32 protein-coding genes, 1 tRNA gene and 1 pseudogene are annotated in these 47,234 nt (G+C 63.8%); 17 read left to right on the forward strand and 17 right to left on the reverse strand.

Annotated features, from left to right (window positions below; all coding sequences use genetic code 11):
• Positions 1 to 716 (forward strand): annotated as a pseudogene (locus tag ACHIRB_RS15140) (potassium transporter); the annotation flags it as partial.
• Between the two features lie 467 nt (positions 717 to 1,183).
• Here the strand turns inward: ACHIRB_RS15140 and ACHIRB_RS15145 are convergent.
• The 6 genes from ACHIRB_RS15145 to ACHIRB_RS15170 form a co-directional block, all read right to left on the reverse strand.
• Complete coding sequence (locus tag ACHIRB_RS15145) at positions 1,184 to 1,783, reverse strand: RDD family protein (RefSeq protein ID WP_395112822.1); 600 nt, start codon at positions 1,781 to 1,783, stop codon at positions 1,184 to 1,186.
• 76 nt (positions 1,784 to 1,859) lie between these two features.
• The gene (locus ACHIRB_RS15150) at positions 1,860 to 2,903 is read right to left on the reverse strand and encodes a DUF4236 domain-containing protein (protein WP_395112823.1); all 1,044 of its coding nucleotides are present in this window, start codon (positions 2,901 to 2,903) and stop codon (positions 1,860 to 1,862) included.
• Between the two features lie 15 nt (positions 2,904 to 2,918).
• Complete coding sequence (locus tag ACHIRB_RS15155) at positions 2,919 to 3,542, reverse strand: TerD family protein (protein ID WP_395112824.1); 624 nt, start codon at positions 3,540 to 3,542, stop codon at positions 2,919 to 2,921.
• Between the two features lie 162 nt (positions 3,543 to 3,704).
• Positions 3,705 to 4,922, reverse strand: coding sequence for a hypothetical protein (locus ACHIRB_RS15160; protein ID WP_395125683.1), 1,218 nt, complete (start codon positions 4,920 to 4,922; stop codon positions 3,705 to 3,707).
• On the reverse strand, positions 4,919 to 6,067 hold the full coding sequence (locus tag ACHIRB_RS15165) for a hypothetical protein (protein ID WP_395125682.1): 1,149 nt from the start codon (positions 6,065 to 6,067) through the stop codon (positions 4,919 to 4,921). Before ACHIRB_RS15165 ends, ACHIRB_RS15160 begins: the two co-directional genes overlap by 4 nt.
• A 73-nt stretch (positions 6,068 to 6,140) precedes the next feature.
• On the reverse strand, positions 6,141 to 6,797 hold the full coding sequence (locus ACHIRB_RS15170; protein ID WP_395125681.1) for a potassium channel family protein: 657 nt from the start codon (positions 6,795 to 6,797) through the stop codon (positions 6,141 to 6,143).
• Positions 6,798 to 7,521: 724 nt separating this feature from the next.
• Between ACHIRB_RS15170 and ACHIRB_RS15175 the strand changes: the two genes are divergently transcribed.
• A complete protein-coding gene (locus tag ACHIRB_RS15175) occupies positions 7,522 to 9,657 on the forward strand; it encodes a DUF6924 domain-containing protein (protein ID WP_395125680.1) in 2,136 nt (711 codons plus the stop codon).
• Positions 9,658 to 9,777: 120 nt separating this feature from the next.
• On the opposite strand, the gene ACHIRB_RS15180 is transcribed toward ACHIRB_RS15175, so the two are convergent.
• A tRNA-Gly gene (locus ACHIRB_RS15180) sits at positions 9,778 to 9,851 on the reverse strand.
• A gap of 86 nt (positions 9,852 to 9,937) precedes the next feature.
• Here ACHIRB_RS15180 and dcd point away from each other — a divergent pair.
• Positions 9,938 to 10,516 carry a dCTP deaminase gene (gene dcd, locus ACHIRB_RS15185; protein ID WP_395112829.1) on the forward strand — a complete coding sequence of 193 codons (579 nt, stop codon included), beginning with the start codon at positions 9,938 to 9,940 and terminating at the stop codon, positions 10,514 to 10,516.
• Between the two features lie 302 nt (positions 10,517 to 10,818).
• Positions 10,819 to 12,207, forward strand: coding sequence for a sugar transferase (locus tag ACHIRB_RS15190; protein ID WP_465254683.1), 1,389 nt, complete (start codon positions 10,819 to 10,821; stop codon positions 12,205 to 12,207).
• Between the two features lie 84 nt (positions 12,208 to 12,291).
• Here the strand turns inward: ACHIRB_RS15190 and ACHIRB_RS15195 are convergent, their stop codons facing one another.
• Positions 12,292 to 12,852 (reverse strand): YdcF family protein, encoded by a 561-nt coding sequence (locus ACHIRB_RS15195; protein ID WP_395112831.1) that lies wholly within the window; start codon positions 12,850 to 12,852, stop codon positions 12,292 to 12,294.
• A 135-nt stretch (positions 12,853 to 12,987) separates the two neighbouring features.
• On the opposite strand from ACHIRB_RS15195, the gene ACHIRB_RS15200 reads away from it, so the two are divergent.
• Together ACHIRB_RS15200 and ACHIRB_RS15205 are read left to right on the forward strand one after the other, a co-directional pair.
• A complete protein-coding gene (locus tag ACHIRB_RS15200) occupies positions 12,988 to 14,304 on the forward strand; it encodes a UDP-glucose dehydrogenase family protein (protein ID WP_395112832.1) in 1,317 nt (438 codons plus the stop codon).
• A gap of 186 nt (positions 14,305 to 14,490) precedes the next feature.
• Positions 14,491 to 15,807, forward strand: coding sequence for a DUF7159 family protein (locus ACHIRB_RS15205; RefSeq protein WP_395125678.1), 1,317 nt, complete (start codon positions 14,491 to 14,493; stop codon positions 15,805 to 15,807).
• 70 nt (positions 15,808 to 15,877) lie between these two features.
• Here ACHIRB_RS15205 and ACHIRB_RS15210 read toward each other — a convergent pair whose 3' ends face one another.
• Together ACHIRB_RS15210 and ACHIRB_RS15215 are read right to left on the reverse strand one after the other, a co-directional pair.
• The gene (locus tag ACHIRB_RS15210; protein ID WP_395125677.1) at positions 15,878 to 17,221 is read right to left on the reverse strand and encodes a YibE/F family protein; all 1,344 of its coding nucleotides are present in this window, start codon (positions 17,219 to 17,221) and stop codon (positions 15,878 to 15,880) included.
• A 316-nt stretch (positions 17,222 to 17,537) separates the two neighbouring features.
• A complete protein-coding gene (locus ACHIRB_RS15215; RefSeq protein ID WP_395125686.1) occupies positions 17,538 to 18,797 on the reverse strand; it encodes a pyridoxal phosphate-dependent aminotransferase in 1,260 nt (419 codons plus the stop codon).
• Positions 18,798 to 18,976: 179 nt separating this feature from the next.
• On the opposite strand from ACHIRB_RS15215, the gene ACHIRB_RS15220 reads away from it, so the two are divergent.
• The 3 genes from ACHIRB_RS15220 to ACHIRB_RS15230 are packed head-to-tail and all read left to right on the forward strand — an operon-like array spanning position 18,977 to position 22,802.
• Entirely contained in the window at positions 18,977 to 20,335 is a 1,359-nt protein-coding gene (locus ACHIRB_RS15220; protein WP_395125685.1) for a carotenoid oxygenase family protein, read from the forward strand.
• Positions 20,332 to 20,811, forward strand: a complete 480-nt coding sequence (locus tag ACHIRB_RS15225) for a YybH family protein (RefSeq protein WP_395125676.1) — start codon at positions 20,332 to 20,334, stop codon at positions 20,809 to 20,811. The genes ACHIRB_RS15220 and ACHIRB_RS15225 overlap by 4 nt, the downstream gene beginning before the upstream one ends.
• Before the next feature lie 32 nt (positions 20,812 to 20,843).
• A complete protein-coding gene (locus ACHIRB_RS15230; RefSeq protein ID WP_395125675.1) occupies positions 20,844 to 22,802 on the forward strand; it encodes a dipeptidyl-peptidase 5 in 1,959 nt (652 codons plus the stop codon).
• A gap of 54 nt (positions 22,803 to 22,856) precedes the next feature.
• On the opposite strand, the gene ACHIRB_RS15235 is transcribed toward ACHIRB_RS15230, so the two are convergent.
• On the reverse strand, positions 22,857 to 26,210 hold the full coding sequence (locus tag ACHIRB_RS15235; RefSeq protein WP_395125674.1) for a (Fe-S)-binding protein: 3,354 nt from the start codon (positions 26,208 to 26,210) through the stop codon (positions 22,857 to 22,859).
• A gap of 425 nt (positions 26,211 to 26,635) precedes the next feature.
• Here ACHIRB_RS15235 and ACHIRB_RS15240 point away from each other — a divergent pair, with 425 nt between their 5' ends.
• Positions 26,636 to 27,340, forward strand: coding sequence for a DUF8020 domain-containing protein (locus ACHIRB_RS15240; RefSeq protein WP_395125673.1), 705 nt, complete (start codon positions 26,636 to 26,638; stop codon positions 27,338 to 27,340).
• 289 nt (positions 27,341 to 27,629) lie between these two features.
• On the opposite strand, the gene ACHIRB_RS15245 is transcribed toward ACHIRB_RS15240, so the two are convergent.
• From ACHIRB_RS15245 to ACHIRB_RS15265, 5 genes are all read right to left on the reverse strand, one after another.
• Positions 27,630 to 28,934: a S1 family peptidase gene (locus ACHIRB_RS15245; RefSeq protein WP_395125672.1), complete on the reverse strand. Its 1,305-nt coding sequence runs from the start codon at positions 28,932 to 28,934 to the stop codon at positions 27,630 to 27,632.
• A gap of 131 nt (positions 28,935 to 29,065) precedes the next feature.
• Complete coding sequence (locus ACHIRB_RS15250; RefSeq protein ID WP_395112841.1) at positions 29,066 to 30,433, reverse strand: S1 family peptidase; 1,368 nt, start codon at positions 30,431 to 30,433, stop codon at positions 29,066 to 29,068.
• Between the two features lie 69 nt (positions 30,434 to 30,502).
• Positions 30,503 to 31,681 (reverse strand): hypothetical protein, encoded by a 1,179-nt coding sequence (locus tag ACHIRB_RS15255; RefSeq protein ID WP_395125671.1) that lies wholly within the window; start codon positions 31,679 to 31,681, stop codon positions 30,503 to 30,505.
• Between the two features lie 78 nt (positions 31,682 to 31,759).
• Positions 31,760 to 34,294: a LuxR C-terminal-related transcriptional regulator gene (locus ACHIRB_RS15260; protein ID WP_395112843.1), complete on the reverse strand. Its 2,535-nt coding sequence runs from the start codon at positions 34,292 to 34,294 to the stop codon at positions 31,760 to 31,762.
• A complete protein-coding gene (locus ACHIRB_RS15265) occupies positions 34,294 to 36,054 on the reverse strand; it encodes an Hsp70 family protein (protein WP_395125670.1) in 1,761 nt (586 codons plus the stop codon). Before ACHIRB_RS15265 ends, ACHIRB_RS15260 begins: the two co-directional genes overlap by 1 nt.
• A 295-nt stretch (positions 36,055 to 36,349) precedes the next feature.
• On the opposite strand from ACHIRB_RS15265, the gene ACHIRB_RS15270 reads away from it, so the two are divergent.
• The 3 genes from ACHIRB_RS15270 to ACHIRB_RS15280 all read left to right on the forward strand — a co-directional run bounded on the left by ACHIRB_RS15270 (position 36,350) and on the right by ACHIRB_RS15280 (position 41,791).
• On the forward strand, positions 36,350 to 38,281 hold the full coding sequence (locus ACHIRB_RS15270) for an IniB N-terminal domain-containing protein (protein ID WP_395125669.1): 1,932 nt from the start codon (positions 36,350 to 36,352) through the stop codon (positions 38,279 to 38,281).
• 115 nt (positions 38,282 to 38,396) lie between these two features.
• Complete coding sequence (locus ACHIRB_RS15275) at positions 38,397 to 40,307, forward strand: dynamin family protein (RefSeq protein ID WP_199704230.1); 1,911 nt, start codon at positions 38,397 to 38,399, stop codon at positions 40,305 to 40,307.
• Positions 40,304 to 41,791 carry a dynamin family protein gene (locus tag ACHIRB_RS15280; RefSeq protein ID WP_395125668.1) on the forward strand — a complete coding sequence of 496 codons (1,488 nt, stop codon included), beginning with the start codon at positions 40,304 to 40,306 and terminating at the stop codon, positions 41,789 to 41,791. The genes ACHIRB_RS15275 and ACHIRB_RS15280 overlap by 4 nt, the downstream gene beginning before the upstream one ends.
• 10 nt (positions 41,792 to 41,801) lie before the next feature.
• Here the strand turns inward: ACHIRB_RS15280 and ACHIRB_RS15285 are convergent, their stop codons facing one another.
• Complete coding sequence (locus ACHIRB_RS15285; protein ID WP_395125667.1) at positions 41,802 to 42,476, reverse strand: lysophospholipid acyltransferase family protein; 675 nt, start codon at positions 42,474 to 42,476, stop codon at positions 41,802 to 41,804.
• A 363-nt stretch (positions 42,477 to 42,839) separates the two neighbouring features.
• Here ACHIRB_RS15285 and dnaK point away from each other — a divergent pair, with 363 nt between their 5' ends.
• The 4 genes from dnaK (at position 42,840) to ACHIRB_RS15305 (ending at position 47,159) form a co-directional block, all read left to right on the forward strand.
• Entirely contained in the window at positions 42,840 to 44,699 is a 1,860-nt protein-coding gene (gene dnaK, locus ACHIRB_RS15290) for a molecular chaperone DnaK (RefSeq protein WP_199704233.1), read from the forward strand.
• Complete coding sequence (gene grpE / locus ACHIRB_RS15295) at positions 44,696 to 45,379, forward strand: nucleotide exchange factor GrpE (RefSeq protein WP_395125666.1); 684 nt, start codon at positions 44,696 to 44,698, stop codon at positions 45,377 to 45,379. The genes dnaK and grpE overlap by 4 nt, the downstream gene beginning before the upstream one ends.
• Before the next feature lie 24 nt (positions 45,380 to 45,403).
• A complete protein-coding gene (gene dnaJ / locus ACHIRB_RS15300) occupies positions 45,404 to 46,591 on the forward strand; it encodes a molecular chaperone DnaJ (RefSeq protein ID WP_395125665.1) in 1,188 nt (395 codons plus the stop codon).
• Positions 46,592 to 46,790: 199 nt separating this feature from the next.
• Complete coding sequence (locus ACHIRB_RS15305) at positions 46,791 to 47,159, forward strand: heat shock protein transcriptional repressor HspR (RefSeq protein ID WP_395125684.1); 369 nt, start codon at positions 46,791 to 46,793, stop codon at positions 47,157 to 47,159.
• Positions 47,160 to 47,234: the final 75 nt, after the last annotated feature.

Consider the following 47,234-nt stretch of genomic DNA (forward strand, 5'->3'; position numbering starts at 1 on the left):
CCATGCGCTTCGACGGGACCAACGAGTCCGAAGTCGGCGATTGGTGGCGGACGCATTGGGGCGCCTGGTCGACACCTGCGCCCGGCAGCTTCAACGGTGCCTCCATGTCCGAAGGTGAGAGTCACCGGATTGCCGCCGGACTGAGCGAGGTGGCGATGGACCACGTCGCAGATGTCCTCGATCGCGAGGGCGCGACCGAAATCCTGTTCCGCAGCGGGGCCACCAGAACGATCGCACCAGGCAGCTGGATAGTGAATTGCACGGGTTATCTCTTCCGCGACAGGCCGTACGAGCCGTATGCCTCCCGCAGCGGCAGGGTGATCTCCATACAGCCGCGGTCTGCGACCTTCCCGCTCTCCTCGTGGATGGGCTTCCTCACCACTCACCTGCTGTTCGCGGACAAGATACGAGATGCCCGCCTGTACGAGCTCGATCTGGTCGACCTGCGGCAGAAGTCGAAGGCAGCACTGTGGCCTGCGATGATGTCGCTCGGCCAGCACAATATGAGCCTGGTGATCGACAACGTGCCGACGAAGGCGTTGCTTGACCTAGGGTTCGACCTCGATCGGTGGTTCCCGTTGCCGCGGCGGATGGTTCAGACCGCACGGTTCATGATCGGACACCGCAGAAAGCGTGAGCACCATCGCCGCACGCTCGACACGCTGCGTGAAAGATTCGAGGTTCGGTGCGGCCCGCTACCTGGACACACCAGCTGAGCTATGGCGTCGTGCGCATGACCTGCGGGTGGATGGAGACTAGTTTCCCTATTCGGCTTGCCCAGGCCGGGCGATTGGAAACCCGATTAATCGTTGGGCGGTTACACGTCAGGCACCCCGTTGGGCACACTTCGGTGAACGCCGGTTCATTGCTTTGACGCCTTCGCTCGCCGCCCTCCGCTGTGGGTCGACGAGGGTGCGGTGATCAACCGAGCTATGCCGAACCCGCCGCTACGCCGAATTTGTAAGCACGATCGTGCCGCGCGCGACAGTCCGAATTGGACGTTCGATCGAGGACCATCCCCGGCCCGACCGCCCACACGGCGAACCGCGACAGCGCTGCCAGGCAGCGGTACCAGGTAGACGCGAAGCAGACGATCCGTTTCACGGTCTCGGAGAGTGTCGATCTTTGCACGCAAGCAATTGACCACTTCGTTCGCCGCATTTACGTGGAAGTTGTCGACAAATCAGAGGCGTTTAGTCATGTCGATTCTTCCGGGCAGCATCATCGAGAGGTCCTGCTTCAATTCGATCTTTCGTCTGGGGGCTCGCACGACTCGGCTGCTGGCGGCCAAATCGTGAAGGCTTCGCCGGAGGCCGGAGCGGGGAATGGCCGCCAAAATCAAGCTCGCCACAACACTGAGGATGCCCACCCACGCGAGGACGTCGAACGCCGCCACATCCGGGTTGCCGCCAGCGACAGACAGAAACACGAACGGCAGGAAGATGATCAGCATTCTGATTACCGCTGCCCGGATCGGGAGCCCCGGTCGTGCCCACTCGGCGGCGGGGACGACCCGAAGCCCGAACAGCCCCTTTCCCAGCGTTTGGCCGTCACGTCGGATCAGCAGGAACACTTCGACCCCGACATAGGCGATGAAGTAGCACAGCGCCGCCGCTGGCCCGTAGACCGCGTCTTTGTGAGAGTCGCCTGCAATCAACACAGCCGGGAAAACAATCACGATGCTTACTGGGATGGCCACTAGGAATGTCAGCGGCAGGCAGATCAGCAGGTCCAACACTCTCGCACCGAGGCGGCGGAGAAACGGGGCCGGTTCGTACTGCATAGGTGGTTCTTTCGTCGATTGTCGGCAAGAAGGGGGAACATGTGATTTCTATTCAGGTGTGCGTTGAACAGTCGCGTTAGTTCAGTCCGGCGAGCGCAGTGCTGAGCCCGGGGTAGTGCGGATCTTCTGCAAGAACTTTCTCGATGTCTTTGCGGGCGAGCGCTTTTCGGTTTTGTGCGAGGTTTACTTGTGCGCGTTCCAGCAGTGCGCGGTGTCGCACTTCGGTCGACCGGGTGCGGACGCGGAGAGCTTCCTTGAAAGACTCGCGAGCTGCGTCATGAAAACCTTGGTGAGCGAATGCTCGTCCTCGGAGCGCGAGCAGCAGCGTGGTTGCGTCGTCTTCGTTGGTGATGCCGTTGGTTGTGTCGATGACGTCCTGGTGGCGGTTGGCGTCGCTGTAGAGCTCGGTGAGCGAGAGTGCGGCCGGTGTGGTGGGGTTGGCGTTTTCGACGGTCCAGATCGCGGCGGGTAGGTCGCCCGCAGCTTGGTGTAGTTCGGCCGCGGCGAGGCGGAGAACGTCATCGGACAGGCGCAGGTGCGCGGTGATGCCGTAGGCGATCTCGACCGCCCAGGTCTTGTCGACGAGGTACTTGGTGACGAACGGCGTTTGCTCGAGAACCGCGTTCTGAGCGACTACCCAACCCAGCAACGCTTGGGCACGGTCCGGTGCTGACGGGCTAGTCTCGCGGAATTGATAGTGCAGCAAGCCTTCCAGCGCGGCGGCTAGGAGACGAGCTTCGGGCACCGTGCGGCCGTGTTTCTGCGCAATAGCGACGAAGTCTGCGGGTTGGGTGGATTCGAGAATGCGGTGCAGGTCCTTTTCCCAGCCGGGTGCAAGAACACCGGGACGGGCAGGCACGATTGGTGGCGGAGGCGCGATTGGCCGTGCTGCGGTGCTCGGGGGTGTGCGCGGCGAGGAGGCTTTGCGTGGTGCGGGCCGGATTGTCGAGCTGTGCGAGATTCCGGTGCCGGGAATAGATGTCGTGCGGCTGACACGTCCGCCGGCGTGGCGGGTGACGCGCATTCCTTTTCCTCCGACGCTGTAGCCGAGACCCGACTTGGAGACCGTCATGCGGACGCCAGGGGCGAGCTTGATCGATTTACTGATGCGGAACCCCATGATCGAATTCCTTTCTCAGATTTCGTAACCGGCAGGAACTGGCGGGTTGGTCCAGTCGATGACAGGTGCACCGAGAGCTGCTGGTTGGGGGTCTGGGGCGGTGGGTTCGTCGTCGACGGTGACGCCGAAGTCTCGCGCGAGGCCGGCGAGGCCGTCCTGGTATCCCTGGCCGACCGCGCGGACCTTCCATCCGGCGTCACGGCGATACACTTCGACGCAGACGACAGCTGTTTCCGTCGTGAGCGTCGGCATCCTGAAGCCCACAACCGGGCGGTCAGCGGCATCGAGAATCGCGATATCGAGGTTCGCGAGCGATGCAACGGTCGCGGCAGGGTCGCCGTCGACACTCACCACAACTGCGACCATCTGGACATCGTGTGCGACGCTTGCTAGCTCAATGCTGATCCGGTCCTCGACGCGATCATCGCCCGCTCGCTTCCCGACGTGCCGGACTGCATCGTCGACTGAAGATGGCTGGTTGTAGAACACGAAATCAGCGTCTCCGCGGACCCGCCGTCCACTGTCGAGCAAGATCGCGGACAAGTCGGCGTCCACTGCACCCCACCTGCGCCAGCTGCACGAGACAGAGAGCGATGTGTCGGCGATGCCGCAGTTCTGTCCCGAACGCAGATATTCCATACGAACTCACTCCAAGGAGGGCGGAAGAACGAAACTGTTCAAATAGGACAAGTTCTACACCGGCTCACCGCCTTCGGCGTGGCTGGGCTGTACTCGAACGAGGCATGCCCGCACCCTTCGCCGATGTTTGGCAAATACCGAATGGTGTTCTGCAGGAGCGACTTAGCTCTCCTTGCTCACGTTGTTCAACGCGGCACGCTCCAGCGAGGCGGGCAGATCGAGTTGCCAGACTTGGGCCGTCCCAATCAAGAGGTCATCCCAGCTCGGCGCAGACAACCGTTGGGCAGCACGCGCGTCCGTAACGATCGTGACGGCCAACTTGCCGGACAGGATCAACGCGGGAACTTGGATGTGCCGCAACGCTGCGGGATGAAGAACGCCGCGCTCGCTCCGAATCGAAAGAGCAGCTGCGGCTGCCTTTCCCAGCGATGCTGCGCCGACGAGTGAATGCGCAGCCAGCCGCAACTCAGTGTGCTTCCGCTGGTCGTGATCGCTCAGCACCGCGGTCCCAGTTCGTTGGTAAGCGTCGGCGTGAACGTGTGTCCGAATGATCAGTTCGGTGATGACCGACGTCAGTCCCGGTCCGACCGTGGCCTGCCGCAGGTTCCACCCTTCACCTTGCCGTAGCCCCGAGTAAGCGTGCAGCGCAAAGTCTTTGATATTTTCGTTGTCACTTTCATACAGCCACGACATACCCGGCACCGGCAGGCTCATCGGGGTCAGGAAGTCTGCGACCAGATGCTGCATCAACGCGATAGCAGCGTCCATCCAGTCATCCACGTCAGCGAACTGACCTACTTCGACGACGGGAATGCGTTCGCCGAATTCCCATCTCACGCCACGGAACTCGCCATCGACGATCTGGCGCAGTGTCGAGACGAGACGGAGGATGTCGTGTCCGCCGGATTTCATGCGGTGGGCACGGCCGCCGAACCCTTTCCCCATGAAGTCGATCGGCAGCCTTTTGCCTGACTTCTCCCACTTCCGTACCCGGTCGCTTTTGCTGAGTGCGTCGAATTGTGTCCGCACTGCCCGGTCGGTCGAAGAGTCGAACCACACGCACAGCGCGCCAACCAGCCCAGCCACCCCGACCATCGCAAGGTCCGTCGTCGACCATGGCAACCTTTGCCGTTGGCGCCAGGCAGTGAGGTCGTCTCGATGCTCTGGTGTCAGCGCAGCATCGAGATCGACGTCGGACCAACCGTTTTGCTCGCGCAAACCATCGTTGAACTGCGTGAGTTGGGCGTATGTCTGCCGGTCGGCCGATACCGGCAGTTGCGAGGTCTCCGGATCGTCTGCCAGGGCGGCGTCGATGGCCTTGTCGATGTCGGCGAGCCGCCGCGCCTGCGTGTCGAGGTTGCGTTCGAACGAATCGGTCACTGGTCGACTTTCTCTTCCAACCGGTCCAGGACAACCTCCACTGTCGACTTGTCCTGTTCGGCGACCTGCAATTCGGCGCGTAGTTCGCGGATCTCGGCATCGCGCAGCTGGCGGAGGTCGGCGCTGAGCTGTGTCACTTTGGCGCGCAGTGTGGTGTTTTCCTCGGTCAGCACCCGATTCTTCTCTTTGAGCTGGGTGATCCGCTCGGAGAGCAGATTGACTTTCTTGCTGAGATCGTTCGCGACCTGGGCAAGGCTTTCCACGACCCGCCTCATCTTTTGGTCGCGGTCCTCGGAGTCGGTAATCAGCACTCGTGCAATGAGATCGAGCTTGATCGCGTCAAGGGCGATGCTGCCGCTACCCAACCGACTGAACCGCGTGCTCGCGCCAGCCACGCCCGCAGCTGTCAATCCGCCGACACCGGTGACCAGCAATGTGCCGCCAGCGACGCCGAGTCCACCGGTCGCGAGTGATCCGCCGCCCAGTGCTGCAAGCCCGGCAGATGTCGCGGCAGCACCGCTGAGCCCGAGCGTTCCGCCGACCGCTGCACCGACCGCCGGTGCCGCCAACCCACCGGTCAGCGCACCCGCCCCCAGACCGAGCACGGTCATGGCGGCAACTCGACCCCAACGGATCGACTTTCGACGAAGTTGCTTCACGAGCGCGTCGAATTCCGTTGTCAACGTTGCGAAATCGTCCGGCCTGAGTCCAGGCATCTCGATCGCGGCGTCGGTGATCGCGGCATCGCGGACCTTGGCGTTCCACTTCGCACCGCCGGACCACGGATAGAAGGTCATCAGCTCGATCAGCACCACTACGGCCTGCGACCGCTCCGTCAATTCTGCAGCGAGCTTCGACGCTGTCTGCACAATCGCGTCGAGATCGACATGGTCCGACTCGTCCGCCAACGAGCCGTCGAGTTCCGACTCTGCCTCATTCATGCTGTCTACGGGGAGGCCCGCTAAGAATCGCGCAGTTTCGGAAGTGAATGCGGCGAGCTGGTCCGTCTTCTGCCCTTCCGCTTTTGCCTTCCGTTCTGCCGTGACGTCACGATGCATCATCCGCACCTGCATCGCTCGCAAGGCGGCAAGCTCGCGCAAACTCAGTTTCCAGTTCGCGGCCCACGCATCGTCGGTTCGACTCACACCCTCCACCTTTCACAGTTCGCGTGAGAGTACGTGTGCGTACCGACACAACTTCACAGATTCATTGTCGGGCTCACAGCGTGGTCTCCGTCGCCGGTTGAGGTGTTTGCTCTTCTCGTTTGACGTTGGTGACGAGCCAGGCCGCGACCGACCCCGTGACGGTTCCTACCACTGCGATACCCACAAGCATGAGGACGACGGCAATGAATCTGCCCGGCGTGGTGACTGGATATCGGTCGCCGTACCCGACCGTAGTGACTGTGGTAGTAGCCCACCAGAGCGCATCACCGAAGGTCGTGATGTTCGCTCCGGCGTGATCCTGTTCGACGTCGAGCACGGCAATCGCTCCGAGGCCGATCGACATGACCGCTACACCCGTGACGTATGTCGTCACCCTGCCGACCAGCGACCCGGCCGCAGTTCGATTGAGCAGCCGCAGCAACGCCAGTAGTCGCAGCAGGCGCAGAGGTCGCAGCAGGGGCAACGCGATAAGAGCGACGTCGTACCAGTGTTGCAACGCGTATTTGACACGATTCTCCGCGAGGGTGAGGCGGACGGAGAAGTCGACGGCGAACGCAGCCCAGACTGTCCAACTGACGATCGACAACCAGGACCGAACGTCGGGGTCGACGTGGCGGTCCAGTACGGGCCACGCGTATGCGACGAGGAATGCGCCCGCGAGTAGCAGCAGCGGAATTTCTGCGTGGCGTTCCCAGCGTTCGACAGTCATAGGCGAGAGGCTACGACTGCGAGTCTGCCGAGAGCACAGAACGCGAACTCGGCTGCTGGGGTTTGACGCCGGGGTCGACCTCGCCGACGTTCGCGTCCCCCTTGTGTGGGCAGTCGCCGGCAGTACGGATGTGCACGTCCGGTCGGCGTTGCCGGCTCGGCCATTATTCGATGCACACCGCCTCCGGGCTCCCCGCTCTAGCACCCGCACAGTCTTGGATCCTCGTGGCGCTCGGTCATTCACGCTGTTACCTGGTAACAATTCGGCCATTTGCAAGCCGAGCGCGGAGCAAGAAGCGGCCGCTGCGAGAAGCCAACTGCCGCTGCGGCGGACACTGATGGTCGTGAGAAGTTGGCAAACGGGCAAATCAGACTAATCGGACTTCAATAGGTGAACCCAAACACCTCATAAAGGGAAGCCCCCCAGAGAGAGAAGAGATGGAGAGCGTGCGTGCGTCAATCAATACGAACGACGTCCATCAATCAACGCACTACCGCTCCGTCCGTGTCCGTCCGTCTTGGCCCGCCCGCTCCATCGCATGCGGAGGTGGGTGCATTCGCCCACATGCCGCACCACGCCCCGGTCAGTCGCCGCGACGCCAACCTATGCATCAATCCGCAGGCCACTTGCACAGCGCGCGCCAGCACGCCGCCGCGTGGTTCCCGACGCTTGCGCTCATTGCCGTGCCTCCATCTACCAATCAACGACTCGATAGGTTGAGTACATGTCGATGTCGTGGGAGCAGGTTCGGGGGTTGAACTACGGCACGATGGGTCGATCGATCAGCGCGATCATGCATCAATCCAACGGAGGTGGCGAACGAGTTCGGCATTCGCCTGCGGTGTATTGGCGGATAGACGACGAGTCCGGGGAACCGGTACACATCGAGAACGCGACCGACGTCTACCGGCGCGCAACCGATGGCGGTATGTTGCACCGCGCGAAAACGCCCTACGGCTTCGAATCGAGGTCGGGGTTCCCGTCGAGGTTGTTCCGAGCCTACGAGTCGTGGCCACCTCCATCGGACAACGAACTTCACCCGCCAGATCTCCTGGATCCGACCGAGCCGCGAGCGGTGCAGATCCGGGGTCGCGACGGCTGGGAAGTCACGTTTCGACATCAGCATTCGGCCGACCTCGTCACCTACGTAATAGATGCCGAACTCGGCCTCGCGTTGTCGTGGCGCTACCGAGCGCACTGGATGGAGCTCGAAAACCCCTGTCTCGATGAACAATTCAGCCGCGACATCTTCACTTGGACTGGACCGACCCGCGAAGAAGATCTCGAGGCTCATGAGCGTGAATACATTGCCCAGATCGAAAAACAGCGTCTTTTGGACGAGATGCCCCGCGCACTACCGACTTGGCTTCCGATCCGAGTCGGATCGAACCCGAGCGCCGGCGACCCCCGTACAGGTGCGCTCGACCTGGGCGTCTACAGCGAGCAATGCAATCTCGTCCTGCGCCGCTGGGTCACCGACATTGGTGAACCCAAGCTTGAATGGCCGATGGACATCACCCCCGCACGCCACCGGCAGGAAACTGGGGCATGGACATACGAGATCCGAAGCAACGACAATCTCGACGTTGCGGACTGCGCCCGAATAATCGACTCGATCGTGCCGGTAGATCCGCCAGAGCGTGAACCTCACGTCATTGCCGCAGAACTCGACGCCGAACGATCGAGTCAGCGAAACGCGGAGATCACCGAACTTTTGGGCACCGGCCGCGTTCTAGAGGATCACTTCGACGGTGAATCGTTATTGATTCGCACCGATTTCTCCGACGACGCGGCGTGGCGCAGCGCCGCGCTTGCGGCCCTCGCTCCGCCTCCCGGTAACGACGACTTCGGCGCCGCTCTGACATGTATCGACAACCGCGAGTACGACAGACTCACCGTCGATCATCTCCTCGCACTGATCGCACATCACCCCACGTACTACGCCTTCCTTTTCGACAATCAAACCATCACCGACCCAGAGCAGACCGTCCTCGTCGTCGACACCAGCCCGAACGACGACGATCCAGAACGACCGCGCGGCAGAACCTTCCGAACAATTCCTGAGAAGATGTTCGCGATCGAAGCCAACTTGTCTCTCGCAAACATGGACTTCGGCGAATACGCCGACGCAGCTGATAAGGATGGCGTGTTTCGAGGATTCGCCGAACCCGTCGCACGGCTCACCGGGGCAGAAATGATCCGTATCTCGTCGATGAACACTTCCACCGGAGCGCTGCAGTCGTTCCACGAGTCGATGCTGGAATCGAACTATCCGTACGACACCGACTTGTACGAACGAGAGTTGACCGATCTTCACCAGAGCGCCGCGGTCGCAATGTACGACGAACGGTGGACGATTGTCGGCTACCAGGAGTACCTCGATGCAACCGCCGGTGACGGTGCGGCGCTCTCGGCAACCGTCCCTATGCATGACGGCGGGTGGTGGACGGTCGCCCTCGCTCCTGATGACCGACGTCCCCTCGCAGCAATGCTGGTCGTCCCACCTCCCGCCGTCCCTGCCGAGCGAGATGGATCAGGTCCGCGCGTCGTCAGAATTCCGTTCGATCCACCGGCATTCGTGTCTCTGTCCGCTCTGACCGACGACGATCCCCTCGTCGACCGAGACGCCATGCGGCGCGCCGTCATCGATGCCGCCGGAGCTACATACGGCTCCGACAGAGTGTCAGGCGGGTATCCCGTTCTCCTGCGTATCCCGCAGATCCCAGGGTTTCTCGCTGGCTGCCACGTCACCGTGAGCGGTGAAGACATCTTCTACACAGCAGTAGTCACAGACACCGATAACGAATTCATCGTCTACGAATCTCCGCCGGAAGGGATTCAGTTCATCGGACCCGACTAGCCATGCACGGGTGCCCCCACCAGGGGCCCTAACGTGTGCCCAATCAGCGATCTGCCGTTCAGATGCGATGGTCGACCAATTGGTAAACAACCCCAATGGATGGATTGATTGATTGATGGATGGAGCCGATGACGGGAATCGAACCCGCGTGTGCAGCTTGGGAAGCTGCCGTTCTGCCATTGAACTACATCGGCGTACGGAGCAAGCCCCGCGAGCGCCCACTTTAGCAGCGTCGATGGGTACCGCTCGGGCGGCGGGGCCAACCGGATAGCCTCATGTCGTGCTGCTCTCAGATCGCGATATCAGGGCCGAGATTTCTGCCGGTCGACTCGGGCTCGACCCGTTCAGGGACGACCTCGTTCAGCCGTCGAGTGTGGACGTCCGGTTGGACGGCATGTTCCGGGTTTTCAACAACACGCGGTACACCCACATCGACCCGGCGCAGCGGCAGGACGAACTCACAACGCTCGTCGAACCTGCCAAGGGTGAGCCGTTCGTGTTGCACCCGGGTGAGTTCGTGCTGGGGTCGACGCTGGAGCTTTGCACGTTCCCCGACGACCTTGCCGGTCGGCTGGAAGGTAAGTCGAGCCTCGGCCGGCTCGGTCTCCTGACGCACTCGACGGCAGGCTTCATCGACCCGGGCTTCAGCGGACACATCACGCTGGAGTTGTCGAACGTAGCTAACCTGCCGATAACGCTGTGGCCAGGTATGAAGATCGGTCAGCTGTGCTTGATCCGCCTGTCGAGTCCGGCCGAGAACCCGTACGGAAGTGCGTCCGTTGGTTCCAAGTACCAGGGTCAACGTGGTCCGACGCCGTCCAAGGCGTACCTCAACTTCGAAACCGGTGCTGGCAGGTAGCTGTCCAGGATGCAGGGTTCGTAGTCTGCAACAGCGTCAAAAACAAACTTCGAGTATGTAAATTCCGCGTTTGACCTACCGCAAGTGCGCACAACCACCTAGTATTCAAACCCTGACGTCCGCGGGGGGGGGGTCGGCTGAATCCAAACATTGGACTCCCTGAGGTGGGTGCGTCGGATATGAGTTTTCTAGGTCGAGGTGACCAAGCCGTCGATGTGGCTGCTCGATCGCAGTCGTTTCCCAATTCGGATCGCGAGCGCTGGCAGGGCGAGTATGCCCGTCGTCTGCGGGCCACGGATACGATGATCGTTTGCGGAGCGGTAGCTGTGGCTCAGATCGTGCGCTTCGGTGGGATCGGCGACGAAGGCACATTGGCGTGGGTCCGCAATACCGAGATCGGCTACACCTCGGTTTCCATCGCAATTGCGGCCGTCTGGCTGGCGTTCCTCTCGGTCTCCAACACACGCTCGCCGCGCGTGATCGGCAGCGGACCTGAGGAATACCGTCGCATTGCATCATCGACGCTCAAATTGTTCGGTCTGATCGCCATCGTCTCGCTCGTGATGCGCGTGGATCTCGCCCGCGGCTACCTCGCGATCGCACTCCCCGCTGGTCTACTCGGCTTGCTGCTGAGCCGTCGCGGCTGGCGTCGGTACGCAGTCGCTCAACGGCGCGCCGGCCAATACCTGACTTCGGTTCTCGTCGTCGGCGGTCGCGATGCCGCAAAGGCGATGACGGCATCCTTCGCCCGAGACACGTTGTCGGGCTACCGCGTTGTCGGTGTCTGTACGCCGTCTCGTCGCTTCGGTGACAAACCGACCTTCGAGGTCGAGGGCCTCGAGATTCCGGTGATCGACGACGCGATGTCCGTCGTCGAGGCGGTCAAACTGACCGGGGCCGACACGGTTGCAGTCGCCGCGACAGAGCGCCTAGGCGCAGACCGCATCCGAGACATGGTGTGGGAGCTGGAACCACTCGGCGTTGACCTTGTGGTTACGGCAGGTGTCGTCGACGTGGCGGGTCAGCGCATCGAAATCCGACCCGTCGCCAATATGCCCCTCGTACATGTCGAGAAGCCTCAGTTCGACCGTGCCAAGTCGTTCGGCAAGACCGCGTTCGACTTCTGTTTCGCGCTCTGCGCGCTGATTGCTATCGCACCGGTCATGATTGCAGCGGCGGTTGCGGTGAAACTGACGAGCCGCGGCCCGGTCTTCTACAAGTCCGAACGTATGGGTATCGACGGCAAACCGTTCGAGATGATCAAGTTCCGCAGCATGTTCGTCGACGCTGACAAGCACCTCGACGCGCTGGTCGCCATGAACGAGGGCGCGGGGCTGCTGTTCAAGATGCGCGACGATCCGCGTGTCACCAAGGTAGGCAAGGTCCTGCGTCGGTTCAGTCTCGATGAGTTGCCGCAGTTCATCAACGTCCTCAAGGGCGAGATGAGTGTCGTCGGCCCGCGCCCCCCGCTACGTCGTGAAGTAGAGGAGTACGACGGCAACGTTCGCCGCAGGCTCCTCGTCCGCCCCGGGGTCACCGGTTTGTGGCAGGTCAGCGGCCGATCGGATCTGTCGTGGGACGAGAGCGTTCGGCTCGACGTTTCCTACGTCGAGAACTGGTCGATGATGCAGGACCTGCTCATCATCAAAAAGACCCTCAGCGCGGTAGCGCGATCAGACGGAGCGTACTGAAGTAAATAGTTCGCTACGCGGAGATCCTGGAGGACGACGCCCGATAGTCGGGGGGTGGTCCTTCAGGATTCTTCGTTTGTGCCCTCAACAGTTCTCGAACAATGCCCGTGCATAGCCGAACGACTGATACACGTAGTTCCAAGCCCAGTCGATCTTCCGCAACTCTGGTCGACTCGGCACCATTAGCAACTCGCCGTCGAAGCATTTGCCGACGATGTATCGCGATCGAGAAATGTGCGGCGTGAACGTCATGACGATGACGCGCGTCCAGCCCTGCTCGGCAGCGAGTCGCCGGATCTCACGACCCTCGCCTCGCGTCGTGGCCGGATCGGGCTCGAAGCAGCTGACTTTGAAGGTGTACTCGCCGTAGCAGAGCCGCTGCATTCGTCTGGAAGCGCCGTACGGATTGGAAAACACAACCTGCGGGGCGTAGCCCTGCGATGCCAGGCGGATCGCGAGCTCCTCGCGCCCATCGTGCGCGCCACCGAGCACCACGATCGCGTCGGCGCGTTCGGGTTCGTCGACGATCGGGTCGACGTAGACGGGCCACAGTGCGACCACGAAACCGGTGACCCCGAGAACGGCGACCAACAGCGCAACGCCGAGGCGTCGGCGCAGGCGTCGAGTCGAGGTCGGAATCGTCATGCCCGGCATCGTATTGGCGTCTCCTGAGTGAATCCTGAAACAACTCGGGCAGCTGCGCGCCTTGTACACCTCCTGTTGACCCGACACTTCCCTGACCGATGCAGTCCGCTAACCGGCGCCCGTTACCAATCGGATATGCGATGCACAGTCTTCGGAACCGGATATCTGGGTGCGACCCACGCCGCGTGTATGGCCGAACTCGGCCACGACGTGCTCGGTGTGGATATCGACCCCGGCAAGGTGGCCAAACTGTCGGCGGGCGAGGTGCCGTTCTACGAACCAGGGCTCTCCGATGTCCTGAAAAGGAATCTCGACGCGGGCCGGCTTCGGTTCACGACGTCCTACGACGAGGCCGCGGCGTTCGCGGATCTGCACTTTCTCGGCGTCGGTACGCCGCAGAAGAAGGGCGAATACGGCGCTGACCTGCGTCATGTGCATTCTGTTGTCGACACGCTCGTGCCGTCGCTCGATCGTCCGTCGGTGATCGTCGGAAAGTCGACGGTTCCCGTCGGGACAGCCGCCGAGTTGGGCAACCGTGCCGCCACGCTCGCCCGGACAGATGTCGAGGTCGTGTGGAACCCAGAATTTCTTCGTGAAGGTTTCGCTGTCGAGGACACCCTGCGGCCGGACCGGCTCGTAGTCGGGATCGACCCGAACCGTCCCGGACGGGCGGAGGCGCTGCTGCGCGAGTTGTACGCAGACCTCATCGACAACGAGGTGCCGTTCCTTCTGACCGACCTCGCGACGGCCGAACTGGTCAAGGTCTCCGCGAATGCCTTCCTTGCGACGAAGATCTCATTTATCAACGCAGTGTCCGAGGTGTGCGAGGCCACCGGCGCCGACGTGACGCAGTTGGCCGACGCACTCGGCTACGACGCGAGGATCGGGCGCAGGTTCCTCAACGCCGGCCTCGGGTTCGGCGGCGGCTGCCTGCCCAAGGACATCAGGGCGTTTATGGCGCGGGCGGGCGAACTCGGCGCCGACCACGCGCTGACGTTCCTGCGCGAGGTCGACAACATCAATATGCGCAGGCGGACCAAGATGGTCGAGTTGGCGACGGCTGCGGTCGGTGGATCGCTGCTCGGTGCGAACGTCGCGGTTCTCGGGGCAGCGTTCAAGCCGGACTCCGACGACGTTCGCGACTCACCTGCGCTCAATGTCGCGGGCATGATCCAGTTGCACGGCGCGGTCGTGAGTGTCTTCGATCCGAAGGCGCTGGAGAATTCTCGACGCGTTTTTCCGACCCTCAACTATGCGACGTCGGTCGAAGAAGCGTGTGATCGAGCAGACGTCGTCCTTGTATTGACGGAGTGGGCGGAATTCGTCGCACTTCGCCCGGCGGACCTCGAGCCGGTCGTCAGGGGAAAATCGATCATCGATGGACGTAATTGCCTTCGTCCCGAAGTGTGGCGATCGGCGGGTTGGACCTACCGCGGCCTAGGTCGGCCCTGAAAATTAGCGCTTGGTAAGTACCCTGCCTCCGTCTACACTTCGCGAAACGCTTGCTCGATCCGTGAGCAAGACCATAGCGAGATCGCAACGTTATCTAGCTAGCCGACTCCGGCTAGGATGATCAGAGGGTTGGTCGGCAATCGGGGGCTCGACCGTCAAGCGTTCGCGGACCAGAAAAGGCGATTCATGAGCTCGGTTCTAGGGGTTTCGGTGGGGGCGGGTGCCATTCGTATGGCACGACCCGTTTCCGACCCCTCGGTCGGGACAGGTCGCTACGACGGCTTTGCTATGCAAGCCGTCGATGTCGGTCGGCTGCGTGCGGAAGAACTGACTGCAGAATCCATCGGCGTCGCGCTCGAATCAGGTGGTCCGATCGACGCAACGGGCATCGCTTACCGCAGCGAGCAGCAGGCCAAAGGCTTGCGTGCGGCCATGGCGAGGCAACGGCTCGGCAACTATCAGCTGGTGCCCGAGATCGCGGCGTCGCTGGAGTTCCTTCGTTCGACCGGCGACATTCAGGGTTTTTCGACCGTCGCGGTGTACGACCTCGGTAGCTCGGGACTCTCGATCACGATCGTCGACACCGATCGCGCGGACGTCCGGTACGCGGAGCGAACAAGCGAAATCAGCGGCGACTACTTCGATTCTTTGATCCGCGAGCAGCAGATCGCATCGGGTCGAACGGACGCGCCGCAATCGCCCGTCGAGTTCGCCGCCCTCGATGTCCTGTGCAGGGACGCGAAGGAGCAACTCTCCGAAAGCACTGCGGTTGCAATTCCGTCCAATGGCGGCCTCGTCCTGCTGACACGTGACAATTTCGAAGCTCTCGTCACGCTCGCCGTCGAATCGTCGGCCCGCATGACGCGCGACGTCATCATGCGGTCGGATCGGCACGTGCAGGCGATCGTCGTCATCGGCGGCGGTGCTCGAATTCCACTGGTTCGTGAGGTTCTGCACCGCTGGTTGCACGTGCCCGTCATCGTGCCCGAGTCGCCGGAATCCGTATCGGCACGCGGCGCAGCGTTGTTGGCACGGCCGGTCGCGGGCCGACGCGACGATGTTCCCACTGCGCCGGTGTGGCTCACTGCGCCAGCCAAGCCGGGTCGCAAGCGCGAGATCAGCGGCGCAGGCCTGGCCGCGAGCTCGTTGGCGGTCATCGCAGCGATCGGCCTTGCGCTCGGCTACGGCAGTCAGATGCTCGAACCAGGATCCAACGACGGCGGTCCGACGACGACGTTACCGACGACACCTCCTCGCACCACCACACTCGAGCCGTCCAACGCGGTCGCGCCGATCGCTACGACCCTTCCGCCGACGACAACGACGACCGTCGAAGCACCACCGGTGTTCCAGCAGGAGGAAGGCCCACCGCCGCCACCTCCACCGCCGCCACCGCCGTCGATCGAGATTCCGGGGTTGCCGCCGATCCTGATTCCGACGTTGCCGCCGCCACCGCCGTTCCAGATGCCGCAGATACCGCCACTGCCGTTCCCGATTCCGTAGGCCGCTCCGCGGCTCGTGAGTCCTTTCGGTGGTCGGGCCCTCCTAAAGGACGCACGAGCGGCGTAGCCGCCTACTTCGAATGTCGACCCGACCCCGGCTTGGACTTCAGGATTGTCGTCTTCGGAATCGATGCTGTTCCAGCCATCGCCGGACCCGACCTTCTGGCCAGTGGCCGCGCCAGCAGCACAGCGATGCCCGTTGTGAGCGGAACTGACAACGACAACGCGACGCCACCGACCGCCGACCGTGCGATTTCGATCGCAACGGCATCACCGGTGAGCACGTCCTGGATCGAGCGACCCGCCACGCTGAACAACAGCAGCAGCGGCAACGCACCGCCCGCGTAGGCGAGCACAAGGGTGTAGACGGTGCTGGCGATGTGATCGCGGCCGACCCGCATCGCCGAGGTGAAGATGTCCCGACGCGACGCACCCTCGTCGAGCGCAGCCAATTCGAACACCGCGGACGCCTGCGTGATCGTCACGTCGTTGAGCACACCGAGCGACCCGATGATGAAGCCCGCGAGCAGAAGTCCCGTGATGCTGACGTGTTGCAGATACACCTGGACGTTGGTGTTCTGCTCCTCGGACAGTCCGGTCAACTGGGTGACCTCGATGGCGAGATAGGAGAGCACCGCCGCGAGGACCATCGACGCCAACGTTCCGAGCAACGCGGAACTGGTCCGCAGATTGAGCCCGTGCGCCAAGTAGAGGACCGCGTAGAGAATCAGCGCTCCCGCGACGAGAGCGACGGGTATGGCGGGTTTGCCGTCCAGCAGCGCTGGGAGCAGGAAGATCACGAGCACGGCGAACGCGAACATCAGTCCGATGACGGCCCGTAAGCCACGCCAGCGAGCGACCGCAACGACAACGATCACGAAGACCAACGCGATGATGGTCAGCGGGAACCCTCGTGCAAAGTCGTTGAACCCGTACATCACCGAGCCCGACAGTGGGTCGATGCTTCGGACTAGCCGGATCTTGTCGCCGACGCTGAGGTCGGGCTGTCCGGGTCCGAGGACGAACGCGTCCATGCGGTTCGGGTCGCCCTGAACCTCGAGGAGGGTATTGGTTCCGGAGTTCGGTCCGGAGTCGATGCTGACGACCGTGAGCCGACATTTCAGCGGCGAGTCCGCAGCGGGGGCCGGATCGCCGGCAAAGACCTGGCCCATCGAGGCGCTGCCGCACGGACCGATCTTCTGTTCGGTGACGGTGCCGGCCTCGGTTTCGAACGCCGTGCCCCCGGCGGTCTGGAAGGGGAGCGGTATGTCGACGTTCTGCTTGCTCGGCCAGAGGACGACAGCGCCGAGTACGACGGCGATTCCGATCGCGATCAGCAGGCCGATGACGATCTTCTTGGCAGTGTCGCCGATTGCCAGCGGTCCGCTGTCGTGACTGTGACCGTGCCCGCTCATCGACGGAACTCGGCTCGTATGTCTGCATGCACCGTGCAAGCGTAGTGAACGAAAACCACCGCCAGGCTGAGCCTTGGCGGTGGTGTCGTGGAGCGAACGTTTAGGGGGTGGCGGAGAGCAGGGGGGATGTCCCCGCCACCCGGTTCCAGCGGCCCAGGGGGGGGTGGGCGGCTAAAACCGGCACCCATGGTGCCGTGCTCCAATGTACAGGATCGACGACAGGTTTTGCTGCGTGGGTTTGATTACGCGGCGAGTCCGAGCGTGTTTCCGGGTTTACATCTCGCAAACAGCTCGTCCAGTCCGTTTTCGACGCCGTTCACTGCGAGTAACTCGCCAAAAAGTTGCCGAAACGCTCGATGGCCACAGCGAGGTCGCGAGCCCACGGCAGCGTGACGATTCGCAGGTGATCGTGGGCAGGCCAGTTGAAACCGGTGCCCTGGACCACCAAGATCTTTTCCTGCAGCAGCAGATCCTGGACAAGCTTCTCGTCGTTGTGGATCTCGTGCACCTCGGGGTCGAGTCTGGGGAAGGCATACAGCGCGCCCTTCGGCTTCACGCATGAGACACCGGGAATCGAGTTGAGCTTCTCCCACGCGACATCACGCTGCTCGAGCAGGCGACCGCCAGGAAGAATCAGGTCCTCGATGCTCTGGTGGCCACCGAGGGCGACCTGGATCGCATGCTGGGCAGGCACATTCGGGCACAGCCGCGACGACGCCAACAGGTCGATGCCCTCCAGGAAGCCGGCAGCATGGTCCTTCGGTCCGGTGATCGCCAACCAACCCGAGCGGTAACCGGCGACGCGGTACGCCTTCGACAACCCGTTGTAGGTCAGGCAGAGCAGATCCGGCGCGAGGGTTGCAAGCGAGATGTGCTTGGAATCGTCGTAGAGGATCTTGTCGTAGATCTCATCGGCCAAGAGCAGCAACTGGTGCCGTCGAGCGATGTCGACGAGTTGAGTGAGGACCTCGGCCGAATAGACCGCACCGGTCGGGTTGTTCGGGTTGATCACCAGCAGCGCCTTGGTTTTCGGCGTGATCTTCGATTCGAGATCGGCGATGTCCGGCTGCCAGCCGTTGGTCTCGTCGCAGAGGTAGTGGACGGGCGTGCCACCAGCGAGGGCCGTCATCGCGGTCCAGAGCGGATAATCCGGCGCCGGAATGAGAATCTCGTCGCCGTTGTCCAGCAACGCCTGCATGGTGATCGTGATCAGTTCCGACACCCCGTTACCGAGATAGACGGAGTCGACGTCGATCTCAGGGAAACCGGGGACCAGTTCGCAACGAGTGACGATGGAACGACGGGCCGAGAGAATGCCCTTCGACTCCGAGTAGCCCTGGGCGTAGGGGAGTGCGGCGATGATGTCGCGCATGATCACGTCCGGCGCATCGAAACCGAACGGCGCCGGGTTGCCGATGTTGAGTTTGAGGATGCGGTGCCCTTCCGCCTCCAAACGTGCTGCGTGAGCGTGCACAGGACCACGAATCTCGTACACGACGTTCTGCAGCTTGGTCGACTGCTCGAGAACTCGCGGCGGATGATGATGGTGATGGCTAGGTGTGCTCACGCGACCTATCGTGCCATTGGTTGTCCACTTATTTTAGTTCGATAGGGCTACAAAGGACTATCGTCCTGTATCGGTCGGCCCATTCACCCCAGCCCGGGTACGGAGAATCTGCGCCCGAGCCCAGTTCTGGCAGGTGCACCGTGAGTACTACCGAGTCCACTCGCATTCCCCGTCCCGCGCCCGTCGACATGGTGCACCACGCACATCTCAGCGGCATCTTCGCCCCGCAGCGCGAGGAGGTGGACGTGCGAGGACTCGACGTCGTCGGAGAGATTCCGAAGGATCTGCACGGCGCCTACCTCCGCAACGGACCGAATCCACGTTTCGATCCGATCGGTTCGTATGTCTATCCGCTCGACGGTGACGGCATGATCCACCGCATCGAGCTGGTCGACGGCACAGCGCGCTACACCAATCGGTTCGTCCGGACCAGGCAGATGATCCAGGAAGAGAAAGCCGGCCACGCCATCTGGGCGGGTGTGACCGACCTCTATCGACCTGGTCCCGACGAGGCGGGCGAGCTGGCGTGGACCTCGAAGGATCTACCGGACATCAACGTCGTCCGCCACGGCGGCAGGCTGCTCGCGATGGCCGAGACGGATCAGCCGTACGGACTCGACCCGACGACGCTCGCCACGCTCGGCCGCGAAAGTTGTGACGGGGCAATGGCAGTAGGTAGTACGGCGCATCCGAAGATCGATCCGGACACCGGCGAAATGGTGTTGTTCAACTACATGTTCGAGGCCCCCTACCTGACCTGGTCGGTCGTCGGGCCCGATGGCACGGCGCTGCGGCCGCCGACACCGGTCGACGGCGTCGACAAGTCCTTGATGATTCACGACATGACGCTTACCAAGCGATACATCGTGCTTCTGTTGTGCCCCTTGGTGTTCGACATAGCGGCGGCGATGACCGGTGGTTCGGTGCTCGATTGGCGACCGCAGCTCGGCACGCGGATCGCACTTATCCCGCGTGACGGCGGCGCGGTGCGATGGGCAAGCGACGACGCATTCTGGGTGTGGCACTTCGCAAACGGGTTCGACCTACCCGATGGGAAGGTCTGCATCGACTACGCACAGTGGTCCTATCCCAGCGGCTTCGCCGATACCGGCACCCCCTGCGACGGCGGTTTGGTCCGTGCGGTGATCGACCCCGAAACCGGCCACGTGACGCGGACCGTCGTGTCCGATCGCGATGTCGAGTTTCCGCGAGTCGACGACCGCCTCCTCACCGAGGACCACGGCACCATCGCAACCCTCGGCAAGACCGGCGTCCGCGACGGCGCGATGAATGCCGTCTACTTCTTCGACATGACGAGAAGCGCGGAGACACAGTGGAGTCCGGGAGACGCCATCGCCATCGGCGAACCGATCTTCATGCCTGGTGCCGAAGCAAACTACTGGGGCACTATCGGCACCGATAAGACGGACCTGTCGTCCTGGTTCTACATCTTGCCCGCATCGGATCCGAGTTCGGGCTCGCTTGCGAAGGTGCGCTTGCCTATTCGCGTCCCGTCCGGTCTGCACGGCGCGTGGCTACCCGCATGATCCGTTGGTTGCCCGCGATCGGCGCGGTCGCTGTATTGCTGCTGACCGGTTGCGGGAACTCGGACTCCGGCGATTCCGAACCATCTGTCGACGCGGACGTCGCTGCGATAACCGAGGCGTTGAACGCGTGGCCGGAGGCCTTCAATGCTAGGGATGTGGCCGCCGTCTGTGATCTGTTCGCTCCGGACGTAAGCGTCATCTATCCCGACAGCGCCGACCGCGACTACGACGCGTTCTGCACACAGATGCAAGGTGTCCTCGGGAATCAGGAGCGGGTCTTCACCTACGGACCGCCGGACATCCGCGAAGTACTTGTCGACGGAGACCTTGCGACGGTGCAGTTGATCTGGACCCTCACCGTGGCCGACACCGCAGGGGCCGTGCTCGAGACGGTCGAAGAAAACGGTTTGGACGTATTCCGACGTCAGGATGACGGTCGCTGGAAAATTCACGTTTCGCACGCGTATCCGCTCTGAATCCTCGCCGAGTTCGCGCCTAGGCTGTGCGGATGGTTCGTACAGTCCCGTACGGCTCTTGGCCCTCGCCCATCACCGCTGCCGACGTTGCGGCAGGCGGTCATCCAGTGGAATCGGGACGCTTTGTCGGGGACGGCGTGTACTGGTCGGAAATGCGTCCCGCGGAGGGCGGACGGTCAGCGATACGCACCGGACCAGCCGAAGACCCCACCGACGTCTTGCCTGCGCCATGGAACGCACGCACCCGGGTGCACGAGTACGGCGGTGGCGCCTGGACGGTGGCAGCGGACGGCACCGTCGTGTTCGTCGAGTTCAGTGATCAACGGGTGTACGCATTGGGCGGTCCGCTCGGGTCGTCCAGATCGCCGCGGCCGCTGACACCGCGACCCGACGTTGCGAGCGGGATCCGCTGCGGCGACTTGCACGTACATGGTGACAAGCTGTGGTGTGTCCGCGAAACACACGGCAAGCGCATCGTGCGCGACATCTGTGTTGTTCCACTCGACGGTTCGGGTCGCGCCGATCCGAGCAGAATTACGGCGGTGGTGGGTGGATCCGACTTCATCGCCTTTCCACGATTGTCGCCGAACGGATCGCGGATTGCGTGGATCGCCTGGGACCATCCGCAAATGCCATGGGATGGAACAGAATTACGCTGTGGAACGCTCGACGCGGACGGTCGTTGCACCGATTGGCGCACGGTGGCCGGAGGTGTCGAGGAGTCGATCCTGCAGCCGGAATGGGTGTCGGACGACGAACTGTACTTCCTCAGTGACCGTACCGGATTCTGGAATCTCCATCGCAGCAACGCTTTCGGGGGCCCGGCTACCTCAGTAGCGACCGTCGAGCGCGACACCGGTGGCCCCCTCTGGCGGCTCGGCGCTCATTGGTACAGCCTTCTCGACAACGGAAAGTGTTTGACAGTAGATACTTTCGGCACCGACACGCTGTCCGTCCGCGATGTCGACACAGGGGAGTCCGACACCCTCGACCTCGGTGACATCTCGGTTCTCGAACTGGTCGACACGGTGGGCGACAAGGCGCTACTGCGCTGCGGCGGAGCGCGAACACCGACCGGGTTACGCATTCTGGACCTCACAACTCGCGAGCTGAGCGACGTCCGCATGTCGGCAGAGCAGCTCCCCGATACGGCGTATCTTCCGGCGGCCCAGCAGATTACGTTCAGCGGACCGAATCGTGACGTCCATACGGTCGTCTATCCGCCCACCAACCCCGACTACGCCGGACCCGATGGTGAGTTGCCGCCGTACGTCGCGTTTGTGCACGGTGGCCCGACCGCCCACGTCGTCCCGGCGATCAACCTCGTGTACGCGTACTTCACCAGCCGCGGCATCGGAATAGTCGACGTGAACTACGGCGGCTCGACGGGCTACGGTCGCGAGTACCGCAATCGGCTGCGCGGGCAATGGGGTGTCGTCGATGTCGAGGACACGATCGCCGCGGTCCGCGGTCTTGTCGACGCGGGTCTCGCAGACCCTGCTCGGTTGGCGATCGAGGGCGGGTCGGCAGGCGGCTGGACGGTGTTGTCGGCGTTGACGGGCAGCGATGTTTTCGCCTGTGGCGCTTCGTATTACGGTGTCGCAGAGTTGGAGCGGTTCGCCGCCGAGACCCACGACTTCGAGTCTCGTTACCTCGACGGACTGATCGGCCCTTTACCGGAAGCCGCCGAGCTCTACCGCACCCGCGCGCCCGTCAACAACGTCCACAAGCTGAGTTGCCCGGTGCTGTTGCTGCAGGGGCTGTCCGACCCGATCGTTCCGCCATCGCAGGCCGAACGCTTCCGTGATGCGATGGTGCGCAAAGGGATTCCGCACGCCTATCTCGCCTATCCCGGCGAGGCGCACGGCCTGCGAAAGTTGGCCAACCAGATCAGTTCACGTGAGGCGGAGTTGTCGTTCTATGGCCAGGTCCTCGGTTTCGAGACGCCAGGAATACCGCCGCTGAAGCTGTGGGTGCCACCGGAGGTATAGACACCTGTGCGCGATTGAAGGGTCGGTAGACCCCTCAACCGCGCACAACCTGCATCAGCTCTTGCGGCCGGGTGCCTTTGCGCCCGCACGGAATCCGAGGCCACCCGGCTTGGCTGCCGGAGGTGGCGCAGAGTTGCCGTTGGAGGGCTTTGCGGTCTCGGTCTCGCTCGTTGTCTCGGTCCCGGTCTCGGTAGCCGGAGCCGGAGCCGAGGCTTCGACCGCTGCCGGTTCCGGCTCGGCCGCAACAGGTTCGGGCGCTGCCGGTGCCTTTTCCTCGGCGACAGCTTCAGGTTCGGGCGCAGGTGTGGCAGCCGGTGCGGCTGCTCTGGCGCCCGGCTTCTTGAAGCCCGACTTGACGGCCAGACCCTTCGGCTTGACAGTCGGCATCGACTCGGCCGCGGGTGCTGCGGCTTCAGTCTGAGTCGGTGCAGGTGCTGCCGGTGCAGCTTCGGCCGGTGCGGCTGCGGCCGGAGCCGATTCGGTCACTGCTGCAGCGGGTTCGGGCTCTGCCGCTGGTGCCTCGGCAGCAGGAGTCGGTGCGGCAGCTTTCGCGCCCGGCTTCTTGAAACCGGACTTGACGGCCAGACCCTTCGGCTTGACGGTCGGCATCGACTCGGCTGCAGGCGCTTCCGCTGCTGCCGTTGGGGCGGCGGCGGGTGCAGCGCTTGCCTCAGGCTCGGGTGCAGCAGGAGTAGCAGCCGGAGCCTTCGCACCGGGTGCCTTGGCTGCGCCCTTCATCTGCAGACCCTTGCCGGGAGCCTTTGCGCCAGTGGCGAGTCCGAGACCCTTCGGCTTTGGAGCTTCGGCCGCGGCCTCGGCTTCGGCTGGTGCCTCCGGTGCCGCTGCCGCGGGCTTGCCCGGCGCCTTCGCTCCCGGTGCTTTCGCGCCCGGCGCCTTGGCAAGCCCCTTCATCGCGAGGCCCTTCGGCTTCGGCGCCTCGGTGCTGTCGCTGTCGGCCGGTTCCGCTGCGGCGGCGGGCTTTCCGGGTGCCTTTGCTCCCGGTGCTTTCGCGCCTGGTGCTTTGGCGAGCCCCTTCATCGCGAGGCCCTTTGCCGGTGCCGAGGTGATCGGGGTCGGTGCGGCGACCGCCTCCTCGACCTCTTCGACGCGCTCGGCTTCCTTGACCGCGGCTGTCGCCTCTGCGGCTTTCGGACCACCGGCAGCGGCGACCTTCTCCCGCGGCACGACCTTGATGTTCTCGCCGAGTTCGGCAGCGTCGAGTCGCTTGATCGAGCCGAGCATCAGCTGCGCAACGTCGACGACCTCGACGCCGACACCCTTGCCCTCTTCCTGCCTGGCTGTGACGCCGTCCGTCAACATCACGCGGCAGAACGGGCAACCCGTCGCAATCTTGGACGGTGCGGTGCTGAGGGCCTCGTCGACGCGGTCGACGTTGATCCGCTTGCCGATCTTCTCTTCCATCCACATGCGAGCACCGCCCGCGCCACAGCACATCGACCGTTCGCCGTGCCGTGGCATTTCGCGCAGATTCGAGCCGGCCGCAGCCATCAGTTCGCGCGGTGCGTCGTAGACCTTGTTGTGTCGGCCCAGGTAGCAGGGGTCGTGGTAGGTGACGTCGTCGCCGACGGGGGAGACGGGAATTAGCTTCTTGGCCCGGACGAGTCTGTTCAGCAGTTGCGTGTGGTGCACGACCTCGTACGCGCCGCCGACCTCCGGGTATTCGTTGCCGAGCGCGTTGAAGCAGTGCGCGCAGGTGACGACGATCTTGCGCTTGTGCGCATCGATGCCTTCGAACACGGTGTTGAGCAATTCGACGTTCTGCGATGCGAGTTGCTGGAACAGGAATTCGTTGCCCGCGCGGCGTGCGGAGTCGCCGGTGCAGGTTTCTTCTGCGCCGAGCACCATAAATTTGACGCCCGCGGTCGCAAGCAATTCGGCTACGGCTTTGGTGGTCTTCTTCGCGCGGTCTTCGTACGCGCCCGCACAACCGACCCAGAACAGGTATTCGAAGTCTTGGAAACTGTCCGCATCCTGGCCGTAGACCGGAATGTCGAAGTCCATCTCGTTGATCCAGTTGAGCCGGTCCTTGGAGTTCTGACCCCAGGGATTGCCCTTGTTCTCGAGATTCTTGAACAGACCGGCGAGCTCGGACGGGAACTCCGATTCGATGAGCACCTGGTAGCGACGCATGTCGATGATGTGGTCGACATGCTCGATGTCGACCGGGCACTGCTCTACGCACGCGCCGCAGGTGGTGCAGCTCCACAGCACCTCGGGGTCGATGATGCCGAGGACGTCTTCTGCGCCGACGAGCGGGCGATCGGCCTCTGCGCGCGCAGCCTCTGGGATTTTGTCCAGTGCTGTCTCGTTGGGCTTGCCGTCGCTGTCGACGAGACCGACCTCGTCGCCACCCATGTCCTTACGGCCACCGGCCAAGAGATAAGGAGCCTTGGCATAGCCGTGGTCGCGCAGCGACATGATCAGCAGCTTCGGACTCAGCGGCTTACCGGTGTTCCAGGCAGGACACTGCGACTGGCAGCGACCACATTCGGTACACGTGGTGAAGTCGAGCCAGCCTTTCCAGCTGAAGTCTTCGACCTTGCCCGCACCGAACGCGTCGACGTCGGGGTCGGCATCCTCCATGTTCAGGATCTTGCCGCCGGACATCATCGGTTTTGCGGCACCGAGTGCGACGCCGCCGTCGGCTTCACGCTTGAAGTAGATGTTGGGGAATGCGGAGAAGCGGTGCCAGGCAACGCCCCATGTGATGTTGCGGCCGACCATGTAGAGCCAGACCATGCCGGACATCAGTTTGATGAACGCGAAGACCGACACCATCTCGACGCTCTCGGGAAGCAGTCTTGCGACGTTGAGGGTGAAGAAATCGGTCCAGGGATTCGAGTGGCCGTAGGTGGCGATCTTGCCGGCCTTCACGAAGATCATGCCGAGACCCTCGATGAGCACGACCCACTCGACGAAGTAGGCGGCGCCGAACTTGGATCCGCTGAAACGTGAGAGCCTCTCGGGCAGCCGCGGGTGATTCAACTGACGGATGGTGATCAACGTCAGGATGCCGACGACGGTGCCGATGCCGAGGATCTCGTCCATCAGGTGGTAGATCGCCCAGTCGCCGACGATCGGCCAGTGGAACGCCGGATTGAACGTCTGGCCGTAGGCCTCGAACCAGAAGACCGCGCCGGCCATGAAGCCGATCATCACCAGCCAGTGGGCCCAGCCGACGGTACGGAACTTGACCATTCGGGTGTGTGCGAGGAACTCGATCACCATCGTTTTGAAGCGAGGGATGAACGGCCGCCAGCGGTCAGGAGCGGGTTGCCCGATCGTGATCGTGTGGAACTGCGTCCAGGCACCGCTCAGGAAGGACGCCCAGCACAAAAGACTGAGCAAAGCACCAGTCGTGCCCAACGTGATCGTGAGGGCATTCATGTCGCGACCTTTCTCTCGGTGCTGCTTCGCAACACCCTGGTTCTGCCGATCATCGTACAACCGTATGTTACTCGCCGGTAACTTGCGAGGTTTACCTCGCGATAACCAACTACCCTGCCGTTATTCGTACAGTCGCGGTTTGAAGCACGACGCGCCGAAGAGCAATTTCCATGTTCGATCGAAATACACGCTATGCGGTGCGAAAACGCAGGTTCAGCAAAGGTCAGGCTTAGTCGAAAATGGAAACTGTTGCCGAGATAGCGATTCGGTCACGGTTCGGCTACGCTCTCATCGACCTGTCCGCTGTGTCCTCCCTCACTTGAAGCTTGGGGTGGGCTAAGAATCCTATTGGGGCACGAGATCAAGAGGTCTCTAGTGCTTGAGGTTGGACCCAGCGGATACCGAAGTTAGAGAGTAGGAATTTCATGAAGCTGCGCAAGATCGCCGGGACAGCGGTGTTCGTCATTGCCGCATTGGGCCTTGCCTCGGGGACGTCGTATGCCGACCCCGCGTCGGAGCCAGCTCCGAACACCATTCAGTACGAGTCGAAGCTGGCTGACAAGACAGTTGTCACCACTCTCACGGGGGGCATCTTCGCCGTCACCTCAGACGGAACGTCGATCGATGTCAGGGACGGGTCCGGCAAGACCGTCGTTACTCTGCCGGCGTCGTTCAACCTGAACAACGTCAACTACCCGATGACGCCGGTCTTGGAGAACGACAACACGACGCTGAAGCTGACGCCTGTTGTCGACGCTTCGAAGGGTCGTCCGGTTGCGGTAACTCCGGTCGCCTCGCCGCTTGAGAACCAGCGCGCGATGGAAACCTTCGCAACGCAGTTCGGCATCGCCACAGCGATCGGCGGATTTGTCGGCACCGCGGTTGGAGCAGTTGTTGGCGGCCTCATCGGTGCTGCGGCTGCTGCAGGTACCTGCGCAGTGCTGTTGGCGTGTGTCGTCACCGCGATTCCTCTGATTACCGGCGGCGCGGCCATCGGCGGCATCCTCGGCACGATCGCGGTTGGCGGTCCGGCACTTGGAATTGCAGCCATCGATCTCGTCAACACGCTTATCGCTCCTCCCGGCACCACGAAGTGGAACTACGCGTTGCCGACCGCACCACCGAACTAACACTCAGCATTCAGCAGCCCGAACGCAAAGAACCCGTCACTCATGTGGCGGGTTCTTTTGCGTTCAAGGGGCGGTGCTCGGTTCGCAAACCTCCAATAGCGTGCAGCCAATCGGGTCGGTGTGCGTCCAGTTGTGTGCACCCTGACCCAAATTGCCGCACCCTGACGCATCATCTAACTCGATCCGAGCTTGTTGACAGCTCGTGCCGGCGTCCCGACGCCCTCGCTCCCCGGCCATGCAAAAACCCGCCCCTGTGATCCAGGAGCGGGTTTTTGGTACGTCAGGGGTGTTACGAGGTCCGGATCGTCAAACCGGGGTTCTCAGCGAGCACGACGCTCACGGGAGTCGAGAACAGTTGCGGCTCGTTTCCGATGAACGGTCCGATCAGGTTGGGGATCTCGCAGAACGGATATTCGGCGACGGTCGATGCACTCGAAATGCCGAGTGCCAACGTTCCGGTGACGACGGCGCCGCCGCTGTCGCCCGGCAGCGCGCAGATGTTCGCCGAGAAGCTGTCGTTCAAGTTGCGGTCGCCGACTGCAACGGACTGTGCGACGGCATTGACGACGCCGCAACTGAAGCCCGTGCGTGCACCGGCTTTGCAGACGGGCGCGCCGACAACGGGTTCGGCGATGCCGGTGATCGTCAGGGGCGCCCGACCGGGTACCCGAACGGCGTTGTTGTCGAAGCGCGACTTCGCGTCGTCGGCGATCCGAATGATCGAGTAGTCGTGATTGTCGAGGCTGGTCTTCTGGAACGTGCCGATCTGCGGACCGAGCACGTCGAGGGCCCTCAGCTCGTGCACTGCAGACGCGTCGGGGGTGCCTGCTGCTGCAAGGTTCGGATCGCAGTGGCCGGCCGAAACGTTGACGACGTTGCCCGCACTGTCGGACCCGTTGAAGCCCAACGAGCAACGCAGCGACGATTCGGTACTGATCGAGGCGTAGGGATCGCCGCCTTGGAGTGCGTTCGGAGCCAATTCGCCCGCGATGGGGTCGGCAGCGGGCACAACCGGCTCAGCGCCTTGAACGGGCGGCATGAGTACTACTCGCACCGCGTCGAGGAAGCCGGGCAGAGTCAGGCCGCCTGCGGTGGCGTCGATGCGGACCGCGAGAGCGTTGTTGACGATATCGATCGCGACCGCGCGCACCAGGCTCGCGATTTGGACCGGCTGAGTGGCCAGCCACGCGTCGAACGACTGCTTCTCGGCATTGAGGCTCGACTCGCTCTTCGCAACTGGTTTGACGACGAATCCGGCGCTTTCGGCAGCGGTCCGCGCGGCCTCGAGATCGGGAGCATCGGCGAGTGCGACGACGGCCTGCCCTGCTTCGTTCAGCCACGAACCGGCGAAGGCCGCGGGAAACTGGGTACGCGCGGTTGCGGCGAAGCCTGCGAGTTGCTGCGCGAGGTCGGCGCGCTGCAGATATTCGTCGGCGGTGAGTTTCAAGTCACGTGCGATTGCGTCGGACAGCTCGACCGGAAGCGGAGCCGGCGCGGGGGCCGGATCGGCCTGAGCAATCGCGACTGTCGGTCCGAGTAGCAGCAGTGCGGCCGAGCCGAACACTGCTGCCCGGCGTGCGGTCGTAAGTCGCATGGGGGCCTCTCTGCTGCGGGCAACCGATGCTGCCCGGACGAATTGTCCCAGTGACTATATGGCCTCGGTAGCGCGAATCACAGTTGTCCGCGCGACCGGGACATATCGATCGAGTGAAAGCTGGGAGCCGCCTAGGCGGGACTTTGGCTGGTCCGAATCACGAGTCCGGACGCGGAACCGGTCGAATTGGCATTTGCGATGATCTCGCGGATCGGGATTCCGAGGCTCGCGGTGCCGCCGTCGGGTCCCAACACCAGGTTGGCCTCGACGCAGTTCGGCGCCGTGCTTGCGTTGGATCCGCTCGTGATACCGAGTGCAAGGGTGCCCGTGACGATGGCGCCACCGCTGTCACCAGCGAGAGTGCATGCGGTGCTTGCGAATCCGCGAACGAGGCGGCTCGTTCCGTCTTCGGTGAACAGCTGCGTTTCGACGCGATCCGCCGCTACGACGCCGCAGGTGAACGTCGACGTCTGACCCGATTTGCAGACCGGAGCGCCGACGACGGGAGCAGCCGTACCGGTGATCGTCAACGTCGTTCCGCCTGCGCCACGGACCGTCGGCCGATCCAGACCGTTGCGGACTGCGCGGCTGTTCAGCTCGATCAGCGCGTAGTCGAGGCCGGTGGCGGGATCGCCGAGGGTGGAGTGCGTGAACATGCCCGCCTCGGGGCTCTTGTCGAGGTCGCGCGGATCTGGAACGAAGACCGGTGCGTTGACGCCGCCACCCTGTGCGTTCGGATCGCAGTGTCCCGCAGTGACATTGATTGCGCGTCCTGCAGCGTCACTCGCGTTGAACCCGAACGAGCAGACTCCGATTTCTGCCATCGGAGTGTCCTTCAGCGCCTGCCTCGCGGTGACGTAGGTGTCGCCGCCCATCGGTGTCCGCTCGTTCGCACCGCCGCCACCGGGGGACAGGATCACCTTGACGTTGGCGAGCAACGTCGGGAGATTGAGCATGTGTCCCGCTGGGCTGTTGGCGATGTCGACGACGAGTTGGCTGTTGAGCACGTCGATTGCGATCGAGTTCACCGACGTCGCGGCCTCGCGGGGCATCGCGGAGATCCAGCGGTTCAGCTCGGCGAGGGAGCGTTCGAGACCGTCGGCCGAGATCGGCGCGATCCGCGTCTGGTAGCCGGCCCGCGCAGCGATCTGGGCTGCTTCGTTGGACGTCACCGCGACGATCGGATGTCCGTCCTGACCCATCCAGGCCCCGGCGAACGACTCGGGGCGTTCGGCACGGAATTCGCGGGCATACGTGCCCAACTCCTGTGCCTTGGCTGCACGATTCAAATACTCGGCTGGGCTGATCTTGAGGTCGCGACCGATCGCTTCGACAAGCTCGCCAGGCAGCTGATCGACCGCCAATTGTGCCGGGCTTTCGCTCGGAGCCGGATCTGCGCCGGCAACTGAAGTGATGAAATTCGAGGAAGAGAAGGGAATGAGGAGCAGCATCGCCGTGGACCCGACCACGGAAGCGCGGAGCGCCACCAACTTACGCATGAAATCCCTTCGCCAGCAGTATCAGCGCCCCACCTTAGGGCACAACTGCGTGATTCCCCTCACTGTGGCTTAGCGGGGGCGTTCCACCTGCGGCAATAGGTCCGGCAGATAGGGCTCGATCTCGAATTCCGGGAATCCGTACCGGTTGCGCCCATTCGGCTGCTCGGTGACGGGCGGTTGGGTCGGCGTCGGTTCCGTGGTCGGCGGCACGGTCACGGGTGGCTCCGTGACAGGCGGTTCGGTCACGGGAGGTTCGGTCACCGGCGGCTCGACCGGCGGCGGGGGTGGTGGCGGCGCGACCGGCGGTGGGGGTGCTGCCTCGACGACCGGCGCGATTGCGGGCGCAGGAGCAGGTGCGGGCGCAACGGACGACGCGGGCGGGAATGCGATCTGCTCGGGCGCGATCGGCGCGTTCGTCGTAGTCGGGCTGCTCTCCGCGTTCTGAATGACGGGGACGGCGGTGTCGCTCGTGTTCTGCAGTAGTACGGCTCCGATTCCGGTGCCGACGGCCAGCACCGCGGCAAAGCCCGCGGCGACCAGGACGGGCATACGACGGCGACGCCGTGCGGCGGCAGCTTCTGCGGCCGTCGGCTCGACGACGGGGATCGGCTCCGGCGGCTGCGGAAGCGCTGAGTAGGCGAGCGCGGTCACCACCGGTCCGGTGCCGGTAGCGGTCGAGAGAGGAGCAATCGCCATCTCTTCGGTTGCGGGGTCGTCGATCGCTGCGACGACGGGAGACGGCTGCGTTGCGGGCCCTCCCGATGCGGCAGCGAGCGCCGACAGCGCGGCTCCGTGTGCGGGTTCTTCGCCTGCGACGACGGCCGTCTCGGCTTCCGACATGACATGAACGGACTTGAGGCCCAGATAGTCGAGGGCGTCGCGAAGGGCGTCGACAGCTTCGGCGGTCCACTGCGCGGGGTAGGCGGCGAAGATCTCGGTCGGCGCGCTCAGCTGCGGTGATGCCATGTTGATCAGGCAGAACATCGCCGTCGCGACAAGGTCCTCTGCGCGGTAGCGCTCACCGTTCTCGCTGGTGATGCCGTTGGGATCGCCGACTCGCGCCAAGAAGTTCGATACGGAGTGGGTTGTGCCCGCGGGTGCTGTGTCACCGAGTCGGGTGTCGCCGTCGGCGGTCATGTGCAGGACGGATTCGCGGACGATGTAGGTGGGTTCGGCGTCGTTGTCCGTGGTCACGATCGCCGCGACGCTCTCGGACGTGCCTATCCGAAGGCCAAGCCCTGTCGCCATTTCCTACCTCGATTGTGTCTTGCTGCCGTGTCTCGTCTGTCCGTGTCCGATGTTATGTCGTGACTCGGACCCGGTCGGTTACACAAGCTGCGCCCGATCACCTCGGCCGTGGCCCATCGCGCGCAGCATCGACAGCAACTCCGAGCGAGAACCTGCACCGAGTCTCCGTCGAATTCGCGCTACATGATGCTCGACTGTCTTCGCGGAAATGTACAGCCGTGAACCGACCTCGCGATATGTGAGACCGAGCACCAACAGGTCCGCGACCTCGCATTCTCGGTCCGACAGCGGGCCGTTCGTCACGATCGCCTGGCGAGGCGTTGCAGTCGGAAGTTGTTGGGGTGTGCTCGCTCCGCGTTCGGAACGTCGAGGTGGTTGCCGCAACGATCGAGCGACCTGCAGCAGGGCCGTCGCTGTTTCGGTGTCGGCGGCGCGCAAGGCAGCCTCGCTCGCCAAGCGGGCGCCGTCCCAAGGCAGACCGATCGAGCCGAGAATCCGCGCAGACTTTTCGATGTCGTCGAGTTGGGCTTCCTGACGAAGCACCCGCAACCACGTCGACCCTGCCGCAGCGAGTGCGGCGGCATAGGTATCGGGCGCCGTGGCCGACTCGGCTGCTCGTTTCAGCGCGAGGGCATGGGGCACGAGGGCGGGCGGGTCTTCGGAGAGGAGAGCAGCCTGTGCGCCGTACCAGTGGAAGGTGTTGGACCAGGCCGCAGGCTCGCCGAGTCGCCTCAGCAATTCGTCGGCCTCGGAGATCAGATGCACGACGCGGGTGACGTCGCCGATCCGAACGGCGGCAAGCCACAGCTCCCCGAGAGCAAGGAGCGAGAAGACGTCGACTGTGATCTCGTCGATGACCCGATGCGAGGCCTCCCACGCCCGAACCAACGCGCCATGATCGCCGCTGCGACGCGCGAGGCCGACTCGGATCGCACGGTCGAGCAGTAGGTCGCGGTTGCCGAGATCGTCTGCCGCGAGGCTTTCGACGATGGATCGAGCCCGGTCCTCGTCGCCGCCGAGCATGGCTGTCCATGCCGAGAGCAGGCGATGCTGGTGCCACATTCGGGTGCCGGGCCGAACCTTCTCGTCGACGCGATCGAGCAGCGCGTCGGCCCTTGCCAGGTCGCCGCAGTGCAAGCTCAGTTGGACCGCTGCGGCGGCTGGCGATATCGGCAGTAGCGCAACAGCTTCCGCCCGGTCGAACAGCGAAAGCGACCGAGCGAGGGTGTTCACGGCAGCTTGGCCGGAGCCCGACATCGATTGTGCGAGAGCGTCGCCGACCATCGTGATGCCGGCGGTGAGGTCGGTCGGCGGTCCTGCTGGTCTCGCGGACGCCATTGCTGCTGCTGCCTCTGGGCGTCCGGCCGCTAGCATGACAGCAGCAGCGCTGCCGCCGTCGTTGCCTACGCGGTCGGTGCCGAGCCATTCGTAGAGTTCGGCACTGCGGACGAGTGTGCCCCGATCGGCCCAGACACCGGCGAGCACGCGGACCGCCGCACCGAGTTCGGCTGTGCTGCTTGCGCAATCGGGGTCGTCCGCACGGGCAAGGATCGATTCCGCTATGTCCGCAGCCGTCCGACTGTCGCCGCTGCGTGCGGCCGCCTCGCAGCGCTTCACCTCGACGCTGCGTGGATCGATTCCCGCTTGCACAGCGGCCGAGTAGAGCTGCGCCGCCACGGCGGGATCGGCAGATTCTGCTGCGTTGCAAAGATATTCGGCAAGGCGTGCATCCCGCAGACCGATCTCGGCGAGCTTGGTCGCGGTATGGATGCGCAGTACGCCGCGGTCGAGTCTTGCGGTGAGGACACGTTGTTGCACATCGAGAAAACGATGGTCCCCGAGCAGGGTCCGCAGCGGTTGCGCGGCGATCGGCAGCAGGTCGGGGTCGGTCACAAGTGCTGACGCCCGAACGCGATCGATCAGCGTGAGGGCATTCGACTCGTCGATACCGTTGACATCCGATACCTCGGTGACGTCGAGGCCGATGCCGGTCGCCGTCATCGCAAGAGTCGACAGAAACTGAATGTCTCGGTCGCGCAGGTTCGCGCACACCCAGCCGACAACCGAGTCCTCGGGCGATCCACCGCCGAGCGCTGCGACTACCGCACCGTGAATGCCGTTGGTGAGGTCGCGAATTCGAGCCGCCCGCTCAGGGGTGACCGTGACGGCACTGCTACGTCCGAGGCCGACGATGTCCGCAGTGGAGAGCGATCGCATGTCGATGACGCGACCGCGCCGCGCGAAGGTCGCTGCGAGTGCTCGCAGTTCGGTGTCGTGTGCGCGTGGCTCGGTCGCGACCACGACGACCGCGGCAGGTGAATCATCGAGGAGCGTGCGGACGGCAACAACGTCTGCGGTCGGGAGCGAGTGCAGATCGTCGACAACGAGGGCTGCACCGCCCAGTGCTGCCGACGGCTCGGCCGAAACCGACAGACCGCGTGCGCGGAGGCGGTCGCGAACCGCGGCCAGCATCGCTGACTTTCCGGTTCCCGATTGTCCGCGCAGCATCAGCCGAATTTGTCCGCCGCCGTCGACTTCGCGAAGGATTTCTCGTGTTGCCGCAGAGACGTCGTTGGTCTGCGGCACAGCGTTTTTCGGCAACGACTCGCCCACTAGTTGCCCTGCAGGATCGGAACCTTGACACCGGGAAGGGTCGGCAGATTGGGCAGACCCGGAATTCCTCCGGTAGTGCCAGGCGTTGTGGTCGTTTCACCACCCGGTGACGGCACCTGCGGTTGCGGTTGGGGCGCTGGCTGCTGCGGTTGGGGTTGTGGTTCGGGATTCGGTGCGGGTTGCTGCGGCTGGACGGGATCGGGATTCGAGCCGGCTTCCGGCGCCGGCGCGACTCCGCCCGCGGGTGCCTGCGACGTGGGGCCGTTGCCCGTATTCGGCCTGGCCGAGGGATTTGCTGCGCCTGCCTGAGTTGTCGGCGCGGATCCGTCGCTCGGTGCGGCCGCTTCGGGATTGCTGGACGGGGCGGGAGCACTGGACGCGACGACACCCGCGGGCACTGCCGGCGCGCTCGTTTGCGTGTCGGAACGCTGCGGCTCCGAGCCGCCTCCGGTTCCGAGAGACAGCCCGCCCGCGGCAAGGAGTGTGATCGCTACGGCTCCCGCCGCGACGAAGGCAAGCTTCTTCGCTCGGGAGATACCGGTCTTCGCAGGTTCGTTGGTAACGGGAACACGCGGCGCCGGAAGTACTTTCGGCGGCGAAACCGGTGCTGCGATCGGAGCCACCGCAAACTCCGCCCGTGGCAGCATGGCAACAGCTGCCGACGCGACAGGCTCGGCGAGAGCTGTGGACGCAGCGGCGAGGTCGGTGGCAAGCATCGCGGCACCGATGGCACTGGTGTGCTCCGGTCGGTGGCCCGCAACGACAGGCAAACCGAGTTCCGACGAGACGAGTTCGGCAACGAGGGGTATTGCTGCACCACCGCCGACGAGAAGCACTGCGCTGATGTCGGTGAGATCGAGGCCTGCGGATCGAACAGCTTCCCGAACCAGCCCGACCGAGGTCGCGATAGGCGTTCTGAGCAAGTCTTCGAGTTCGTCGCGAACCAGGCGGACCTGCTGCGACAGACCGGGCAACTCGACGTGAACCGTCGAATCGGTGTCGGTCGACAGCGACACCTTCGCCTGCGCACAGCGTGCGCGCAATGCGCCGAGCGCTTCCTCGGTAGCGGGATCGAACGGATCGATCTCCGCGGCGGCCGCACCCATGCTCGCGAGAACGTGCTGCATCGTCAGGTGGTCGAACTGCACGCCGGAGATGTCGTCGGACCTGATCGGCTTGCCGAGAATTCCCGCTGACTCGCCGGTGCGGACGACGCTGATGTCGAGCGTCGTTCCGCCGAGGTCGTAGACGACGACAGCGCCGTCGGCCAGCGGTCCGCGAGCATTGTCCAGCCAGCGGACCGCTGCCGTTGCTTCCGGCACTGGTGTCACGTCGGAGAAACCTGCGCGCTCCAATGCATCACGCAGTGCATCGACCGAGTAGTGCGCCCACGATGTCGGATACGTCGCGACGATCGTCGGCGATTCCGCGAGTCCGGCCGCAGCTTCGTCGACGAGGCAACCGATTGCAGTCGCTGTCAGGTCCTCGCCTGCGTAGATCGATCCGTCGTCGGCCAGAATGCCGATCGGATCGCCGACGCGGTCGACGAAGCCGTCGAGCAGGATGTCCTTCGAATGCCGACCGAGTGCGGGCGAGGTGTGAACGACCCCGAGAACCGGAGCTTCGTCCGCAGACAGCTGCAGCGTCGTCGGATGACTGATCGTGACGTAGTCGCGGCCGTCAGCCGCGCCCGATCCATCAGGATCGACCGCAGCCACGGAGTTCTGCGATCCGACCACGATTCCGAGACCTGTTGCCACGCGATTCTCCTCCTCGAATATGGGTCGCGAGACTCGCGATCGAATAGACCGTAAGGGGCGCGACTCACCGGCGTTGTCGCGTCGGTCGTCGATTCCGTTACGGTACTCGGCCCGGTTGAGGCTGGTGGGAGCCTTGGTTAGGGGAAAAGCCCCTAATGGTCGTTTTGCCCCTACCCGATACCCCCAGACAGGTGCGGGGGTTCACCCCGTTGGGGCCGCGGCCCGATCTCCATAACGTTGCATGCATGCACCGCCGAAGCTGATTCAGCCCGGTCCAACCGACTCAGGAGACGTCATGACCCAGAACGCCGTACTCGAATTCATCCTCAACCTGCTCCGTAGCGACGAGGCAGCCGCCCAGTACTGCGCGAACCCAGAAGGCGTTCTCGCTGCTTCAGGACTGGCCGGTGTGAGCCACGCCGACATCGTCGCCGTCGCACCGATGGTCGCCGAATCGGCACTGTGCACGGGAAGCACAGGCCTGTCGACGATTCTCGGTGCGGGAGCCGGCGTCGGCGCAGGAGCCGGAGCGGGTGTCGGAGCGATCGGTGTTGCAGGCGGCGGGCTCGGCGCAGGCCTCGGCCTCGGTGCGGGTGCCGGCCTCGGTTTGGGAACGGTCGCGTTCGGTGATGTGAACCTCGGCGGTGGAGCGGTCGGCGACATCGACCTCGGTCTCGGCACGGATATCGGCGCGGATCTGGGAGCTCAAATTGCTTTGGCTCTCGGTGGCGCACTCGCAGCCGGTGGAGCGGCGGGCGTGCAGCTCGGCACCGCCATCGGCGGCGCTTTGGAAACGGCCGTCGGCGCGGGATTCGATCTCGGACTCGGCGGTGGACTCGGCTTGGGCGGCGACCTCGGGCTTGGCGGTGACCTCGGCCTCGGTGCGCAGATCGGCACCGCAATCGGCGGGGCGCTCGGCGTCGGCGCTGACCTGACGGCGGACCTCTCGACGGCTTTGAACGCGGCATTCGACGGCGCCCTCGGCGCAGGAGCCGGTATCGACCTCGGAGCAGTGCTCGACATCGAAGGACAGCTGTCGACCATGCTCGGATCCGCACTCGGCATCGGTGGCGAGGTCGGCGCCGACCTCGGAGCATCACTTGGCGCAGTGCTCCAGGCAGCGATCGAAGCAGGAGCAGGCGTCGGGACCGACATCGGAGCCGGCCTCGGCTCGGGTATCGACCTGGGCTCGGGCATCGACTTGGGTGCTGGCATCGACCTGGGCTCCGGCATCGACCTCGGCACCGGCATCGGCGGTGGCATCGACTCGACGATCGGCGCTGTCCTCGGAACGACGCTCGGCGGCGCGCTCGGAATCGGCGGTCAGCTCGAAACCGATCTGAGCACCGCATTCGACGGCGTACTCGCAACCGGAGCAGGTCTCGATCTGGGCGGTCAGCTCGGCGGTGGCCTCGAGACGGGGCTGGAGACCGGCCTCGGCGCAGGTCTCGGTGCGGTTGGTGACTTGGGTGGTCAGTTCGGTGCGGGGTTGGAGACCGGTGTTGGTGCTGTTGGTGACTTGGGTGGTCAGTTCGGCGCGGGGTTGGAGGCCGGTGTTGGTGCTGTTGGTGACTTGGGTGGTCAGTTCGGTACAGGGTTGGAGGCCGGCGTCGGTGCTGTTGGTGACTTGGGTGGTCAGTTCGGTACAGGGTTGGAGGCCGGCGTCGGTGCTGTTGGTGACTTGGGTGGTCAGTTCGGTACAGGGTTGGAGACCGGTGTTGGTGCGGTCGGCGACTTGGGTGGTCAGTTCGGTACAGGGTTGGAGGCCGGCGTCGGCGCTGTTGGTGACCTCGGTGGTCAGCTCGGGGCAGCTGGTGACCTCGGTGGTCAGTTCGGTGGCGAGTTCGGGTCCGGCCTGGAAACGGGTGTCGGTGCGGTTGGCGACCTCGGCGGTCAGCTCGGTGCGGGCGGAGAGGCCGGCGGTCAGTTCGGCGGCGAGTTCGGGTCCGGCCTAGAGTCCGGTGTCGGCGCGGTCGGTGACCTCGGTGGTCAGTTCGGTACAGGTCTCGAAGCGGGTGCCGGTGCAGCCGGTGACCTCGGCGGCCAGGTCGGCGCAGCGGAAACGCCGTGGTCCTCGGTCGACCCGACCGCAGTGTTCGGCACTGCCCAGACCGGCGGCGCCTTCGATGGCAGCCTCTTCGCCGAGGGTGGCGCGAACGGCGAAACGGGTGCAGAGTTCGGGTCGGCACCGGATTCCGCGCACCTGCCTGATCACCTGATGCCGTAACCGGCAAGGATGTAACGACGCCGGTCCGGTACGCGGTTAGTGCGTACGGGACCGGCGTTTGTCGGTGTGTGAGTACAACTGTGTCTGAGTTCGTCGAGAGAGCGGTCAGGGGTTCATGAACAGTCCAGCTGCCAGCGCGGGCCGCCCGGTTGCGGAGGCGACGCGCGACCTCGTCGCTCTACTCGACGAAACGACGGCAGCAGCCGAACGAGTCGGTCGCAATGATCTCGTTGCCTCGTTGCGGACGACGAAGGGACGGGTACTCGATCCGCGTCGGCGCATCGTCGTCGTTGGGCCCGTCAAGCAGGGCAAAAGTCAGTTCGTCAACTCGTTGCTGAACCTGAACGTGTGCTCCGTCGGTGACGACGAGACGACGGCGATTCCGACGCTGGTGCAGTACGCAGCGCAGCCGCATGCAGAACTTGTGTTGGCGGATCCAGGTGCGTCCGAGCCGCTGCGGGTCTCGGTACCGATCGATCAGGTCACCTCTGTCACACCCTCGTCACCGCTTGCGCAGGGGCGAGAAGTGCTGCGGCTCGAGGTCGGTGCAGCGAGCCCGCTGCTTGCCGACGGCGTTGTCGTCGTCGACACCCCCGGTGTCGGTGGTCACGGAAACCCACACGCGGCAGGCGTTCTCGGAGTGATGACCGCCGCCGATGCGGTCCTTGTGCTGTCGGACGCTTCGACCGAACTCACCGAGCCCGAGGTCAAGTTCATTCGTCAGGTGGTCGGTCTGTGTCCCGCGGTTGCGTGCCTGATCAGCAAGACCGACCTGTATCCACATTGGCGTGAGGTGCTCGCCGCGAATCGGAAGCATCTCGACACGGCGGGTCTGCAGGTTCCGTTGATCCCGATCTCGTCGCTGCTGCGTTCGCACGCAATGCGGTTGCAGGACAAGGAATTGAACGCCGAGTCCGGCTTCCTGGTGCTGTATCAGTTCCTGAGGGAGCGGGTTGTCGCGCGAGCCGACGGAAACATTCGTCGGGCAGTCGCGATGGATGTCCGTTCCGCGGCAGAGCATTTGACGCTCGGACTCGGCAGCGAGCTTGCCGCCCTTCGTGATCCGGTCAAAGGCGCGGCCGCGGTTCGCGAACTGCAGAAGGCGAAGATCGCGGCAGAAGACCTGCACAAGCGGACGTCGCAATGGCAGCAGACCCTCGGCGACGGTATCGCCGATCTCGCCGCCGACATCGATCACGATCTGCGCGAACGACTGCGGCGCGTGACGCGTGAAGCCGAGGAGTGGGTCGACTCGGCCGACCCCGGTGAGAATTGGGAGCAGTTGGGCAGTTGGCTCGACGAACAGATCGGGTCGTCGATCGGTGACAATTTCGTGTGGGCCCACGAGCGTGCCGCGTGGTTGGCTCAGCAGGTAGCCGAACATTTCGCCGAGACAGGTTCGGTTGCGCTGCCGCACATGGATATTCACGACCTCGACGGTGTGATGGAGCCGGTCGAGTCGCTCGCCGACCTCGACTCGGGCAAGGTCGGCATCACGCAGAAGGTTCTCGTCGGCATGCGGGGCTCCTACGGCGGCGTGCTGATGTTCGGTCTCATCACAACCTTTGCCGGCTTGGCGTTGATCAACCCGATCTCGATCGGTGCCGGAGTTCTGTTGGGCTCCAAGGCATTCAAAGAAGACAAGGATCAGCGGCTGGCGCGTCGCCGCCAAGAGGCGAAGATCGCGATCAGGCGCTTCGTCGAGGATGTCAGCTTTCAGGCGAACAAGGAATCGAAGGATCGGTTGCGACAGATCCAGCGAGTACTTCGGGACCACTTCACGGCGATCGCGGATCAAGCGTTGCGGTCGCTGAACGATTCGTTACGCGCTGCACAGGAAGCGGCGACCGTGGAATCCGCGCAGCGTGCCCAACGCTGTGCCGAACTGGAACAACAGATTCGAGTGATTGCGGCCCTGCGGATCCGGTCCGACGATGCGCTTGCCGTCGGTGCTCCGCGGTCGGCGGCCCCGGGACGTCAAATCGGTGCGGCAGGTCAAGGCGGACCGACGCCGGGTACACGATGACCCGCCGCAACGGAGCGTCGATCGACGAAGCTCGCGAACTGGTACACGCCGCTCGTCGTGCTCTCGGCCACGATCCTGGACTGCGGGCCCAACTCGACGAATGCCTGCAACGGCTCGATCAACCACTTCGGATCGCGCTCGCGGGTTCGCTGAAGGCGGGCAAGTCGACGCTGCTGAATGCGTTGGTGGGACAGGACATTGCGCCGACGGACGCCACCGAGTGCACCCGCGTCGTGACCTGGTATCGCAGTGGTTCGACCCCGACGGTGACGGCCTGGCACGACGGCGGTCGACGCGCGAACGTCTTGGTGCAGCGTCGGGAGGGCGGGTTGACCTTCGACCTCGGCCCGCTGACCGCTGCCCAGGTGGATCGACTCGAGGTGGAGTGGCCCGCTAGTGCGCTCGCGGACACCACCGTGATCGACACCCCGGGTACATCGTCGCTGTCGCTTGATGTTTCGGCTCGCACCCTCGACTTGCTCACGCCGGAGAACGCGGCGTCGGGCGCAGACGCAGTCGTCTACCTGCTGCGGAGTCTGAGTGCCAACGACGTCGCTTTTCTGGGCCGTATCGGGTCCCACGTCGGCGCCGAGTCAGGTCCACTCGGTGTGGTCGGCGTTGTATCTCGTGCCGACGAGGTCGGTGCCGGACGAATCGATGCGATGGGTTCGGCGAAGGACATGGCCGAGCGATTCGCTACCGAGTTGGAGCGAACGGGGTTGTGCCAAGCCGTTGTTCCCGTCGCAGGGTTGCTCGCCTTCGCTGCGCGCACGTTGCGCCAGAGCGAGTTCGTCGCGTTCCAGGCACTGGCTCAGGTGCCGGTCGAGGACATGCAGATCGCATTGTTGTCCGCGGACCGATTTGCCAGACCCGACAGTCCGCTGCCCGTCGACGCAGCGATGCGTGCGGCGCTCGTTCGACGCTTCGGGCTCTTCGGAATTCGGCTGTCCATCACGTTGATCAAGCTCGGTGTGAGTGATTCGCCAACGCTTGCAGCGCAATTGGTCGAGCGCAGCGGGCTCGACGAGCTACGCCAGTTGATCGACGTGCAGTTCGGGCAGCGTGCGGAACAGCTCAAGACACATTCGGCGCTTGTCGCGTTGGAGCGTGTTTTGACGAGTCATCCGACGGCCCTGTCGGTCCCGGCTGCTGCCGACCTGATTCCTGCGATCAGGCGCATGCTCGCCGATGTGCACGGTTTCAACGAACTGCGGCTCCTCGGCCGACTGCGAACGTCGAAGGTTGCTCTCCCCGCCGCCGACGTCACCGAATTGACGCGTCTGGTCGGTGGGTTCGGTATCGATCCGAATGTGCGCCTCGGTCTGGAGGCGGGGACGGGTCCCGAGCAGCAGCGCGCCGCGGCGATGATCGCGGTGCGGAAATGGCGTTCGCGAGCTGCACATCCGCTGCTGGATCAGTTCACAGCCAAGGCATGCGAGACTGCGGCGCGTAGTGCGGAAGGTGTGCTCGGCAGGTTTTTGTAAGCCGGACCGATCAGGATGCGGCTTTTACATCGGCCGCGTACCGGTCGACGTATTCCTGTCCGGACGAGGTGTAGAGCACGCTCATCAGTTCGTCGGTTGCGGCACGGACGATGCACTGACGTTCGCGCAGCGGCCGGTAGCGCGCGAAGTCCAGCGGCTCGCAGACCTTGATGTGAACCTTGCCGAACCGCCACATTCGACTGCCGACCGGATTCACCTTCTCGGAGCCACTCGTCACGATGGGGACGACGTGCGCGCCGGTTTCGAGCGCAACGCGGATCACGCCGGTCTTTCCCTTGTAGAGCCGACCGTCCGGAGATCGGGTGCCTTCCGGGTAGATGGCCCAGACGCCGCCGCGTTGCAGGATCGATACCGCCGTGTTCAATGCGCTCTGTGCGGCGTCGGCGCCCGACCTGTCGATCGGTACCTGCCCTGCGGAGGAGAAGAACCAACGTTGCATCCGCCCTTTGATGCCAGGGGCCGTGAAGTACTCGTCTTTCGCCACGAAGGTGATGCGCCGCCGGACCAGCAGCACGAGAAAGAACGAATCCGCGACGGTGAGGTGGTTGCCTGCCAGGATGACGGGTCCGGTCTTCGGGATATGTTCGGCACCTTCGATCGTCGGTCGGCCGACGATTCGAAGCAGAGGTCCGATGAACACATATTTGAACAGCCAGTACCACATGTTGAGCTCTCTCTGTCGATCATCAGCGTACCTGTAGGCCCTGCCAAGAGAGCTGGTCGATCCCGACGGGCACCCCTGCTGCCTGATCCTTGGCTAGGACGCGATGGGCGAGCAATGGGCAGGTCAGGCGTTACGAGGACACCGACAGCATGGACGAACTCAACGAAAGTTCGAGAAGCGGGAACAAATCCTGAAGTACGCCCGTTGGACCTTTCGACTGACTTGAGTGTGGTCCGCTCAACTCCGAGTTGACGAGTAGCCTCGGCACCCGGCAAGATTGAGTGCACTACGCTCAGCATCAAGCAGAGACAGTACATAGCGACGGCCGCATCGGCGTCGTCGCAACAATAGGGAGGAACACAAATGGCTCGTGCGGTCGGTATCGACCTCGGAACCACCAACTCGGTTGTCGCCGTTCTCGAAGGCGGCGAGCCTGTAGTTGTGGCCAACTCCGAAGGCTCACGCACCACACCATCGGTCGTCGCCTTCGCCAAAAACGGTGAAGTGCTCGTCGGCCAGCCCGCCAAGAACCAGGCGGTCACCAACGTCGATCGCACCATCCGCTCGGTCAAGCGCCACATCGGCACCGACTGGGCAGTGGCGATCGACGACAAGAACTACACGTCGCAGGAAATCAGCGCGCGCACCTTGATGAAGCTCAAGCGTGACGCAGAGGCCTACCTCGGCGAAGAGATCACCGACGCGGTCATCACGGTCCCCGCGTACTTCGAAGACGCACAGCGCCAGGCCACGAAGGAAGCCGGCCAGATTGCCGGCCTCAACGTGCTGCGCATCGTCAACGAGCCCACCGCAGCCGCACTCGCATACGGCCTTGACAAGGGCGAGAGCGAGCAGACCATCCTGGTGTTCGACCTCGGTGGCGGCACGTTCGACGTGTCCCTGCTCGAGATCGGCGAGGGTGTCGTCGAGGTCCGCGCGACCTCCGGTGACAACCACCTCGGTGGCGACGACTGGGATCAGCGCATCGTCGACTGGCTCGTCGAGAAGTTCAAGGCGTCCCAGGGCATCGACCTGACCAAGGACAAGATGGCGCTGCAGCGTCTGCGTGAGGCTGCCGAGAAGGCCAAGATCGAACTGAGCTCCAGCCAGAGCACGTCGATCAACCTGCCCTACATCACGGTCGACGCCGACAAGAACCCGCTCTTCCTCGACGAGCAGCTCTCGCGCGCCGAGTTCCAGAAGATCACGTCCGACCTGCTTGACCGCACCCGTGCGCCGTTCCAGAACGTCATCAAGGACGCGGGCATCTCGGTCTCCGCGATCGATCACGTCGTGCTCGTCGGTGGCTCGACCCGTATGCCGGCTGTCTCGGACCTGGTCCGCGAACTGACCGGTGGCCGTGAGCCCAACAAGGGCGTCAACCCGGACGAGGTCGTCGCCGTCGGCGCCGCACTGCAGGCCGGCGTGCTCAAGGGCGAGGTCAAGGACGTTCTGCTCCTCGACGTCACCCCGCTGTCCCTCGGCATCGAGACCAAGGGTGGCGTGATGACGAAGCTCATCGAGCGCAACACCACGATCCCGACCAAGCGGTCCGAGACCTTCACAACGGCCGACGACAATCAGCCGTCCGTGCAGATCCAGGTCTTCCAGGGTGAGCGCGAAATCGCGTCGCACAACAAGCTGCTCGGATCGTTCGAGCTCACAGGAATCCCGCCGGCTCCGCGCGGCGTCCCGCAGATCGAGGTCACCTTCGACATCGATGCCAACGGCATCGTGCACGTGACCGCGAAGGACAAGGGCACCGGCAAGGAAAACACGATCAAGATCCAGGACGGTTCCGGCCTGTCCAAGGAAGACATCGATCGGATGATCAAGGACGCCGAAGCGCACGCCGACGAAGACAAGGCGCGTCGTGAAGAGGCAGAGGTCCGCAACCAGGCCGAGTCCCTTGTGCATCAGACCGAGAAGTTCATCAAGGAGAACGAGGAGAAGGTTCCTGCCGACGTCAAGTCGAAGGTCGAGGCTGCGATCGAAGAGGCCAAGACCGCACTGCAGGGCACCGATCTCGCCGCGGTGAAGGCTGCGGTCGAGAAGCTCGCGACCGAGTCGCAGGCTGTCGGCCAGGCAATCTACGAGGCGACGGCTGCCGACTCCGCAGGTGAGGCCAACGGTGCCGAGGGTGGCGCTCATGCCGCCGACGACGATCAGGTCGTCGACGCGGAGGTCGTGGAGGACGAGCCGATCGACCTGGGCAAGCAGTGAGCGAAGACCACACCGAGCCGGTCACTTTCGTCGACAACCGAAAGATCGACCCCGAGACCGGTGAAGTTCGGGATGGCGAGGGCGTGCCGGAACCACTTGCTGGTACCGGCACCGCCCCGCAGCCCGGGTCGGTGGACGAAGGGGCACTCGAGGACGCAGAAATTGTGGACCCGCAGGACTCTCGTTCCGCAGAACTTGCGGAACGAACTGCAGATCTACAGCGGCTGCAGGCGGAGTACGCCAACTACCGTCGTCGGGTCGAACGCGACCGCAAGGCCGTCATCGATTCCGCCAAGGCGTCGGTCGTGACCGAATTGCTTGCCGTGATCGACGATCTCGAGCGTGCGCGAGCACACGGTGACCTCGAGACGGGTCCGTTGAAGGCTGTTTCCGAAAAGCTTGCCGGCCTGCTGACCAAGCAGGGCGTCACCGAATTCGGCGCCGAGGGTGAGTCTTTCGACCCGACACTGCACGAGGCCGTGCAGCACGAAGGCGAGGGTCGCGACCCTGTTCTCGGTACAGTCCTTCGCAAGGGTTACCGCATCGGCGAGCGGGTGCTGCGGCACGCGCTCGTGACGGTGACCGATTCGACGGGTGACGCATCCGCGCCGTCCGCCGGGTCGGATTCGATTGATGTGAACTCGGATTCCGGCGCGCATGCCGAATTCGATCAAAGCTAGAAGTGCGAGAGGAGGAGATGCTCAGTGAGCCAACGGGAGTGGATCGAGAAGGACTTCTACAAGGAACTGGGTGTCTCCTCCAGTGCGACCGCCGACGAGATCAAGAAGGCGTACCGCAAGCTGGCTCGTGACAATCACCCGGATGCGAATCCGGGCGACACGAAGGCGGAGGAGCGCTTCAAATCCGTCAGCGAGGCACATTCGGTGTTGTCGGATGCCGCCAAGCGCAAGGAGTACGACGAGACGCGGAAGTTGTTCGCTGGCGGTGGTTTCGGTCGCGGCGGATTCACGCCGGGTACCGGCTACACCGGTGGCGGCGCAGGCAACTTCGGCGCCGGCGAGTTCAACATCGGCGACCTGTTCGGCAATGCCTCGGCCAACGACAGTGGTCTCGGCGACCTGTTCGGCGGGTTGTTCAACCGTGGTGGCGGCAATCGCACCGCGGCAAGCCGTCCGCGCCGCGGTAGCGACGTGGAGACCGAGACGACACTCGGCTTCCGAGAAGCGGCGCAGGGCGTCACCGTTCCGCTTCGGATGACAAGCCCGTCGCCGTGCACAACGTGCCACGGCAGCGGGGCGAAGCCGGGAACGAGTCCGCGAGTGTGTCCGCGTTGCAACGGAAGCGGTGTAGTCAGCCGTAACCAGGGCGCGTTCGGTTTCAGTGAGCCCTGCGACGACTGCCGCGGTACCGGTTCGATCATCGACGACCCGTGTACGGATTGTCACGGGTCCGGCATTCAGAACCGAACTCGGACCATCACGGTCCGCGTGCCACCCGGTGTGAACGACGGTCAGCGCATCAAACTCGCGGGCCAGGGCGAAGCAGGGTTGCGTGGCGCGCCGTCGGGCGATCTGTTCGTCACCGTGCACGTCAAGGCGGACAAGGTATTCGGTCGGGCGGGTGACGATCTCACGTTGGTCCTGCCGGTGAGCTACGGCGAACTGGTGCTCGGCACAACGGTTTCGGTGCCAACGCTCGATGGTCGGGTCGGCGTCAAGGTGCCGCCGGGAACGGTCGACGGTCGAATCCTGCGAGTCCGTGGTCGCGGCGTTCCGCGTCGTGGCGGTGGCGTTGCAGGCGATCTGCTCGTCACGGTCAAGGTTGCGGTTCCGCAGAAGCTCGATTCGACCGCGACGGCGGCGTTGGAGAAGTACGCAGAAGCGGAACGAGCCAGTGGCTTCGATCCGCGTGCTGGGTGGGCAGGAGCGTAATGCGCACCTGTGCATCAGCTTTCGGTGCCCGCACTCCTGATGGAGTGCGGGTCCCGAAGGTGTTGGAGTTCGAGACGAACTCGGTCGAGTTCGAGAAGGGCCATTTGGAGGTGTAGCGGTGACCGGGAAGCCGAAAAAGGGCGCGGTCCCAGGGGGTCCCGACGCGGACGCAAGCGCAGCACACGTCACCGAAGCGCAGGTGTTCGTGATCTCTGTTGCCGCGGAGCTCGCGGGCATGCACGCGCAGACGCTGCGCACCTACGACCGGCTCGGCTTGGTCACCCCGCAACGCACAACGGGCGGAGGTCGACGCTATTCGCCGCGCGACGTTGCTTTGCTCCGGGAAGTGCAGCGTCTTTCCCAGGACGAAGGCGTCAATCTGGCTGGCATCAAACGAATCATCGAGTTGACGAATCAGGTCGAGGCGCTGCAGCACCGCATCACCGAAATGGCGGCAGAAATCGCGACGATGCATGCGGGCTATCGTCGCGACCTCGTTCCTATCCCGCGCAGCACCGCTCTCGTGGTCTGGCAGCCGAAACACAAGAGGCCGCTCCGCGGCTCGTGAGTCTTTTCGGCGGGCGCGGAGGCTGTTGCTGAATCGCGCGTGGCGTTGAGGTGGTGTGCGGGTCGGGCTTGAAAT

The organism is Antrihabitans spumae, assembly GCF_043944905.1.
Lineage (GTDB): Bacteria > Actinomycetota > Actinomycetes > Mycobacteriales > Mycobacteriaceae > Antrihabitans > Antrihabitans spumae.

What these genes read in the sequence shown, in the direction of transcription:
- ACHIRB_RS15190 (WP_465254683.1), top strand. Translation starts at nt 10,819, where the DNA reads ATGATCGTTTGCGGAGCGGTAGCTGTGGCTCAGATCGTGCGCTTCGGT.
- dnaK (WP_199704233.1), top strand. Translation starts at nt 42,840, where the DNA reads ATGGCTCGTGCGGTCGGTATCGACCTCGGAACCACCAACTCGGTTGTC.
- ACHIRB_RS15155 (WP_395112824.1), bottom strand. Translation starts at nt 3,542, where the DNA reads ATGGAATATCTGCGTTCGGGACAGAACTGCGGCATCGCCGACACATCG.
- ACHIRB_RS15255 (WP_395125671.1), bottom strand. Translation starts at nt 31,681, where the DNA reads ATGGCGACAGGGCTTGGCCTTCGGATAGGCACGTCCGAGAGCGTCGCG.
- ACHIRB_RS15250 (WP_395112841.1), bottom strand. Translation starts at nt 30,433, where the DNA reads ATGCGTAAGTTGGTGGCGCTCCGCGCTTCCGTGGTCGGGTCCACGGCG.
- ACHIRB_RS15200 (WP_395112832.1), top strand. Translation starts at nt 12,988, where the DNA reads ATGCGATGCACAGTCTTCGGAACCGGATATCTGGGTGCGACCCACGCC.
- ACHIRB_RS15225 (WP_395125676.1), top strand. Translation starts at nt 20,332, where the DNA reads ATGATCCGTTGGTTGCCCGCGATCGGCGCGGTCGCTGTATTGCTGCTG.
- ACHIRB_RS15195 (WP_395112831.1), bottom strand. Translation starts at nt 12,852, where the DNA reads ATGACGATTCCGACCTCGACTCGACGCCTGCGCCGACGCCTCGGCGTT.
- ACHIRB_RS15220 (WP_395125685.1), top strand. Translation starts at nt 18,977, where the DNA reads ATGGTGCACCACGCACATCTCAGCGGCATCTTCGCCCCGCAGCGCGAG.
- ACHIRB_RS15205 (WP_395125678.1), top strand. Translation starts at nt 14,491, where the DNA reads ATGAGCTCGGTTCTAGGGGTTTCGGTGGGGGCGGGTGCCATTCGTATG.
- ACHIRB_RS15280 (WP_395125668.1), top strand. Translation starts at nt 40,304, where the DNA reads ATGACCCGCCGCAACGGAGCGTCGATCGACGAAGCTCGCGAACTGGTA.
- ACHIRB_RS15175 (WP_395125680.1), top strand. Translation starts at nt 7,522, where the DNA reads ATGTCGATGTCGTGGGAGCAGGTTCGGGGGTTGAACTACGGCACGATG.
- ACHIRB_RS15285 (WP_395125667.1), bottom strand. Translation starts at nt 42,476, where the DNA reads ATGTGGTACTGGCTGTTCAAATATGTGTTCATCGGACCTCTGCTTCGA.
- ACHIRB_RS15235 (WP_395125674.1), bottom strand. Translation starts at nt 26,210, where the DNA reads ATGAATGCCCTCACGATCACGTTGGGCACGACTGGTGCTTTGCTCAGT.
- ACHIRB_RS15150 (WP_395112823.1), bottom strand. Translation starts at nt 2,903, where the DNA reads ATGGGGTTCCGCATCAGTAAATCGATCAAGCTCGCCCCTGGCGTCCGC.
- ACHIRB_RS15170 (WP_395125681.1), bottom strand. Translation starts at nt 6,797, where the DNA reads ATGACTGTCGAACGCTGGGAACGCCACGCAGAAATTCCGCTGCTGCTA.
- ACHIRB_RS15145 (WP_395112822.1), bottom strand. Translation starts at nt 1,783, where the DNA reads ATGCAGTACGAACCGGCCCCGTTTCTCCGCCGCCTCGGTGCGAGAGTG.
- ACHIRB_RS15240 (WP_395125673.1), top strand. Translation starts at nt 26,636, where the DNA reads ATGAAGCTGCGCAAGATCGCCGGGACAGCGGTGTTCGTCATTGCCGCA.
- ACHIRB_RS15275 (WP_199704230.1), top strand. Translation starts at nt 38,397, where the DNA reads ATGAACAGTCCAGCTGCCAGCGCGGGCCGCCCGGTTGCGGAGGCGACG.
- ACHIRB_RS15230 (WP_395125675.1), top strand. Translation starts at nt 20,844, where the DNA reads ATGGTTCGTACAGTCCCGTACGGCTCTTGGCCCTCGCCCATCACCGCT.
- ACHIRB_RS15245 (WP_395125672.1), bottom strand. Translation starts at nt 28,934, where the DNA reads ATGCGACTTACGACCGCACGCCGGGCAGCAGTGTTCGGCTCGGCCGCA.
- ACHIRB_RS15270 (WP_395125669.1), top strand. Translation starts at nt 36,350, where the DNA reads ATGACCCAGAACGCCGTACTCGAATTCATCCTCAACCTGCTCCGTAGC.
- ACHIRB_RS15210 (WP_395125677.1), bottom strand. Translation starts at nt 17,221, where the DNA reads ATGAGCGGGCACGGTCACAGTCACGACAGCGGACCGCTGGCAATCGGC.